The sequence below is a fragment of the Aeromonas schubertii genome, from assembly GCF_000820105.1.
Taxonomy (GTDB): domain Bacteria; phylum Pseudomonadota; class Gammaproteobacteria; order Enterobacterales; family Aeromonadaceae; genus Aeromonas; species Aeromonas schubertii.
On sequence record NZ_CDDB01000001.1, the window covers coordinates 1 to 57671 of the forward strand.

At 60.9% G+C, this 57671-nt stretch carries 40 protein-coding genes and 1 other RNA gene; 20 read left to right on the plus strand and 21 right to left on the minus strand.

All coding sequences use genetic code 11. From position 1 onward, the window contains the following. The 5 genes from tssI to BN1133_RS00025 all read left to right on the plus strand — a co-directional run. Positions 1-1591 (plus strand): type VI secretion system tip protein TssI/VgrG (gene tssI, locus BN1133_RS00005; protein WP_050664521.1); only part of this gene is annotated, 1591 nt, incomplete at its 5' end. Between the two features lies 1 nt (position 1592). Further along, the gene (locus tag BN1133_RS00010) at positions 1593-2318 is read left to right on the plus strand and encodes a DUF4123 domain-containing protein (protein ID WP_050664522.1); all 726 of its coding nucleotides are present in this window, start codon (positions 1593-1595) and stop codon (positions 2316-2318) included. After that, entirely contained in the window at positions 2315-2830 is a 516-nt protein-coding gene (locus BN1133_RS00015; protein WP_050664523.1) for a DUF3304 domain-containing protein, read from the plus strand. Before BN1133_RS00010 ends, BN1133_RS00015 begins: the two co-directional genes overlap by 4 nt. A gap of 115 nt (positions 2831-2945) precedes the next feature. Then, entirely contained in the window at positions 2946-3464 is a 519-nt protein-coding gene (locus BN1133_RS00020; RefSeq protein WP_050664524.1) for a hypothetical protein, read from the plus strand. 2 nt (positions 3465-3466) lie between these two features. Further along, positions 3467-5167, plus strand: a complete 1701-nt coding sequence (locus BN1133_RS00025; RefSeq protein WP_050664525.1) for a DUF2235 domain-containing protein — start codon at positions 3467-3469, stop codon at positions 5165-5167. Positions 5168-5303: 136 nt separating this feature from the next. On the opposite strand, the gene yqeB is transcribed toward BN1133_RS00025, so the two are convergent. After that, positions 5304-6893 carry a selenium-dependent molybdenum cofactor biosynthesis protein YqeB gene (gene yqeB, locus BN1133_RS00030; protein WP_050664526.1) on the minus strand — a complete coding sequence of 530 codons (1590 nt, stop codon included), beginning with the start codon at positions 6891-6893 and terminating at the stop codon, positions 5304-5306. Positions 6894-6895: 2 nt separating this feature from the next. After that, positions 6896-7777: a selenium cofactor biosynthesis protein YqeC gene (yqeC, locus tag BN1133_RS00035; protein WP_050664527.1), complete on the minus strand. Its 882-nt coding sequence runs from the start codon at positions 7775-7777 to the stop codon at positions 6896-6898. A 28-nt stretch (positions 7778-7805) separates the two neighbouring features. Here yqeC and mocA point away from each other — a divergent pair, with 28 nt between their 5' ends. The 12 genes from mocA (at position 7806) to BN1133_RS00095 (ending at position 27158) form a co-directional block, all read left to right on the plus strand. Continuing rightward, positions 7806-8441, plus strand: coding sequence for a molybdenum cofactor cytidylyltransferase (mocA, locus tag BN1133_RS00040; RefSeq protein ID WP_082177846.1), 636 nt, complete (start codon positions 7806-7808; stop codon positions 8439-8441). 276 nt (positions 8442-8717) lie between these two features. Continuing rightward, on the plus strand, positions 8718-11825 hold the full coding sequence (ygfK, locus tag BN1133_RS00045; RefSeq protein WP_050664528.1) for a putative selenate reductase subunit YgfK: 3108 nt from the start codon (positions 8718-8720) through the stop codon (positions 11823-11825). Between the two features lie 2 nt (positions 11826-11827). Beyond that, positions 11828-13150 (plus strand): putative aminohydrolase SsnA, encoded by a 1323-nt coding sequence (gene ssnA / locus BN1133_RS00050; protein WP_050664529.1) that lies wholly within the window; start codon positions 11828-11830, stop codon positions 13148-13150. A gap of 55 nt (positions 13151-13205) precedes the next feature. Further along, on the plus strand, positions 13206-13985 hold the full coding sequence (ygfM, locus tag BN1133_RS00055; RefSeq protein ID WP_050664530.1) for a molybdopterin-dependent oxidoreductase FAD-binding subunit: 780 nt from the start codon (positions 13206-13208) through the stop codon (positions 13983-13985). Beyond that, positions 13982-16861 (plus strand): molybdopterin-dependent oxidoreductase Mo/Fe-S-binding subunit, encoded by a 2880-nt coding sequence (locus tag BN1133_RS00060; protein ID WP_201785109.1) that lies wholly within the window; start codon positions 13982-13984, stop codon positions 16859-16861. Before ygfM ends, BN1133_RS00060 begins: the two co-directional genes overlap by 4 nt. 144 nt (positions 16862-17005) lie before the next feature. Continuing rightward, positions 17006-18448, plus strand: coding sequence for a nucleobase:cation symporter-2 family protein (locus BN1133_RS00065; RefSeq protein ID WP_050664531.1), 1443 nt, complete (start codon positions 17006-17008; stop codon positions 18446-18448). Next, positions 18445-19761: a guanine deaminase gene (gene guaD, locus BN1133_RS00070; RefSeq protein WP_050664532.1), complete on the plus strand. Its 1317-nt coding sequence runs from the start codon at positions 18445-18447 to the stop codon at positions 19759-19761. The genes BN1133_RS00065 and guaD overlap by 4 nt, the downstream gene beginning before the upstream one ends. Before the next feature lie 161 nt (positions 19762-19922). Further along, positions 19923-21284, plus strand: a complete 1362-nt coding sequence (locus tag BN1133_RS00075) for an NCS2 family permease (protein ID WP_136614664.1) — start codon at positions 19923-19925, stop codon at positions 21282-21284. A 245-nt stretch (positions 21285-21529) separates the two neighbouring features. Continuing rightward, on the plus strand, positions 21530-23827 hold the full coding sequence (gene xdhA, locus BN1133_RS00080; protein ID WP_050664534.1) for a xanthine dehydrogenase molybdenum-binding subunit XdhA: 2298 nt from the start codon (positions 21530-21532) through the stop codon (positions 23825-23827). Further along, complete coding sequence (gene xdhB, locus BN1133_RS00085) at positions 23820-24698, plus strand: xanthine dehydrogenase FAD-binding subunit XdhB (RefSeq protein ID WP_050664535.1); 879 nt, start codon at positions 23820-23822, stop codon at positions 24696-24698. The genes xdhA and xdhB overlap by 8 nt, the downstream gene beginning before the upstream one ends. Further along, complete coding sequence (gene xdhC, locus BN1133_RS00090; RefSeq protein WP_231686211.1) at positions 24698-25183, plus strand: xanthine dehydrogenase iron sulfur-binding subunit XdhC; 486 nt, start codon at positions 24698-24700, stop codon at positions 25181-25183. The genes xdhB and xdhC overlap by 1 nt, the downstream gene beginning before the upstream one ends. A gap of 127 nt (positions 25184-25310) precedes the next feature. Then, entirely contained in the window at positions 25311-27158 is a 1848-nt protein-coding gene (locus BN1133_RS00095) for a sigma 54-interacting transcriptional regulator (protein WP_050664536.1), read from the plus strand. 65 nt (positions 27159-27223) lie between these two features. Here BN1133_RS00095 and BN1133_RS00100 read toward each other — a convergent pair whose 3' ends face one another. The 4 genes from BN1133_RS00100 to fdhF form a co-directional block, all read right to left on the minus strand. Continuing rightward, positions 27224-29656 carry a DUF2357 domain-containing protein gene (locus tag BN1133_RS00100; protein ID WP_050664537.1) on the minus strand — a complete coding sequence of 811 codons (2433 nt, stop codon included), beginning with the start codon at positions 29654-29656 and terminating at the stop codon, positions 27224-27226. A 10-nt stretch (positions 29657-29666) separates the two neighbouring features. Further along, the gene (locus tag BN1133_RS00105) at positions 29667-31538 is read right to left on the minus strand and encodes an McrB family protein (protein ID WP_050664538.1); all 1872 of its coding nucleotides are present in this window, start codon (positions 31536-31538) and stop codon (positions 29667-29669) included. A gap of 9 nt (positions 31539-31547) precedes the next feature. Beyond that, positions 31548-32846 (minus strand): DNA (cytosine-5-)-methyltransferase, encoded by a 1299-nt coding sequence (gene dcm, locus BN1133_RS19395; RefSeq protein WP_169793520.1) that lies wholly within the window; start codon positions 32844-32846, stop codon positions 31548-31550. A gap of 269 nt (positions 32847-33115) precedes the next feature. Beyond that, entirely contained in the window at positions 33116-37276 is a 4161-nt protein-coding gene (fdhF, locus tag BN1133_RS00110) for a formate dehydrogenase subunit alpha (protein ID WP_050664539.1), read from the minus strand. A 385-nt stretch (positions 37277-37661) separates the two neighbouring features. Between fdhF and BN1133_RS00115 the strand changes: the two genes are divergently transcribed. Then, the gene (locus BN1133_RS00115; protein WP_231686212.1) at positions 37662-38102 is read left to right on the plus strand and encodes a DUF6979 family protein; all 441 of its coding nucleotides are present in this window, start codon (positions 37662-37664) and stop codon (positions 38100-38102) included. A gap of 30 nt (positions 38103-38132) precedes the next feature. On the opposite strand, the gene BN1133_RS00120 is transcribed toward BN1133_RS00115, so the two are convergent. From BN1133_RS00120 to smpB, 12 genes are all read right to left on the minus strand, one after another. Further along, on the minus strand, positions 38133-38759 hold the full coding sequence (locus BN1133_RS00120) for a heme-binding beta-barrel domain-containing protein (RefSeq protein ID WP_050664540.1): 627 nt from the start codon (positions 38757-38759) through the stop codon (positions 38133-38135). 268 nt (positions 38760-39027) lie between these two features. Then, positions 39028-40761 carry an SWIM zinc finger family protein gene (locus tag BN1133_RS00125; protein WP_050664541.1) on the minus strand — a complete coding sequence of 578 codons (1734 nt, stop codon included), beginning with the start codon at positions 40759-40761 and terminating at the stop codon, positions 39028-39030. A 57-nt stretch (positions 40762-40818) separates the two neighbouring features. Beyond that, complete coding sequence (locus BN1133_RS00130) at positions 40819-42009, minus strand: J domain-containing protein (RefSeq protein WP_050664542.1); 1191 nt, start codon at positions 42007-42009, stop codon at positions 40819-40821. Positions 42010-42163: 154 nt separating this feature from the next. Further along, entirely contained in the window at positions 42164-42613 is a 450-nt protein-coding gene (locus BN1133_RS00135; RefSeq protein ID WP_197273636.1) for an HNH endonuclease family protein, read from the minus strand. Between the two features lie 187 nt (positions 42614-42800). Further along, positions 42801-44129 carry an AAA family ATPase gene (locus BN1133_RS00140; RefSeq protein ID WP_050664544.1) on the minus strand — a complete coding sequence of 443 codons (1329 nt, stop codon included), beginning with the start codon at positions 44127-44129 and terminating at the stop codon, positions 42801-42803. A gap of 298 nt (positions 44130-44427) precedes the next feature. After that, positions 44428-45810 (minus strand): restriction endonuclease subunit S, encoded by a 1383-nt coding sequence (locus BN1133_RS19400; protein ID WP_082177830.1) that lies wholly within the window; start codon positions 45808-45810, stop codon positions 44428-44430. After that, entirely contained in the window at positions 45810-47330 is a 1521-nt protein-coding gene (locus BN1133_RS00150; RefSeq protein ID WP_050664546.1) for a class I SAM-dependent DNA methyltransferase, read from the minus strand. The genes BN1133_RS19400 and BN1133_RS00150 overlap by 1 nt, the downstream gene beginning before the upstream one ends. A gap of 14 nt (positions 47331-47344) precedes the next feature. Further along, complete coding sequence (locus BN1133_RS00155; protein ID WP_050664547.1) at positions 47345-48415, minus strand: Fic family protein; 1071 nt, start codon at positions 48413-48415, stop codon at positions 47345-47347. 125 nt (positions 48416-48540) lie between these two features. Further along, positions 48541-52056 (minus strand): type I restriction-modification system endonuclease, encoded by a 3516-nt coding sequence (gene hsdR / locus BN1133_RS00160; RefSeq protein WP_050664548.1) that lies wholly within the window; start codon positions 52054-52056, stop codon positions 48541-48543. A gap of 2 nt (positions 52057-52058) precedes the next feature. Then, complete coding sequence (locus tag BN1133_RS00165; protein ID WP_050664549.1) at positions 52059-52997, minus strand: restriction endonuclease; 939 nt, start codon at positions 52995-52997, stop codon at positions 52059-52061. Positions 52998-53189: 192 nt separating this feature from the next. Next, positions 53190-53549: a transfer-messenger RNA gene (gene ssrA / locus BN1133_RS19405) on the minus strand. A 104-nt stretch (positions 53550-53653) separates the two neighbouring features. Then, complete coding sequence (gene smpB / locus BN1133_RS00170; RefSeq protein ID WP_050664550.1) at positions 53654-54142, minus strand: SsrA-binding protein SmpB; 489 nt, start codon at positions 54140-54142, stop codon at positions 53654-53656. A gap of 156 nt (positions 54143-54298) precedes the next feature. On the opposite strand from smpB, the gene BN1133_RS00175 reads away from it, so the two are divergent. Continuing rightward, entirely contained in the window at positions 54299-54733 is a 435-nt protein-coding gene (locus tag BN1133_RS00175) for an SRPBCC family protein (protein WP_050664551.1), read from the plus strand. Continuing rightward, positions 54726-55058 carry an RnfH family protein gene (locus BN1133_RS00180; RefSeq protein ID WP_050664552.1) on the plus strand — a complete coding sequence of 111 codons (333 nt, stop codon included), beginning with the start codon at positions 54726-54728 and terminating at the stop codon, positions 55056-55058. The genes BN1133_RS00175 and BN1133_RS00180 overlap by 8 nt, the downstream gene beginning before the upstream one ends. A gap of 42 nt (positions 55059-55100) precedes the next feature. Here BN1133_RS00180 and BN1133_RS00185 read toward each other — a convergent pair whose 3' ends face one another. The 3 genes from BN1133_RS00185 to yiaY all read right to left on the minus strand — a co-directional run bounded on the left by BN1133_RS00185 (position 55101) and on the right by yiaY (position 57388). Next, positions 55101-55733 carry an NAD-dependent epimerase/dehydratase family protein gene (locus BN1133_RS00185; RefSeq protein ID WP_050664553.1) on the minus strand — a complete coding sequence of 211 codons (633 nt, stop codon included), beginning with the start codon at positions 55731-55733 and terminating at the stop codon, positions 55101-55103. Positions 55734-55779: 46 nt separating this feature from the next. After that, on the minus strand, positions 55780-56118 hold the full coding sequence (locus BN1133_RS00190; protein WP_050664554.1) for an outer membrane protein assembly factor BamE: 339 nt from the start codon (positions 56116-56118) through the stop codon (positions 55780-55782). Between the two features lie 118 nt (positions 56119-56236). Then, entirely contained in the window at positions 56237-57388 is a 1152-nt protein-coding gene (gene yiaY, locus BN1133_RS00195; protein ID WP_050664555.1) for an L-threonine dehydrogenase, read from the minus strand. Positions 57389-57671: the final 283 nt, after the last annotated feature.

Here is a 57671-nt window from a genome sequence, read left to right on the forward strand (position 1 = left end):
CGAAGAGGGGCTCTTCTACTTCCACGAGTTTGAAGCCGGCAAGCACCGCATCATCTTTGCCGACGATGCCGCAGCGGTGACCCAAGGCCCCGAGCTCTTCTTTAACCTCGGCAACCGCTCGCTGGAGCAGGGCCCTTACGTGCGCCAGTTCCACTATAGGGAGGCGGTGCGTCCAAGCGATGTGGAGCTCAAAGACTACAGCTTCAAGACCCCGGCCTATGCCCTTAGCCACAAGAAGGCGGGCAGCGAGCTCGACCATCAACGGGATACCTATCAGCACTTCGACTATCCGGGGCGCTTCAAAGAGGACCCGAGCGGCAAGGCCTTCGTCCAGCACCGGCTCGATGCCCTGCGCAATGATGCAGTCAGCGGTAGTGGCAAGTCCAACAGTGCCGCGCTGCTGCCAGGGCAGCGCTTCTCGCTCACCGAACACCCGAACGCCAGCCTCAACTGCGACTGGCAGATAGTGCACATCAGCCACACCGGCGAGCAGCCCCAGGCCCTGGAAGAGGAGGGGGGCAGCGGCCCGACCGTCTATCACAACGAGTTTGCGGTGGTTAAAGGGAGCACCACCTGGCGCCCGCAGATCCCCCACAAGCCCATGGTGGACGGGCCGCACATCGCCACCGTGGTGGGCCCCGAGGGGGAAGAGATCTACTGCGACGAGCACGGCCGGGTCAAACTGCAATTCCCGTGGGACCGCTATGGCGAGAGCAACGATCAGAGCTCCTGCTGGGTGCGGGTGAGCCAGGGCTGGGCCGGCGGCCAGTACGGCATGATGGCCATTCCGCGTATCGGCCACGAGGTGATCGTGAGTTTTCTGGAAGGGGATCCGGACCAGCCGATTGTCACCGGGCGCACCTATCACGCCACCAACCGGCCGCCGTACCCTCTTCCGGCCAACAAGACCCGCACCGTGCTGCGCACCGAGACCCACCAGGGTGAGGGCTTTAACGAACTGCGTTTTGAAGACCAGGCGGGGCAGGAAGAGATCTATATCCACGGTCAGAAGGATCTCAACGCACTCATTGAAAACGACGTGGCCTGGCACATCAAACACGACGAGCATCGGGATATCGACAATGAGCGGGTGACCCGCATCAAGGCCAACGACCACCTGACGGTGGAGGGGGAGAAGCGCGACCAGATCAAGGCCGACTACTCGCTGACCGTTGATAGCTCGATGCACCAGAAGCTGGGGCAGTCGCTGCTGGTGGAGGCGGGCGCCGAGGTACACCACAAGTCGGGCATGAAGATAGTGATGGAGGCAGGGGCCGAGCTGACCCTCAAGGTCGGGGGCAGCTTTGTGAAGATCGATGCCGGCGGCGTGACCGTCAGCGGCGGCTCCATCAAGATGAACTCTGGCGGCAGCCCCGGCTCTGGCTCGGGCTGGGGGGGGCAGGCACCCTCATTGCCGAAAGCTGTCGCGACTGAGCCGTCTCCCGAGCATGTTACTGTCACTCCGGTAGCACCAACACAGACGAGTGCAAAAGCCTTGTTGAAGCAGCTTCCACCTATGGAGAAACCCGTCTGCATCCCTTGCATGCTCAGAGCCATGGCTCAGGGCGATGCGGTAGTGAAGGGAGAGTAAGATGCTACCTGAATCCATCTGGCGTGAAGGAAAGGCAGTTGCGCTTATTGAAGCGGCCCATCTTAGTGCCGAGCAGCGAGAGAAGATGAGTGAGGGGCTGTTTTTGCCGCTCTATCTGCATGACGACCTGTTTGAGCTGGTCAATCTTGGCCCCTGGCTCTGGCAGAGCTCACAACAGGATGAAGGCTTGCTTGCCGAACTCACCGAGCAAGGACATGTTGTTGGGCTGATCGACAGCGAGCGACCTGTAGAAGCCCTGCAAGAGCAGTTGGCTCTGGGAGCAAGAGTGATAGAACCAAACGGCAAGTTCAGTATGCTGCTGCGGTTCTATACCCCTGATGCCTTGCCCTTGTTGCTTGACCAGCAGAATGCCCCCTGGCTTGGCGGTCTTTTTGGTGGCATCAGTCGTTGGTGGCTACGGGAGTGCAATGGCAACTGGCGTGAGCTGGACTTGTCTGTCCCCCAGGCAGATCCAGTTCTGGTACAACTGACCCCGGCACTCTATCAAGCATTGGAAGGATCACCGCAAGCCCATCGACTGCTGGCGCTCTGGCAATCAGGGGATAATATTGCTCAGTTTCCGCCTTGTGAGCGGATGGCCATGGTTCGCAAGGCACTCGACAAGGCCAAACAGGCAGGGGCAAGCGACGCTCAGTTAATGCTCTGGGGATTGGCCTATCTGGAAGGTGGGCGCTCAGCCTTGGATCAACTCAAGCAATCAGCATGAGAGTAGAAAGAAGCCTGACACGCTTTATCTCCACGATGGCCACGGCTGCGTGGGACTTGATGCCCCGCTGGGGACGCTGGCTGAGTGCCATTGTGTTGGTGCTCTGGCTGGGATGGACGTTTCTGCTGCAGGAGCGACATGGCGGGGCCTCTATCGTGGTCCATTCTGTGATCGACCGCCCCATCAGTTACGTCTACGTCAATGGCAAGATGGGGAGCAACACGTTTGCATTTGACGGGTTCAGTGCTGGTGGGGGCGGTAGTGCGGGCCCCTATCGGATCGATGGCTATACGGTGAAGATCGATTGGGAACTCGATATGACCGAGGAGCAAGAAAAAGCAGGCTACCGATTTGAAAAACACTCGCTCACCCTGCCCATGCCCCAGCGGGAAAAGGGGCAGAATAACTTTCATGTCCTCTTTTTGCCCGACAACAAAGTGATGGTGCGATGGGGAGGTTGGGCTGAGCCTGTGATGAATGACGTGATTAATAACTATCGGACGAGGAAATAGTGATGGTGGATAGGGATGACCTGAAGTGCCGGATAGATCGAGAAGAGAGTCTTCATCAAGCGGGGACCTGCTCGCTGGTTGAGCGTTCGGCCCAGGAATAACAAAAGAGGCAAGCATGAGCGTAGAAAGAAGCCTGACCCAATTTATCTCCACGATGGCCACGGCTGCGTGGGACTTGATGCCCCGCTGGGGGCGCTGGCTGAGTGCCATTGTGCTGGTGCTCTGGCTGGGATGGACGTTTCTGTTGCAGGAGCGACATGGCGGGGCTTCAGTTGTGCTCATGTCGGTGATTGATCGGCCCATCACCTACGTCTATGTCAATGGCAAGATGGGCAGCAACACAGATGCGTTTGATGGATTCGGTGCGGGCGGGGGCGGCAGTGCGGGCCCCTATAAGATCGACGGCGATACGGTCGAGATCAAATGGGAGTTGGCGATGACCCGCAAGCAGTATGACGAGCTTGGTTACAGGCCAGAAGTGCATAAAGTGGTTTTGCCCATGCCCAAGCGGGAGAAGGGGCAGGATGATTTTTGTGTACTGATACTGCCCGATAATACCCCGATGATTCGTTGGGCCCACAGCTGCCCGGTTGAGCTGGATAGCATTGTTGATACCTATCGGACGAGGAGATAGTGATGGTGGATAGGGATGATCTGAAGTGCCGTATTGATCGAGAAGAGAGCCTCCATCAGGCGGGGATCGGCACCTGCTCGCTGGCGTTGCAAATAGGTTTCTTCTTCGATGGCACCAAGCGGAATATCTACACAGATGAAGAGATCCGGCGGCTGACCAATGTGGGACGTCTGTTTCGAGCCCATCCGGAGGAAATCAAGGCTGCACTCACCTCGTCCTATTCATACGCCAAGGTTTACATTCCAGGCTTGGGCACAGAGCTCAACGATACGACCTCCGAGCAACTGGACAGCATTCTGGATGCAAGGCAGAAGGCGTTGGCTGGTGATTACCTTGACGATTTGAAAGGTCAGGCCAAAGAAACGGTGGTTAACGCAGTCAAGGACGATTGGAGCAAGGTTCTGACCAATAAGCTCGGCGATATGCTGACCCTGAAGAGTAGTTTCGAGGCATCCGTCTCGGCGGCCAAAAATGCGGCCAAACGAGCACTGGTCGAAGCGGTAGCGCCCATCCGGGATAACCCGTTGGTCGCTGACCTGCTGATGACCGGGGTGGACGCCAGAGTCGACTTTGCCAAGAACCGCTTCAAAAAGAACGTGTCTGCTTCCAAAGAACTGAACAAGCTTCCCATCAAGTTGATCCAGGTGTCGGTCTTCGGGGCCGATCTGGGGGCAGCTCTGGCCCGCCGCTTTATCGAGGAGCTGCTGGAGTCGGTCTGTACCAAGGTGGGCAACGAGTACCGTTTTGAAGAGAGCAAGGTCGAGGTGATCTTCGCTGGCCTCTTCGACAGTTCACGGCGTAGCCTGCTCGATATGGGGGATACCGTCGCCGAGGTGTCTGACTGGGCCAGTTTGCTCACCAAGAGCCCGGCTGCTATGCCGTTGGGCGTGGTGGCTGGGGCCAAGGTGATCGACTACAACAAGCCCCTTCACTCAGCCGTCAAGCGAGCCCTGCATCTGGTGGCTGCCCATGAACGCCGTGACTATCGCCCACTGCTACCCCTTGGGCCGCTCAAACAAGGTTGGCGGGAGGAGCTCTGCCCTGGCATCAGCGAAGATGTTACCGGGGGCTTGCTGCCCAACGAACAGCGACCCAGTGCCGAGCTTTGCCGGGTGCCGCTTAGAAAGATGTTTGATACCGCTCGTCGGGCTCAGGTGCCGTTCCCCAACTTCCGAACTCTTGATGAAAAGAACCCCCGTGTAGCTCAATACTTCGTCATGCTGGACAACTTGGCTGGGCGCTCCGTGCAGGATTTCAGCGACTATTACCAGCAGTGGGCCGGTCGAGTCGACCCGACACCCGATGGGTTCGAGCGGCATATGAACTGTTACTGCATCTGGCTCGGGGAAAAACTCTATGACTATCGGGCACGCCTCAAGGTTGCCAGTGACAGCGAGCGGGCCCTGCTCAAAGAGCGTTGGGGCTGGTTGGAGCAAGTCGGGCGGGATGCCGAGGCCATCGCCAATGGTAGGGGGATTCGTCGCAGAACCATGCAGGCAGCCAAACTGGTGCTGTTTTTCAATGAGTCAAAACGCGTACCACGTAACGTGGACGCCTTCTTCAACTACTTCATGCATGACTTCAGCTCGAAGGAGCTCAAGCACGCCACGCTCCACGCTCAGGCCAACACCATGCTCCGCAGCAACAACTTCTTTGTCCCCCGTGGCATTGAGACGGTGGAGGTCGATAAAGAGGCGGCGTGAGGTAGTAAATTCTGTGACACCCACCATTTTGACAGGGGCATCGCGCTATGGTGGCCAAGCCCACTTGGCCACCGCCCCATAAACAGTCAGGCCCGCCTTTTGGCGGGCCTGACTGTTTATGGGGATTGCCGAACGATTATCGTTGGGAGAGGTGGAGCATAGCCTCGAGCACGGCGCCGGCGATGGCGCGGGCCTTGTCCGAGACGGTGGTGAAATCGGCGCGCTCGCCGCGCGGGTCTATGTCGCCAATCTTGAAGCCGGGGGTGACGCTTATGCCGTCAGAGAGCAGCCCGCGCACCATGCCGGAGAGCGGCGCGATGACGGGGGTGTCGCCTACCCGGGCGACCGGGTCTCCCTCCTTGACCAGATCCCCGAGCCGGCAGAGCCCCTCCATCACCCCCTCGACCGGGGCCCGGAGCACCCGACGTTCCGAGTGACCGTCGATGACGCCGGGAATGCCGGTGTTGGGTTGGGCATAGCCCTGGTAGATGACCCGTCCCAGATGATGGCCCCGGTTGGTCTCGATCACCGCATCGCAATCGCGGCCCGCCTCGAAGCCCGGGCCGAGAGCCACCGTGATGGGGGCCATCTCCCTGTGGGTGCCGAGGTTTTGCTTGGCGAGGATGGCATCGATGACAAAGCGTGGCTTGAGCTCGGTCAAGGCCTGGCACTCGGGGTCGGCCAGCACGGGGATGATGCCGCGCGCCAGGGTCTCCAGCGCCTGCTCCGGGTTGTCGACCCGCTCGGCGCGCACCCCTTCCACCTCGGCGTGGCCATCGAACATGGCCTGGGCGAAGGCGACGCTGCGGCGGATCACGGTCGGGCAGGGCAGATCCAGCATGGCCACCTTAAAGCCTGCGTGGTGCAGACGCAGGGCCACCCCGGTCGCCATGTCCCCCGAGCCGCGGATCACCACCAGTTTCTCCCGGGTCAGGCGCACATCTTCTTGCAGCAGGCCACCGGGCTTGCGGTTTTTCACCTGCAGCAACTCGGCCAGGATGCTGATGGCAATCTCCTCCGGGGTCTCGGCCCCTATGTTGTAGCCGATGGGGGAGTGCAGACGCTGCAGCTGTTCCTGGCTCACCCCTTGCTGGCGCAGGGCCTGGGTGAAGGTCTGTACCTTGCGCTTGCTGGCGAGCAGCCCCAGATAGGCGAGGGGACGAGTGATGAGTCGCTCGAGGGCCTCCTTGTCCTGATGGTTGGTGGCGATGATGACAAAGTCGGTTGGCTCGATGGCGAGGGCCTCGATGGCGGCGCTCATGGTCTCGCCGTGGTGCAGATGGGTGCCGGCGGGGAAGATGTCGGGATTCAGGCTGCCCTCAAAGCAGTCGCCCACATGAATGTCAAAGCCCAAAGGGGCCGCCGCATGGGCCAGGGCCCGGTTGACATGGCCGGCACCGATCAGCACCAGGCGCGGGCGCAGGCCGTAGACGTCGATATAGACCGACATGGCGCCGCCACAGTCCGAGCCCACCGCATGCTCCCCGTTGCGGGCCATGCGGCCGTGATAGATGCGGGACTTGCGCTCGGCAATGGCCTCGATGGCCTCCTCGATCACCTTGCGCTCCACCATGCCGCCCCCTATGGTGCCGAGGATCTTGCCATCGGCCTGGATCAGCATCTGGGCCCGGTGACGGGGGGTCGAGCCGCGGCTCTCGATGATCTGGGCCAGGGCGAAGGGGACGTTCTCCTGCTCCAGGCGGGCGGCGTGTGCAAACAGATTCATAGTTACCTCTCTGACGGCGGCCACCCCTCGCCAAGCGAGTCGGCCACATGGGAGGCCGAGTAGCGGATGGCGACAGGCTCGCGCACCGCTCCCAGCCAGATGGCGTGGAGTTCGGGATGACGCTCCAGCAGGTGCGTCAGCTCGCTCTCCCACCCCCTCTCATTTTGATAATATCCATTGATAAACCAGATTCGTCCGGCATCGGGCTGGGCTCCCTTGAAGATCCCCTCCGGATGGTCGAGCAGGCCATCGAGCAGGGAGAGAGTGAGCGGTTGCCCCTCTGCCAGGCCACACAGGGCCTGCACTCTCTCCCAGCGGTGGATGTGTCCTGGCCCCGCCGGGGCGTCGATACAGGCCGCGCCCGTGAGGGCGATGACCCAGTCGCTGGCAAGGGGAATGCAAGGTTCGTGCAACGCTGGCAGCTTGAAGAGGCGACCTCGCGCCCCGTCGGCCTCGACCAGGATGAGATCGAAGCGCCCCAGCCCCTTGAGCCGGTCGAGGGCGGCGGGGGCGGGGCCGCACACCTTCTCTCCCTCGCGGGCGGTGAAATAGGCGGTGATGCCGGGGCGGGCGGCCGGTGTGTTATCAGCCAGCTCCCCGGTGGTCTCGCCCTGGTGACCTGCGTGCACATCACCAAGGTGATGGCCGATCACCAGGGTGTCGTATTGATCCCGGCTGGGCAGGTACATGCGGGTGGTGGTGGTGACAAGCACCCGCATGCCCAATCTTGCAAAGTGGCGGGCCAGCCAATAAAGGGTGCTGGTCTTGCCACCGGCACCGCACAGGGCAATAAGGGTGGATGAGCCCGATTTTTTATTTACCAATTGGCCGAGCAGGCGTTCAATATCGGGAAAATAGCTGACCGATAAACAGGGATTTCCCATTATGCTCACCCCAAAAGAGAGTCACGAGATGGATAAACCACTCCCGCTACCCTGCGACTGTGTCATGACGGCGGCGGGATTATCCTCCCGCATGGGGGAGTGGAAAATGATGCTACCGTATCGCGGGGGAACCTTGCTTGATGCGAGTCTCAAAAATGCCCTCTCTGCCTGCCAGCGGGTGATATTGGTGGTGGGCCATCGGGGTGACGAGCTGATGAGCCGTTATGCGTATCATCCGAATATCGAGGTGATCGAAAACCCCGACTACCGGGCCGGGTTGGCCGGCTCGGTGCAACTGGGGGTGGCCGCCTGCCAAAGCGAGCATCTCTTTATCACCCACGGGGATCTCCCCTGCCTCTCCCGCCCCGTGTTCGAGGCCCTGTGGCACCAGAGAGGTGAGCAAACACTTCTCCCCTGTCACAATGAAAAGGCGGGTCACCCCGTGTTGATGCCGCGCTCCCTGGCGCGCGCGCTGGCCCGCGCCGAGCTCACCGGCCCGGTGCGCCGATGGCTGCTCTCTCATCCCCATCGCCATGTGGCGCTGGAGTGGCAAGCCATCCTGCTGGACGTGGACACCCCGCAAGCCTACCGGGAGCTGCTGGCCCGCGCGCCCGACGAGGAGGAGGGGAGGGAAGGTGTAACTTGCATGGATATGCATTGTTGAGCGGGGTGTAAAACGTATCAAAGTGATAGAAAAAGCCCCGCTTTTGATATTCGGCACCCTCTGATAAATAAGTTGAGTGGTAATTGATATTTGCTCTCATTTTCATTGGCTGGCGGGGCTTGACGTTGACGGTCATTAATCTGATTTGGCTCACGAAATTGCCACCGTCTCTATTTGATGGCAGGCCGCTGGCCTGAATGTTGCTCTCCTGCTGCTAATAGACCTCCAGTGAGGGGGGTCTCTCTTAATTACGATGTCTGCAGCAAGGAGATCACCATGGGCGATATTATGCGACCCGTTCCCTTCAAGAGCCTGCTTACCCGGATCTTCGAGGAGTATAAAAAGAGCCAGTCCATTTTCGGCATTCCCGCCAGCGAGTTCTATCGCAAGCAGGATGAGCGCAAGATCCAGGTCTTCGGGGAGAGTTGCGAGACGCCCATCGGCCCGGCGGCCGGCCCCCACACCCAGCTGGCCCAGAACATAGTGACCGCCTGGCTCACCGGTGGTCGCTTTATGGAGCTCAAGACGGTGCAGATCCTCGATCGCCTCGAGCTGGACAAGCCCTGCATCGACGCCGAGGACGAGTGCTTCAACACCGAGTGGTCCACCGAGTTCACCCTGCAAAAGGCCTTCGACGAGTACCTCAAGGCCTGGTTTGCCCTCCACCTGATGGAGGCCATCTTCGATCCCCGCCTCGGGGGTGAGGCCAAGTCCTTCATCTTCAACATGAGCGTCGGCTACAACCTCGATGGCATCAAACAGCCCCCCATGCAGCAGTTCATCCACAACCTGATGGAGGCGGGCCAGCATCCCAAGTTTGCCGAGTACCGTCAGGCGCTTCATGAGCTGCTCGCCGATCAGGCCTTCCTCGACAGCATGGGGCTCGGGGTGCGCCGCGCCTCCCTCGAGCAGATGGTCGATGCCATCCCCTCGCGCCTGGTGCACGGGGTGACCCTCTCCACCATGCACGGCTGCCCGCCCAACGAGATAGAGGCCATCTGTCGTTACATGCTGGAAGAGAAGGGGCTCAACACCTTCGTCAAACTCAACCCCACCCTGCTGGGCTTCGAGCGGGTGCGCGCCATCCTCGATGGCTGTGGCTTTTCATATGTAGGGCTCAGTGAAGAGTCCTTCGATCACGATCTCAAGCTGGATCAGGCCAAGGCCATGCTTGCCCGGCTGATGGCGCTGGGCGAAGAGAAGGGGCTCACCTTTGGGGTCAAGCTCACCAACACGCTCGGGACTATCAACGGCAAGGGGCGTCTGCCCGGCAACGAGATGTACATGTCGGGGCGCGCCCTGTTCCCTCTCTCCATCAACGTGGCCGCCGTGCTGTCGCGTGCCTTCGACGGTCGCCTGCCCATCTCCTACTCGGGCGGAGCCAGCAAGTTCAACATCCGCGACATCTTCGAGACCGGCATCCGTCCCATCACCATGGCGACCGATCTGCTCAAACCCGGTGGCTACCTGCGCCAGCGCGAGTGCCTGGCCGAGCTCGACGCCTCCGACTGCTGGGGCATGACCCGGGTGGACGTGGAGAAACTCGAGGCCCTGGCGGCGCGCGCCCTCACCATGGAGTACACCCAGAAGGGGTGGAAGTCCGAGGATCGCATCGAGGTGGGCGCCAGCCTGCCCATGACCGACTGCTATGTGGCCCCCTGCGTCAGCGCCTGCGCCATCCATCAGGACATCCCCGAGTACATCCGCCTGATGGGAGAGGGGCGCCATGTGGAGGCACTCGAGCTCATCTACGAGCGCAACGCCCTGCCCGCCATCACCGGTCATATCTGCGATCACCAGTGCCAGTACAACTGCACCCGTCTCGACTACGACAGCGCCCTCAACATCCGCGAGCTGAAAAAAGTGGCTCTGGAGCTCGGTTGGGAGGGGTACAAGGCGCGCTGGCACAAGCCGGCCGGCAGCGGTGACAAGCACCCGGTCGCCGTGATTGGCGCCGGCCCCGCCGGCCTCTCCGCCGGCTACTTCCTGGCCCGCGCCGGCCACCCGGTCACCCTGTTCGAGCGCGAGGCCGACGCCGGCGGCGTGGTCAAGCACATCATCCCCGAGTTCCGTATCCCGGCCGAACTTATCGAACACGACATCGCATTCGTCGCCGCCCACGGGGTCAAGTTCGAGTTTGGCTGTGACCCCGAGCTCACCGCCGACAAGCTGCACCAGATGGGTTTTAGCTACGTCTTCGTCGGCATCGGTGCCGACAAGAACGGTGGCCTGCGCCTGGAGGGCGACGGGGATCGCATCCACAAGTCGTTCAACTTCCTGCGCAGCTTCAACCAGGGCAAGCCCCTGCCGCTCGGTCGTCACGTCGGGGTGATCGGTGCCGGCAACACCGCCATGGATTGTGCCCGCGCCGCCCTCAAGGTACCCGGGGTGAGCCAGGTGACCGTCATCTATCGCCGCAGCGAGAAGGAGATGCCCGCCTATCGCGAGGAGTTCCTCGAGGCGCTGGAGGAGGGGGTCGCGTTTCGCTTCCTCACCAACCCGGAGCGTTTCGACAAGGATGGCAGCCTGACCGTGCGCACCATGGCCCTCGGCGAGCCCGATGCCAAGGGGCGCCGTCGCCCGGTGCCGACCGAGCAGACCGAGGTGCTGCACATCGATGCTCTGATCACCGCCATCGGCGAGCAGCCTGACCATGAGGTGCTGCGCCGCATCGGGGTGCCCCTTGGGGAAGATGGCTGGCCCGAGGTGGATGGGCGCACCGGCGAGACCCGTCGCCGCAACCTCTTCCTTATCGGTGACGTGCAGCAGGGTCCCTCCTCCATCGTCGCCGCCATCGGCACCGCCCGCCGCGCCACCGATCTGGTGCTGGAGCGCGAGCACCTGGCCCGTCAGGCCCATACCCCGGATCTGGCCGTGGCCGATACCGGTGATATCTACCGCCGCAAGGGGAGTATCGCCGTCACCCTGGTGGACAAGGATGAGCGCAGCGCCTTCGTGGCCCAAGAGGCCCACCGCTGCCTCGAGTGCAACACCCTGTGCAGCAAGTGTGTGGACGTCTGCCCCAACCGCGCCAACGTGGCCATTCCGGTGCCGGGCTTCAAGGACAAGTTCCAGACCCTGCACCTGGACGCCTACTGCAACGAGTGCGGCAACTGCGCCCAGTTCTGCCCCTGGCAGGGTAAGCCCTATCAGGACAAGGTCACCATTTTCAGCCTGCCCCAGGACTTCGAGCAGAGCCATAACCCCGGTTTCTACATCGACGGGGCGGCCCTCTCGGTGCGCCAGCAGGGCGAGACCTATCGCCTCGCCATCGACGAGGCGGGGGCCATCGACCGCATCCCCGCAGGCCTTGAGGAGATGTGCCGCATCATCACCCAGGTGCACCAGCATCATTCCTATCTGCTGGGCAAGGTGGAGGAGTAATCATGCTGATCCTAAAGAACGTCACCGCCGCCGAGTTGCACCCCTCCCGCATCCGGGAGGGGGTCGATATCGCCATCGAGGGGGATCTCATCAAGGAGGTGGGCAATAACCTCTGCGCCCGCTACCCCGACGCCCCCTACCGTGAGATGGGCGGCAAGCTGGTGATGCCGGGCATCGTCTGCGCCCACAACCACTTCTACTCGGGGCTGGCGCGGGGGATCATGGCCTCTATCCCCCCCTGCCCGGACTTTATCTCCACCCTGAAGAACCTCTGGTGGCGCCTCGACCGGGCGCTCGATGAGGAGTCCCTCTACTACAGCGGCCTCATCTGTTCGCTCGAGGCGATCAAGAGCGGCTGTAGCTCGGTGATCGACCACCACGCCTCGCCCGCCTTTATCGGTGGCTCCCTGAACGTGCTGCGCCGTGGCTTTATGGAGGCGGGGCTGCGCGGCATGACCTGCTACGAGACCACGGATCGCAACGGGGGGCTGGCCGAGCTGCGCGCCGGGGTGGAGGAGAACATCGCCTTCGCCCGCCAGCTCGATGCGGACCGCCAGAAGGGTGAGCCCCATCTGATGGAGGCCCACATCGGTGCCCACGCCCCCTTCACCGTACCCGACGAAGGGCTCGCCATGCTGCGTGAGGCCAAACAGGCCACCGGGCGCGGCCTGCATATCCATGTGGCCGAAGACAGCTATGACCTCTCCCACGGCCACCACCACTATGGCAAGGAGCTGATCGCCCGCCTCGACGGCTTCTCTCTCATCGACAGCAAGACGCTGGTGGCCCACGGTATTTACCTCTCGTCCGAGGATATCGCCCTGCTCAACGAGCGCGACGCCTTCCTGGTGCACAACCCCCGCTCCAACATGAACAACCATGTGGGTTACAACCAGCGTCTGGCCGACTACCGCAACCTGGCGCTGGGGACCGACGGCATCGGCGCCGACATGTTCGAGGAGCTCAAGTTCGCCTTCTTCAAACACAGGGATGCCGGCGGCGCCCTGTGGCCCGACAGCTTCGCCCGCTTCCTCGCCAACGGCAACACCTTGCTCGAGCGTAACTTCGGGGCTCGCTTCGGTCGTCTCGAGGCCGGCTACAAGGCCGATCTCACCGTCTGTGACTATGGAGCGCCGACCCCGCTCGAGGGGGCCAACCTGCCCGGCCATCTGGCCTTTGGCCTGGGCGCGGGCAGTGTCACCGACGTCATGGTGGAGGGGCGCATGGTCTATCAGGACCGGGCCTTCCCCTTCGACACGGCACCGATTTACGAGCAGGCGCGCAAGGCCGCCCGCCGTCTCTGGGCCCGGATGGACCAATTGTGACCGTCGGGCCCCGGCGCGGGGCCCACGCCAACAGGACTCACGAAAAGGACAGACCATGATCGAACAACTCTTTCGGCCCGAGCAGATCGGGCAGGCCATCGAGCTCAAGGCCCGTTTCGGCAGCGAGGCGGTCTATATGGGGGGCGGCAGCAAGCTCAACGCCACCCCAACCCACACCCGTCGCACCATCGCCATCCTGCTCGACAGGCTGGGGCTCGATGGTATCGAGTGGCAGCAGGGGGCCCTGCGTCTGGGCGCCACCTGCACCTTGCAGGCTCTCCAGGATCACCCGGATACCCCGCCTGCACTGACCGAGGCGCTGGGCTTTGTCTACTCCCGCCACCTGCGAAACCAGTCCACTCTGGGTGGGGAGCTTGCCAGCCTCACCCACGACTCTGTGCTCTATCCGGTGCTGCTGGTGCTCGAGGCGCGCCTGCTGCTGGAGGGGGGCGACACCCTGGGGATTGAGGCCTATCTGGCCGGCCGGCGCGATCAGTTGGTGCTGGCGGTGCTCTTGCCCGAGCCGACCCTCACCTGTGCCACCCGCCGCATCCGCCGTAACGCCGATGGCCTCGGGGTGGTGACCGCCGCCGTGGCCCTGGACCAGGAGGGCAGGGCACGCATCGCCCTGGCCGAGGTGGAGCGCGCGCCGCGCCGCCTGCACGACGCCGAGCGTGGGACCCTGGCGCCCGAGGTGCTCGAGAAGATAGTGGCCGAGCTTATCCAGCCCGAGTGCGATCTGGCCGGCAGCCGCGATTACAAGCGATACATCACAGGGGTGGTGGTGGCCGATCTGCTGATCGACTGCCAGCAGAGCATGGGAGGTCAGGCATGATGGAACTTAACTTCACCCTCAACGGCGCCCTGCGCACCGTGATGGCACCGGTGGGCAAGAATGCCCAGCAGATCCTCTTCGAGCAGTGCCGCATGCACTCGGTGCGCAACAGTGACGACGGCTTCGGCTTCGCCGGCTCCGACGCCATCCTCTTTAACGGCCGCATCGTCAACGCCTCCCTGCTCATCGGCGGCCAGCTCGACGGCGCCGAGATCCGCACCGCCGAGTCCCTTGGCAGCTGGAACCAGCTCAGTCTGGTGCAGCAGGCCATGGTGGATGTGGGCGTGGTGCAGTCGGGCTATAACGACCCGGCCGCGGCCCTGATCCTGACCGATCTGCTGGCACGCCACCCCAAGCCCTGCCGCGAGCAAGTCGACGACGCCCTCTCCGGCCTGTTCCACCGCGACAGCGGTTACCAGCAGTTCTATCAGGCGGTGGAGCTCGCCGCCGCCCGTATGGACGATCCGGACTACTTCAGCCCCATCGCCCCCGAGTTTCGCGATGATCTGCGCCACATCGGCAAGCAGTGTCCCAAGCTAGACTCGGCCAAGATGGTGCAGGCCAAGCCCTGCTACGTGGAGGACAGGGTCACCGAGGATGCCCTGGTCATCAAGATGCTGCGCAGCCCCCATCCCCACGCCCTCATCACCCGGCTCGATGTAAGCCGCGCCGAAGCCCTGCCCGGGGTGGTGCACGTCATCACCCACCTGAACTGCCCCGAGGTCTACTACACCCCGGGTGGCCAGACCGCCCCCGAGCCCTCGCCGCTGGATCGCCGCATGTTCAGCCGCAAGGTGCGTCACGTGGGGGACAGGGTCGCCGCCGTGGTGGCCGAGAGTGAGGCTATCGCCCTGGCCGCCCTGGCCCTTATCGAGGTGGAGTATCAGCAGCTCCCCGCGGTGATGAACATCGATGAGGCGATGGCCCCCGGCGCCCCCGTGGTACACGACGAGCCCATCGTCTACATGGCCGGTGCCCCGGCGGATCTGGAGACGCAAAATGCCAACGCCGTGCGTCGCGGCGACGAGCATATGATCATCAACTTCCCCATTGGCGCCCGTCCCCACGAGAACCTGGCCGCCAGCGTGCACGGGGAGCTGGGGGATGTGGACCGCGCCTTTGCCGAGGCGGACCTGGTGCTCGAGCGTACCTATGAGTCGACCCAGGCCCAGCAGTGCCCGACCGAGCCCCATATCTGCTTTACCTACATGGACGGGGATCGCCTGGTGATCCACGCCTCCACCCAGGTGCCCTGGCACGTGCGTCGCCAGGTGGCGCGTATTGTCGGCATGAAGCAGCACCAGGTGCACGTCATCAAGGAGCGGGTCGGCGGCGGCTTTGGCTCCAAGCAGGACATTTTGCTGGAAGAGGTGTGCGCCTGGGCCACCCGGGTCACCGGTCGTCCCGTCACCTTCCGCTACACCCGTGAAGAGGAGTTCATCAGCAACACCTCGCGCCACGTGGCCAAGGTGACCGTCAAGCTGGGGGCCAAAAAAGATGGCACCCTGACCGCGGTCGAGATGGATTTTCGTGCCAACACAGGCCCCTATGGCAACCACTGCCTGACGGTGCCAAGCAATGGCCCGGCCCTGTCGCTGCCCCTCTATCCGTGCGATAACGTGCGCTTCAAGGTGCACACCTACTACAGCAACATCTGCCCGACTGGCGCCTATCAGGGCTACGGTGCGCCCAAGGGGAACTTCGCCCTCACCATGGCCCTGGCCGAACTGGCGGACGAGCTCGGCATCGATCAGCTCGACATGATCGAGCACAACCGGGTCCACGAAGGGGATACCCTCAAGGTGCTCGGCGCCATCGGTGAGGGCAAGGCCCCCACCTCGGTGCCCACCGCTGCCAGCTGCGCCCTCGAGCCCATCCTGAAGCAGGGGCGCGAGCTCATTGGCTGGGACAGTCCCAAGGTCGCCGAGGGTGACTGGCGCATCGGCCGCGGGGTCGCCATCATCATGCAAAAATCGGGGATCCCCGATATCGATCAGGCCAACTGCATGGTGAAACTGGAATCGGACGGCACCTTTATCGTCCACTCCGGCGGCGCTGACATCGGCACCGGCCTCGATACTGTGGTGGCCAAGCTCACCGCCGAGGTACTGAGCTGCCCGGTGAGCGACGTGCACGTCATCTCGGGTGACACCGACCACGCCCTGTTCGACAAGGGGGCCTATGCCTCCTCGGGCACCTGCTTCTCGGGCAACGCCGCCAAGATGGCCGCCGAGAACCTCAAGGATAAGATCCTCACCCACGGGGCCGCCATGCTGGGCGAGCCGCTGGATCAGGTGGAGCTGGTCTATCCGGGGTTGGTGCGCGGCCAGAGCGGGGAGGTGACCCTGGGGGATCTCGCCCACAAGGGGGAGAGCGGCACCGGCTTTGGCATTCTGGTGGGCACCGCCAGCTATATCACCAGCCAGCTCGCCTTCCCCTACGGGGCCAACTTCGCCGAGGTGGCGGTCAACGTGCGCACCGGCGAGATCCGCGTCGACAAGTTCTATGCCCTGCTCGACTGCGGCACGCCCATCAACCCGGAGCTGGCCCTCGGCCAGATCTACGGGGCAACCTTGCGCGCCATCGGCCACACCCTGACCGAAGAGCTCTGTTACGATCGCCACGGCATCCCGTTGACCCGGGATCTCAAGCGCTACGGGGCGCCCAAGATAGGGGACATACCGCGCGATTTTCGCGCCTTCCTGGTGCCGAGCGATGACAAGGTCGGCCCCTATGGCGCCAAGTCTATCTCCGAGATCGGGGTCAACGGCGCCGCCCCCGCCATCGCCACCGCCATCCACGACGCCTGCGGGGTCTGGCTGCGCAAGTGGCACTTTACGCCGGAGCAGATCCTGCGTGAGCTGGGCCGGCTCTAGCCGGTAGCGGGTGCACGGGGGGCATTCGCTCCCCGTCCCTGACCACGGCGGGCACCCGCCCGCCGTACCTGACAACGGGGCCAAGGCCCCCAAGATCGAATCCGGGGCCGGACGGACGGGCCCCGGCGGGAGAGGACAGATATCATGTCTGCATCGACACCCAGGCATTCGGATCTTATCTACGAGCTGGAGGAGAAGCCCCCCTTCTCGCAGACCCTGATGGGGGCCGTGACCCATCTGCTCGCTATCTTCGTTCCCATGGTGACCCCGGCGCTCATCGTCGGCGGCGCCCTGGGTCTTGCCGCCGAGACCACCGCCTATCTGGTCTCCATGGCCATGATCGCCTCGGGCGTGGGCACCTGGTTGCAGGTGCACCGCTATGGCCCCATCGGCTCGGGGCTGCTCTCCATCCAGTCGGTGAACTTCTCCTTTGTCACCGTCATGATTGCGCTGGGCAGTGCCATGGGCAAAGAGGGACTGAGGGAGGATCAGATCCTCTCCACCCTGCTCGGGGTCTCCTTCGTCGGCGGCTTTCTGGTGATGGGCTCGTCGTTTGTGCTGCCCTATCTGCGGCGGGTCATCACCCCGACCGTGAGCGGCGTGGTGGTGCTGATGATAGGCCTTAGCCTTATCAAGGTGGGGATCGTCGATTTTGGCGGCGGCTTTGCTGCCATCGAGAGCGGCACCTTCGGCCACTACGAGAACCTCGGGCTTGGGCTTTTGGTGCTGTGCGTCATCATCGCCTTCAACTGCAGCCGCAACCCCTTGCTGCGCATGAGCGGCATCGCCATCGGCCTGCTGGTGGGTTATGCGGTGGCCCTGATGCTGGGCAAGGTGGACTTCAGCCCGCTGCAAAACCTGCCCCTGGTCACAGTCCCGGTGCCGTTCAAGTACGGCTTTACCTTCGATCTCTACGCCTTCCTGCTGGCCGGTACCATCTATCTGCTGAGCGTGCTCGAGGCGGTGGGGGACATCACGGCCACCGCCATGGTCTCGCACCAGCCCATCCAGGGGCCCGACTACCAGAAGCGCCTGTGCGGCGGTGTGCTGGCCGACGGCCTGGTCTCGGTCATCGCCTCGGCGCTGGGATCTCTGCCGCTCACCACCTTCGCCCAGAACAACGGGGTGATCCAGATGACCGGGGTGGCGTCGCGCCACGTGGGCAAGGTGATCGCCCTCATCCTGGTGCTGCTCGGCCTCTTCCCGGTGGTGGGGCGCTTCTTCACCACCATACCGGCGCCCGTCATGGGGGGGGCCATGACCATCATGTTCTCCATGATTGCCATCGCCGGCGGGCGCATCATCATCAGCCACGGATTCAGCCGGCGCGAGAGCCTGATCGTCGCCACCTCCCTCGGCCTCGGGCTCGGGGTCTCCTACGATCCCAACCTGTTTCGGGTGCTGCCGGACGGCATCTATATGCTGGTGGAGAACCCCATCTGCGTCGGCGGCATCACCGCCATCATCATGAACCTGGTGCTGCCCGCCAGCCGACGGGCCAGGGCGCGCCAGCAGCAGGGCGAGGCTCCCCTGGATGACGCCGACTCACTCCTCTCTTCAGTCTCAAACGACAGGACGACCCCATGAGATACGACAATTCGGTCAAAGCGGTACGTGGCAGCTTCTTTCACATCACCCGGGTGGTGACGGATCCGGCCGAGATAGAGTCCTGCACCCAGTTTGTCGAAGATGGCCTGCTCATCATCCGCAACGGCTGCATCGACTGGTTTGGTGAGTGGCGGGACGGGCGCGAGCTGGTGCCCTCCACGGTGCGGGTGCGCGACTATCGGGGCAAGCTTATCGTCCCCGGCTTCGTGGACACCCACCTGCACTACCCCCAGAGCGAGATGGTGGGTGCCTATGGGGAGCAGCTGCTGGAGTGGCTCAATCACCACACCTTCCCGACCGAGCGGCGCTACAACGATCTCGAGTATGCCCGCGAGATGTCCACCTTCTTTATCAAGCAGTTGCTGCGTAACGGCACCACCACGGCCCTGGTGTTTGGCAGCGTCCATCCCCAGTCGGTGGATGCCCTGTTCGAGGCGGCCAGCCGCATCAACATGCGCCTCATCGCCGGCAAGGTGATGATGGATCGCAACGCCCCGGACTACCTGCTCGACACCGCCGAGAGCAGTTACCGTCACAGCAAGGCGCTGATCGACCGCTGGCACGGCAACGGGCGCCTGCTCTATGCGGTGACCCCGCGCTTCGCCCCCACCTCGACCCCGGCGCAGCTGGAGGTGGCCTGCGCCCTGCGAAAGGAGTACCCCACCACCTATCTGCAGACCCATCTCTCCGAGAACAAGGACGAGATCGCCTGGGTCAAGTCCCTCTATCCCGCCCACAAGGGCTATCTCGATGTCTATGACCGCTTTGGCCTGACCGGCCCCAACTGCGTGTTTGCCCACTGCATCCACCTGGAAGAGCCAGAGTGGGCCTGCCTGCAGGAGACCGGCTCGACCATCGCCTTCTGTCCCACCTCCAACCTCTATCTGGGCAGCGGCCTGTTCCAGATGGACAAGGCGTGGAATCGCCAGATCCAGGTCGGCATGGGCACCGACATCGGGGCCGGCACCACCTTCAACATGCTGCAGACCCTTAACGAGGCCTACAAGGTGGCCCAGTTGCAGGGGCTTTGCCTCTCGGCGTTCCACTCCTTCTACCTCGCCACCCTGGGCGGGGCACGCTCCCTCGGGCTTGACGATCGCATCGGCAGCTTCGCAGTGGGCAAGGAGGCCGACTTCGTGGTGCTCGACCCGGTCGCCACCCCGATGCAGCAGCTGCGCTACGACAACTCGACCACCCTGCGTGACAAGCTCTTCGTGCTGCTCACCCTGGGGGACGATCGCACCATCTACCGCACCTATGTGGATGGTCAGTTGGTGCACGAGCGCGGCTAGACCCGTTTCGGGCAGGGGAGACCCTGCCCTTTTTCCATGGCCAGGTATCCGTCAGGCGAGTGATGGCGGTGGCGCCCTGCGCGCAAAAAACCGGCCGTCCCATTGAGGAACCAACCCACACAGGGTGAAGGAGTACCGTTATGTCAAACGCAAGTAGCAGGATGAAGGAGGCGCTGCCGGCCCAGGTGCCGGTCGCCGACTCGGGGCTCGATCGTTTCTTCAAGATCAGCGAGCGCGGGAGCAGTGTACGCCAGGAGGTGCTGGCGGGGATCACCACCTTCCTCGCCATGGTCTACTCGGTCATCGTGGTGCCGGGGCTGCTCGGCAAGGCGGGCTTTCCCCCCGGCGCCGTGTTCGTGGCCACCTGCCTGGTGGCCGGGGCGGGGTCGCTCTTGATGGGGCTGTGGGCCAACCTGCCCATGGCCATCGGCTGCGCCATCTCGCTCACCGCCTTTACCGCCTTCAGCCTGGTGCTGGGGCAGCAGATCCCCATTCCGGTGGCGCTTGGCGCCGTCTTCCTGATGGGGGTCATCTTCACCGCCATCTCGGTGACCGGGGTGCGCAGCTGGATCCTCAATAACCTTCCCATGGGGATAGCCCACGGCACCGGTATCGGCATCGGCCTGTTCCTGCTGCTGATTGCCGCCAACGGGGTCGGGCTGGTCATCAAGAACCCCCTCGAGGGGCTGCCGGTGGCCCTCGGCGGCTTTACCACCATGCCGGTCATGATGACCCTGCTGGGACTGGCCATGATCTTCGGCCTGGAGCGGCTGCGGGTGCCGGGCGGGATCTTGCTGGTGATCATCGGCATCTCGGTGATCGGCCTTCTCTTCGATCCGTCGGTCAAATACCAGGGGCTGTTTGCCATGCCGACCCTGGCCGACGAGCAGGGGCACTCCCTCATCTTCAGCCTCGACATCATGGGGGCCCTCTCGCCTTTGGTGCTGCCGAGCGTGCTGGCCCTGGTGATGACCGCCGTGTTTGACGCCACCGGCACCATACGCGCCGTGGCCGGGCAGGCCAACCTGCTCGACCAGGATGGCCACATCATCAACAACGACAAGGCGCTCACCTCCGACTCGGTGAGCAGCATCTTCTCGGGTCTGGTGGGGGCCGCCCCGGCTGCCGTCTATATCGAATCGGCCGCCGGCACCGCCGCCGGGGGCAAGACCGGGCTTACCGCCACCGTGGTGGGTGCCCTGTTTCTGATGATGCTGTTCCTCGCGCCGCTCTCCTATCTGGTGCCGGCCTATGCCACGGCGCCGGCCCTCATGTATGTGGGGCTCCTGATGCTGAGCAACGTCACCAAGCTCGATTTTAGCGATCTGGTGGGGGCCATGTCGGGGCTGCTGTGCGCCGTCTTTATCGTGCTCACCTGCAACATAGTGACCGGCATCATGCTCGGCTTCAGCGCCCTGGTGATAGGCCGTATCTGCGCCCGGGAGTGGCGTCTGCTCAACCCGGGCACCGTCATCATCGCCATCGTGCTGGTGGCCTTCTACGCCGGCGGCTGGGCCATCTAGCCCCGGTCACCGAGACGAGCCCGGCACCCGCCGGGCTCTCATTTTGATAGTTCCGGTTACCAGTTTGATAGCCAGCGAGGGGCCGCCGCCCCCGGCAGGCGAGGGGCGCATCCCTTGCCTGCGGGCCAGATGGGATCCCCTTCACATTTGCGATGCCGGATCGGCCAACCCCGAGAGATGGGCGCACATCTTGCTGTTTTCACTCTTGGTTCTGGATTTTTCCCCCGGGAATAGAGGATGTAACCATGTCCATAGGATTACCCTTTCGGCGCGTCGACGCCCAGGCCAAGGTGACGGGGAGGGCGCGCTATACCGACGACTTCACCATGCTTGGCATGCGCCACGCCAAGTATGTGCGAAGCACCCTGGCCCACGGCCGGGTGACCGCCATCGACTGCAGCGAGGCCCTGGCCCTGCAGGGGGTGGAGGCGGTCTTCACCTGGCAGGATGTGCCCGACATCTGTTATCGCACCGCCGGCCACGCCTGGAATCTCGACGAGAGCAAGCGCGACGTGAAAGACCGCCGCCTGCTCACCGACCATGTGCGCCACTACGGGGACGGGATCGCCATCGTGGTGGCCCGCGATCCCCTCACCGCCGAGAAGGGGGCTTCCCTGGTCAGGGTGACCTATGAGCCGCTGCCGGTGATGACCGATGCCCACAGCACCCTGGCCGAGGGGGCCGAGCCCATCCATCCGGGGGGCAACCTGCTGCGCCAGAGTCAGATCCGCGGCGGCGAGCCTGAGCAGGCCATCGAGGGGGCCCCGTTTCGCTGCCAGGGCCACTACGAGACCCCGGTGGTGCAGCACTGCCACCTGGAGTCGGTCACCTGTTATGCCTACATGGAGCAGCCGGGCCACCTGGTGGTGGTCTCGAGCACCCAGATCCCCCAGATAGTGCGCAGTCGGGTCGCCAAGTCCCTGGGCCTGCCCTGGGCCAACGTGCGGGTGGTCAAACCCTATGTGGGAGGCGGCTTTGGCAACAAGCAGGACGTGCTGGAAGAGCCGATGGCGGCGTTTTTGAGCTACAAGCTCGGGGGCGTGCCGGTCAAGGTCACCCTGAGCCGTGAGGAGTGCTTCCTCGCCTCGCGCACCCGCCACGGCTTTCATATTGACGGCGAGCTCGGCATGGACCAGGACGGCCGCCTGCTTGGCTACCGGCTGGATGTGCTCTCCAACACCGGGGCCTATGCCTCCCACGGCCACTCCATCGCCTGCGCCGGGGCCAACAAGATAAGTTACCTCTATCCGCGCAGCGCCTTCGGCTATGACGCCCGCACCTTCTACAGCAACCTGCCCACCGCCGGGGCCATGCGTGGCTATGGAGCGCCCCAGGTGGTGTTCGCCCTCGAGTGCATGATGGACGACGCCTGCACCGCCCTCGGGCTCGATCCCCTGGCGGTGCGCCTGGCCAACGTGGCGCGCGAGGGGGACGTCAACCCGGTCAACCGGAAGACCATCTACAGCGCCGGGCTGCCCGAGTGTCTGCGCCGGGGGCGCGAGCTCTTCGAGTGGGACAGGCGCCGCGCCGAGTGCCAGAGCCAGACCGGGCGGGTGCGCCGCGGGGTGGGGGTCGCCTGCTTTAGCTATGGCTCCAACACCTATCCGGTGGGGGTGGAGATAGCGGGCGCGCGCATGCTGCTCAACCAGGATGGCTCGGTCAACCTGCAGATCGGCGCCACCGAGATAGGGCAGGGCTCGGATACCGTCTTCGCCCAGATGGCGGCGCAGACCTTAGGGGTCTCCTTCGAGCAGATCCGGGTCATCTCGACCCAGGACACCGACATCACCGCCTATGACCCCGGCTCGTTCGCCTCGCGCCAGAGCTATGTGGCCGCCCCCGCCATCCACGAGGCGGCGCTTCAGCTCAAGGCGCGCATCCTGGCGCTCGCTTCCCAGCTTTGCCATCAGGAGGTGGGGTCGCTGACCCTCATCGACGGCTATGTGGTGCTGGCCGGGGCGCCGGACAAGGTGCTGATGAGCGTGGCCGAGGTGTCGCAAAACGCCTATTACCACCTCTCCATCGGTGGCCAGATCACCTCGGAAGTCTCCCACAAGACCACCACCAACCCGCCGAGCTTTGGCTGCACCTTCGTCGATCTCAGCGTCGATCTGGACCTTTGCAAGGTCACCATTAACCGCATCATGAACCTGCATGACGCCGGTCAAATCCTGAATCCTGTGCTGGCCGAGGGGCAGGTGCACGGGGGCATGGGGATGGGCATAGGCTGGGCCCTGTTTGAGGAGATGATCATCGACCCCAAGAGCGGCGTGGTGCGAAATCCCAACCTGCTCGACTACAAGTTCCCCACCATCACGGACTTGCCGCCGCTCGAGTGCGACTTCGTGCAGACCTATGAGCCCCAGTCCGTCTATGGCCACAAGTCCCTCGGCGAGCCCCCCATCATCTCGCCGGCCCCGGCCATTCGTAACGCCATCCTGATGGCGACCGGGGTGGCCATCAACACCTTGCCCATTACCCCCAAGAGCCTTTATCGGGAGTTTGTCCGCGCCGCTCTGATTGAGGAGGCACCCCATGTTTGATATTCGCGCCTATCACAGGGCGACCAGCGTGGCCGAGGCGGTTGCGCTGCTCGGCGCTCACCCGGGCACCCGGCTGGTGGCCGGGGGCACCGACGTGATGATCCGCCTGCACCACCTGAGCGCCGACTATGGCGCCCTGGTGGACATTCACGAACTGCCCGAGCTGCGCGGCATCCGCGAGCTGAGCGATGGCACAGTGCGCATCGGCTCGGGCACCACCTTCACCGAGATCATCGAAAGCGAGTTGGTGCGCCGGCGCATTCCCATGCTGGCCGAGGCGGCCGCCACCATCGCCGGCCCCCAGATCCGCAACGTCGCCACCTACGGGGGCAACCTCTGTAACGGTGCCACCAGCGCCGACTCGGCCGCCCCCTCTCTGGCACTGGAGGCGCGCCTCGAGATAGCCGGCCCCGAGGGGACCCGCCTCATTCCCCTGGCGGGTTTTCACACCGGCCCTGGCCGGGTGGTCCTGGCCCCGGACGAGGTGCTGGTGGCCATTCATATCGACCCCGATCCCGGTGCCGGGGTGGGCAGTCACTACTTCAAGTACGCCATGCGCGATGCCATGGATATCGCCACCATCGGCTGCGCCGCCTGGTGCCGTATCGGCGAGGGGCGCATCCTGCAGCTGCGTCTGGCCTATGGGGTGGCGGCGCCGACCCCCATTCGCACCCCCCACGCCGAGGCACTGGCCGAAGGGGCCCCGCTGACCGACGCCACCCTGGCCGCCATCGCCCGCGCGGTGGAGGCCGACGTGGCCCCGCGCTCCTCCTGGCGGGCGGAGAAAGATTTTCGCCTTCACCTTATCAAGACCCTGGCCGAGCGGGTGGTGCGCTGCGCCATCACCCGGGCCGGGGGGGAGATCCTCTGATGCATCCACAAACCTGTGCCCAGCTCGATATCGAGTGCGAGATCAACGGCAAACCCTACCGCTACTCGGTGCCCCCCAGCCTCTCCTTGCTCCACCTGCTGCGCTCCCAGGGGCTTATCAGCGTCAAGGAGGGGTGCAGCGTCGGCGAGTGCGGCGCCTGCACGGTGCGGGTCGACGGGGTCGCCATCGACAGCTGCATCTACCTGGCGGTGTGGGCCAACGGCAAGTCCATTCGCACCGTGGAGGGGGAGGAGAAGGACGGGGAGCTCTCGCCCCTGCAACAGGCCCTCATTGACGAGGGGGCCGTGCAGTGCGGCTTCTGCACCCCGGGCCTGGTGATGGCCGGGGCCGCCCTGCTCGACAAGAGCGCCCGTCGCCCCCTGACCGAGGAGGAGATCCGCCGAGGTCTCGCCGGTAACCTCTGCCGCTGCACCGGCTACCAGAATGTGGTGCGTGCGGTGCAGCGCTGCTGTCACAAAAAATGAGCACTCGGGTCGGCCGGGCACCCCCGGCCGACGCTTTCGTGATCCCGACCGAAGTCATCCTTGCCCGGTTGGCATAGGATAGGGCCGCGATGACACCCACCAGCGACGACAGAGTAAGGATGTTCGAATGACCTCGTGTGGCCCCCGTTTTCCCCTGATGCAGATCCAGCCCACCATACTGCGCTTTGCCAAGATGCTCGGCAGCGTGTTGCAGCTGGAGGTGGAGATAGTGGACGCCAGCCTGGTGCGGGTGGCCGGCACCGGCCCCTATGGCTGCGGCTTCGGCCGCGAGCTGGCGGGGGATTCGCGGCTGCTGCGCTACGTCATCGACAACCAGTGCGAGAAGGTGGTGATCCAGACCAGCGACGATCCGGTGTGCCGTGGTTGCAGCCACAAGGAGGAGTGCCGTGAGCGCGCCTTTTTGGGGGTGCCCATCATGGTGGACGAGGCGTGCGTCGGGGTGATAAGCCTGGTGGCCTTCAACGGCGAGCAGCAGGCGCGCCTTAGGGACAACCTGCAGGAGGTGAGCGACTATGTGCGCCACATCTCCACCATGCTGGTCTCCAATCTGGTGCGCGGGCGCGGCTATGGGGACGGGGTGGACAAGCTGCTGCTCTCGCTCACCGGCAGCATGGATCAGGGCTGTTTGCTCCTAAACGATCGCAACCAGGTGATCCACGCCAACCCGCCGGCCCTCAAGCAGCTCAATGTGGCCAAGGAGCAGCTGCTCGGCCGCACCCTGACGGTGCGCCCCTTGACCTTCGCCCAGAGCGGCCTCACCGGTCATCTGCAACACATCCTGAGCTGGGGCGATCGCCAGGAGCTCATCATAGGGCAGTTGCATCCGGTGCAGGATCAGCAGATCTTCCTGATGGCCTTTCACCAGTCCCACGCCGCCCTCACCGCCCCCCCCGAGCAAGACGCCCGGCTCGAGCCCCTCATCGGCGAGAGCAAGTCCATGCGCCATCTCAAGCACCTGCTCCAGCGCATTGCACTCAGCCCCTCGAGCGTGCTGATCACCGGGGAGAGCGGCACCGGCAAGGAGGTGGTGGCCCGCGCCGTGCACCGCCTGAGCCCGCGCCACGACAAACCCTTTATCGCCATCAACTGCGCCGCCATTCCCGAGCAACTGCTCGAAAGCGAGCTGTTTGGTTATGTCAAAGGCTCCTTCACCGGCGCCTCGAGCGGCGGCAAGCAGGGGCTGATTCAGGCCGCCCACCAGGGCACCCTGTTTCTCGACGAGATTGGGGACATGCCGCTTACCATGCAGGCCAAGCTGTTGCGGGTGCTGGAGCTGCGCGAGGTGACCCCCATCGGCGCCAGCCGCCCGGTGCCGGTGGACATTCGGGTCATCGCCGCCACCCATCAGCAGCTCGAGACCTTTATCGACGAGGGGAAGTTTCGCGAAGATCTCTTCTATCGCATCAACGTGGTGCCCCTGCACCTGCCCCCATTGCGCGATCGCCACGGGGATGTGGAGCTGCTCACCCACCATTTCCTCAACCTGCACACCAATCGCATCGGCATCGTCTACCCCGGCCTCACCGAGGAGGTGATGGACCTGCTCAAGGGGTATCGCTGGCCCGGCAACGTGCGTGAGCTTAGCAACCTCATCGAGTACCTGGTCAACGTCATCCAGTCCGGCGAGGTGATTGAGAGCTCCCTGCTCCCCCCCAACATCATTCGCAACCAGCAGGGCCAGGAGCGCCCCGGCGCTGCCCCGTCCCTGGCGCCGAGTTCCCCATATCAAGGCGCCCCGCATCCGGGCAGTGCACCTGCCGCCGGCGATCCCCCCCAGTGGCCCGCACCGGCCGAGACCGATGCCCCCCAAGCCGAGAGTGGCCTCGAGAGCATGGAGCGGCAGATGATAGAGGAGACCCTCTCGCGCCTTGGCAACAAGAAGCTGGCCGCCCAGGCCCTCGGCATCGGCATCGCCACCCTCTATCGCAAGATAAAGAAGTATGAGATTGCGTGATGGCCAGCTTGTGACTGTGCCGAGACAACGACAGCGCCCCCTGATGGGGCGCTTTGCATCGTATCTTAACGCTCTGTCTGCAAAATGAGTTCGCGATAGCTGTCGGGGATATTGGCGATGTCGCCGCCCGATGCGCACACCTGCTCCAGATTGGTCAACCTGGTCAGGCGGATGGTTGAGCCAAATCCCTGCGCCGTAAACCCGCGTAACACAGTGGGCAGGTTAATTGCAGGCCCCAGCTCGAGCAGCCAATAGAGACGGTTATCACCTGGGCTTGCCACCACGCCGGTCTGATCGTCGCTTAGGCTCGAGCGAGGGCGCTTTTGGCAGGAGAGAATGGGCCAGACTCGGCTTACCTCCCGGGTTTTGCCATCGGCGGCGAACGTGGCAACCGCCAGATAGCGGATCTCCTCCATCAACTGGTCATCGTAGCGGGTCGCTATGGTGGTGACCGGGGTGTGATACCAGCGAGCCGAGCCTGTGAGGAAACCATCGAAATAGGTGGTCGCACGCGAGCCACCCAGATCGGCGGTGGGAATAATCAAGGTGAGATCCGTATGGCGTAACTGCTGCATCCCCAGCATGGCGATCCGGCTTGGCTCTTCCAGGTAGAAATGACCGGTGTGAATGGCGGGAGGGTAGTGGGTTGTGCCATCGCCGAGCTTGGCTTCGAGAAACGAGTGAAGCCAGCGGGAGCCGCTCTCGTCAGAGGAGGGCAGCAGGGCAAAAGCGCCGATCCCGATCTTCTCGATTTCGTTCTGATAAGGGTTGCGCTGCCCACTTGCCTGACTCATAAACCCCGGGTAGAGGGCGAAGGCTCCGAAGGTGGGTCGGCTCGGTATGCTGATCCCTTCTTGCCGATAGAGCAGGGCATCGCGATAGCGGTGCATCTGGTTAATTGCATCATCGGGGACTCGGTCCCTCGGGTCAGCGTCTGGTCCGCTTTGCACCCGGTATTTGGCATCGAACAGCCAGATAAAGGTTTCACCACGACCCGTGCTGGCTTCGATCAAAATATCCGGTTTCTGGGGGACCAGCAGGGCGTGCACCGGCTGGTTTTCTTTGTAGAACTTGGGCTCGTGGGCCAGCTTGACCCGAATATCATCCTCTTTGCGCCAGAACTCCCAGCAATACTTCATCCCCTCGGCGAGTCGGGTATCCCACCCGTCGCGAGTGAAGTTGAAGGTGGGCGTCTTCACCTCGATAAAACCCAGCGCCTGAATGATTCGGCGTACTTCGAGCACGCACCAGAGCTCGTAGAGTTGATCCATGCTGCGAATGCCGGCCACCGCATCGTTCCCCATGGCTTCGAGATAGAGGCGCAGTTGCTGCCAGATCCGGTACACGGTGCTATAGCCACTCTTTTGTTGCAGCACCAGCGACTCGCGGTGCAAGACACTGGCCGGGCCTATGTCTCGCATCAAAGGGTGCGCCAGTGCCTGCTCGAGCGGTTTGCCCCATGTCTTGAGTCGAGCGAAGAAGGCCTCGGAGAGCAGCGAGTGATCCCCCTGCCGGTTCAAGTGCTGCAACATGCGCAGGGTTCGCTCCAGCACAAACTTGATAAAGCGGTTTTCTGGTGTGTCGGTGGTGAGCTGTTTGCGCTCGATGCGGTATCTGCGCTCTATGCCGGCATCGAGATCCTGGCGGATCTGCTCGGCCAGCCTGGGCTTGGGTGGCCGCTTCATCCGGGTGGCAAGCAGATGCTCGGTTTTGCTCTGTAACCGGCTGTGTGGTGAGTTGATGATGTGGCGAACACCCCGCTCCAGCTCTTGATGCAACGCCTCGAAATGGGCCAGCCATAGCAGCGGGAAAGGCTCGGCCATGCGCTGGCTGCGCCCACCCTGCTGGCTGGTGGCGCTGTTGATCGTAAAGCGCCAGTAGGGGTAGTGCTTGTCCAGCGCCTGGTGGATCAGGGGCAGATCCCGCTGGATATCCAGTTTGACCGGGTAGACGTCAAACCAGAGGGTCAAATGAACTCGCTCCGCATTACCCGAAGCCGATGCCGGCTGATAAGAGAAGGGGAGGGCAAGCGATCCCACCTCGTTACCGGTATTGAATCCACCGAGGAGCTCTTGCACCCCCCGCCGGCTTTTAAAGCGAAACGACTCACAGATCCGTTGCAGATGGTGTTCGAGCCGAGGGGCATCTTCTTCCTCGGCAACCTTGTTGTGAAACTCCCACTCGAAGTCGTAAAAGCAGTTTTCAAAGAGCAGGGGCGCCGGCAGCGCCAGTGAACAGAGCGGCTGGCCTTCGGATTGCGCGGGTAGTGCCAGCGTCTTCCCCCGGATGTCGACCCGAGCGAGCGTCAGGGGGGACGAGAAGCGCACGGTGGACGGCGCATCGACCTGCTGGTCGACGGTCAGGCCAAATTCGTCCCCCTTTTGCTGGTGGTTCTCCAACGTGGTTTGTAACTGCGCAGCGCGAGTCTCATCCGTCTTGGGGTTGGCGTAGACTCGCAAGGTCCAGTCATGGCTTGTCAGGGTAAACAGACACTCCATCTGTGCCTCCTTACGGCCAGTAGCTGGTAAAGCACTGCTTCTCGAGCCGCTCTTTCATCCATGCCAGCTTCTTCTTGCTGCGGCAGGGGACAAGGTGGGGCGCCGGGGCCGGTGTCGCTTCGGTCACGCTATCGCCAAGCCGGCTGTTAAAGAGATCGGGGCGTAGCCCGTCCCAACTGGCGCCAAAGTGTTTCTGTAGCACCTCTTCGAGTTCGCAGAGGAGGTTATCCGGCGCATTGGCGCCGAGATCGGCCCGGTGGCTGCGCAGCTTGTCGCTATCCCCTTCAATCCGGGGCAACACCTTGCACATCATAAAGTCATCCCAGATGGCGATGAGGTGGGCTTTATCGGTCGGACGGTGGGCCAGCAGGGCCAGCATCAGCTCGTTTAGGGCACGATAGGCCAGCTCGAACGGACTCTTTTCCAGCACGGTATTGACCGCCTTGAGAAAGTCGACGCTGCTTTGCTTGTCCTCATTGAGGGCCGGATCGTCGACAATGGCTCGCCCGTCAGACCAGAGGGGATAGCCCAGTATGTTGGGTTGCAGTTGGGGGGCGAAGTAGTGATCGAAGTTGTTGGGAAAGAACTCGTTAAAATCGAAAGTGAGGGCCCGGTCAATGACCTTGCGGGAAAAACCGTGGGTGGTCTCGTCCATATTGACGGTGCCGGCCACCATCAGGTTAAAGGGCAGCGCAATGCCGTATCGACAAAAATGCTCCCATATCTTGGCGTGCAGAGAATTATTCAGGTCCAGCTGCCACTGTGTTGCCAGTAACTGACGGGCTGCATCATCTAATTGCTGGTTAAGGACATTGGCCTTAAGCAAGGGGGCGCACTCGTAGATATGGTCGTATTCTGAATCCGTGACCTCGTTATATGCGGCCACATCGGTAGCGGTCAGCCAGTGGCGGGTCTCGATAATCGAGAGATAGTCGGCGAAATATTGTTCAACCGGTGCCAGGTTCATCTCGTCGAGGCAGAGCCAGAAGGGGGGGATTTGCTCGAGATGTGCCTGAGTCAGACCGATTTTTCCATCAACCCTGACCTCGCCGGTTTGTTCGAATATATGGATCCAGGATTTGACAATGAAATCGATAACAGGCGTGGTAACATACTCTTTTTTGCCGCTTAGCCTGGAGACATAACCCAGCAGATCGGAAGGCTCGTGCCAATCGGGTCGAACGGGGACCAGACAATAGGTGTCCTGGCCTTTCTGATTCGCCGCTTGCTCACGAATAAAGCGGGTTTTTCCTGTGCCGGAAATACCGGCTAGTAATATCATTCCCTTATTTATTATTGTGGTTTTTGCTACATGTTTATTTTTTGAAGGTTTTTTAATCTTTTTTATATATAATTTTATTGATACTGGTGCTTCGTTAGGCTTCACTATAAAAGAATGAATGCCATAGGAATTTAAAATTGATTTTATGTTTTCAATTTCATTCTTTTCTTTTTCTACTCCACCACATGTCAAAAATGCAAATACAGAATCTCCTTTAGGTATTTTACCGAAACGTTTAAAGACAGTATTCCACTCATTTATACTGGAGCTGGTGGATAGAAAGGTATGCTCTCCATATTTTACGGTAAAAACACCATTCTCCAGCTCTCTTTGTGAGCCACTAATATCAATTTCTTCTTTCTCAATGAAAGCTAGCTTTACATCGTCTTCCTTTATATATCTTTGTTTCTTACTATATTGGTTTAGGACTGTATCCTTTATATATTTCCTAGTTAATTCTTTACCCGCAATATTAATTAGCTCCTTGTCGCTTTCCAATTGACTTTGAAATAGACTGGACTCTGCGGAGTCCATTCTCATGTATTCTGATTCATCTGCCTTTTTAAAAATATATGCAAAAATCGCATCTCTATTTTCCATAGGAAACCTTTATTTTTGAGATTCCAGAAATTCTCTGATGGAAGATGCCACAGCATAAGAGAGTACTGGGGGCACTGCATTTCCAATTTGCATTACATTGGATGTTGCAGAGTGAGGGAAAACAAATGAGTCAGGGAATGTTTGTAGGCGAGCGCATTCTCTAATGGTTAATCTTCGATCTAGGCTGTAGTGAAACTGAACACGAGATTTTGCATTAGCTCTGATTGTATAAGACGGCTCATCTGCTTTACAGTGCTCATCCCCCTGACCATTCCCTTTCTTAGCCTTTGATGCTTTGAAGTACTGGCTTTGGTTGGGAATTGATTCATCTAGCACCAATTCAAGGTCACCTATAGCCCACTTAGTGCCTCGATGATTACCAATGAATCGTGGAATGGGCATGATCGGCTCGCCAACTAGATCATTTCTAGTGCAAATAAAAAATAAACGTCTTCTGCTTTGTGGAACGCCATAGTCAGGAGCAAACAAATCCCAGACTTGAACCTTGTAGCCTTGTTTTTCAAAGTCATGGATGATTGTTTTCAATACCTCACCGTTATGCATTCTCGCTAGGTTGGGCACATTTTCGGCACACACTATTTTTGGTTTGTGAATGCTCATATATCTTGCTAATACTTTGTAGAGCTGACCCCGGTCCGAGCTCAATCCCTTTTTGGGTCCGCAGGAGCTAAAGTCCTGACAAGGAAAACCACCAATTAAAACTTCTGCCGCAGGAAATTTGTCAACCAAATCCTCACTAAGTTCTATATGTTGAATGGGTATGTCAAGATTCATCTGAATTGTCTGCACACATTTTTCATCTTTTTCATATGCAGCAAGGGTTTTGAAAGGCTGATGTATAAATTGCCTTCCCATATATTCAAATCCACCTTCAAAGCCCATGTCAAGCCCACCGACACCAGTGAACATAGAAACTAAACTATAAGTATGAGTTGTAAGCAAGGTGGTATCTCTTTTCTTATCTGTAAGATTGCAAATAATGTTGAATTTTCTGTACTTTACTTTTGGAGTTATTTTTTTTCCAAAGTTTTTCAAACTTATAAATCCATATTTCTCTAATGTCTTAATTGTGCGAGAAAGATTGCTAACTGCTCGCCCTGTTAATTTGGCGATTTCAGTTATAGTCTGCGGTTTGCTTTCGTCAATTAAAGACAAAAGATTTATATTATCTTCAGAAAGTACAGATGCAACAGACCTTATGGAGTCAAACCATATATCAACATTCGGTGTTGAGGTCTTAGACTGGCCTTTAATGCCGATCGTGCAACTGTATTTATCTTCTTTCAAGTCAATAAAGTCCAAGTTCTAGGGTGACTGTATAAAAAAACAGGTCTTATGTTATCACCAAATGATAAGACGTCAATAGGGTCACTGAGAACGTAATAGCTAACCTCTATGGGATTGGTGTACTGGTTTCGCAACTTCCGGTTTGTCGATGCATCCAGTGCGCCGGGCACCCTCTTGCAGCGTTCCACTTAAGCTCGCTCTATCCGCTTGTCGCAGCGCTCGTGCCACCAAGCAAAGAGCCACCTTCCGGTGGCTCTTGTGGTGATGGCTTAGCAGGCGCTCTGTGGCTCTGCACGCCTCTCCTGCCGGGGTTGATGATCACTCATCCTGTCGATGCGCACCGCCGCGACCTTGAACTCGGGGATCTTGGCGTGGGGGTCGGTGGCATTGATGGTGAGCCGGTTGGCCGGCGCCTCGGCGAAGTGGAACGGGATAAAGACCACCCCCGGCTGCATCCGCTTGGTGACGAAGGCGGGCAGCTCGATATGGCCGCGCCGGCTGGTGACCCTCACCCGCTCGCTGTTGCCAATGCCCAGACGCTGTGCATCCACCACGCTCATCATCACCCGCGGGCCGGCGAGCTTGTCGAGCCCTTTGGTCTTGCGGGTCATGGTGCCGGTGTGGAACTGCTCGAGCAGGCGCCCGGTGGTGAGCACCATGGGATAGGTCTCGTCGGGCAGCTCGGCGGCGTAGCGAAACGGCGTTGCGACCATCTGCCCCTTGCCACGGGTGAACTGCCGGGTGTGCAGCAGCCGGGTGCCCTCGGGGGCGGCGTCGTTGCAGGGCCACTGCAAGCCGGCCGGGCCCACCTTGTCCCAGTGAATGCCGGCATACTGCGGGGTGACCCGGCAGATCTCGGCGGTGATCTCGGCCACGCTCTGGTAGTGCCAGTCGCCCCCCATGGCGTTGGCGATCTGCTGGATGATCCACCCGTCTTCGCGCGCCTGCCCCGGCCCCTTGATGGCGGGGGAGAGGCGCTGCACCCGTCGCTCCGTGTTGGTGAAGTGGCCGCTCTTCTCGGCAAAGGAGCAGGAGGGGAGCACCACATCGGCGAGCTGGGCGGTTTCCGAGAGGAAGATATCCTGCACCACCAGGAAGTCGAGGCGCTTTAGCCCCTCGATGACGTGATGCTGATCCGGATCGCTCAGCACCGGGTTCTCGCCCATCACATAGAGTCCCTTGATGGTGCCGGCGCAGGCCGCATCGATGGTCTCGGTAAGGGTGAGGCCGGGCCTGGTGGATAGCCAGGGGGCCTGCCAGGCGGCCACGAAGCGGGCGTGCGCCTGTGGGTCATCCACCTTCTGATAGCCGGGGAAGTTGTTGGGCAGGGCCCCCATGTCGCAGGCCCCCTGCACGTTGGACTGACCGCGCAGGGGATTGATACCGCCCCCCTCGATGCCGATGTTGCCGCACAGCAGTTGCAAGTTGGCGATGGCCCGCACGTTGTCGTGGCCCGTGGTGTGCTGGGTGATCCCCATGGAGTAGTAGACGGCGGTGCGCTTGGCGGTGCCGATAAGCCGCGCCAGCTCCATCACCTGCCCGGCGGGCACGCCGGTGATAAGGGCCACCTTGTCCGGGGCATAGTCGGGGGAGAGCACCTCGGCCTTGAGCGCCTCAAACCCCTCCACCCGCTCGGCGATATAGCCCTTGTCGTGCCAGTCGTGCCGGATGATCTGCTGCATGATGCCGTTGAGCAGCATCACGTCGGTGCCGGGGCGCTGGGCCACATAGAGGCTGGCGTGATCGGCCATCCCGATCCGCTTGGGGTCGGCCACCACCAGGCGCGCCTTGCCAGAGCGCACCACCTGCTTGATGCGCGAGCCGATGACGGGGTGGGCCGCCGAGGTGTCGGATCCGATGATAAAGATGAGATCCGAGTGATCGATGCTGGGGATGTCGTTGGTCATGGCGCCGCTGCCAAGGGATGCCTCCAGCCCGGTGACGGTAGAGGCGTGGCACAGGCGGGCGCAGTGATCCACGTTGTTGGTGCCGAGCTCCCGACGCATCAATTTCTGGAACAGGTAGTTCTCTTCGTTGGTGGTCTTGGCCGACGAGAACCCCGCCAGGGCGTCGCTGCCGTGCTCGGCCCTGATGGCGCCAAAGCGCTCGGCCACCAGGGCGATGGCCTCTTCCCAGCTGGCGGGCACCAGCTCGCCATGTTTGCGGACAAGCGGCGTGGTGAGGCGCTCCTCGCTCTGGATAAAGTCAAAGCCAAAGCGCCCTTTCACGCACAGCAGCCCCCGGTTGACCGGGGAGTGGCGGTTGCCCTCCACATAGCGGATGCGCTGTGTTGCCTCATCCACATAGAGGGTGACGCCGCAGCCCACCCCGCAGTAGGTGCAGATGGTGTTGACCGGGGTGAGTAGCCCGGTGCGCCCCTGGGACTTGTGGCGGGCATCGACCAGGGCGCCGGTGGGGCACACCTGCACGCAGGCGCCGCACTGCACGCAGCGGGAGTCCCCCATCGCCACGCCCGCCTCGCACTGCGGCCGGGTCGAGAGGGTGCCATCGCTGTTGTTGGCAAAGCGCAGCACCCCTTGCACCGCCTGCTCGTTGCACGCCTGCACGCACTGGCCGCAGCCGATGCAGCGGTTGGCATCGAACACGATAAATTCGCTGCTGTTATCCACCGCAAACTTCTGGCACTCACGGGTATCGAGGGCGCTCTGATCGACCTGGTATTCGGTGGCATAGTCGCGCAGGGCGCAGTCGGTGTTGGCCTGGCAGCCGCACTCGAGGCAGCGGCTTGCCTCGGTCCGGGCGGCGGCGTCGTCAAAGCCCTGCTCCACCTCGGCAAAGCTCCCGGTCCGCTCGCCCAGATGGGGCATGATGGCGCGGGCGATCTTTTTCAAGTGGGCGAACTGGGCGGGGTCGACCTGCTTGAGAGAGGGGGCCTTGCTGGCGTTGAAGGGGCGCACCGGGTCGACCATGGTGCCATGCAGGAAGTGGTCGATGGCCAGCGCCGCCTTGCGCCCGTCGGCGACCGCCTCGATGGCGGTGGCCGGGCCCCGGCGCAGATCGCCGATGGCAAACAGGTTGTGGTGGCCGCTGTGCATGGTCTCGGGGTGGGATGCCAGGGTCTGCCAACGGGTGAAGGGGAGCGGCATAAATTCCCGCTCCATAAAGCTCAAGTCCGGCTTTTGCGACACCGCCGCGATGACGGTGTCGAACGCCTCGACCATAAACTCGCCGGTGGGCTCGGGGCGGCGGCGGCCGGAGGCATCGGGCTCGCCGAGGGCCATCTTCTCGAGGCGCACCTGACAGACGCGGCCCGCTTCATCGGCCAGGTTCTCCACCGGATTGGTGAGCATCAAAAAGCGCACCCCTTCGTGCTCCGCCTCGTCGATCTCATAGGCCTCGGCGGGCATCTCGGCGCGGGTGCGGCGATAGATAAGGGTGGTCTCGGCGCCGAGGCGCACCGCAGTGCGGGCGCAGTCGATGGCGGTATTGCCACCGCCTATCACCGCCACCCGTTTGCCGGTGGTGAGGCGCTGCTCCAGCATCCGATCCTTGAGGTAGTCGACCCCCAGATAACAGCCTTCGAGAGTGCTGCCCGGGTACTCCATGGGCACCGCCTTGGAGGCGCCGACCGCCAGACAGACGGCATCGTACTCCTGGCACAGGGCCGAGAGGCCGAGATCGTGCCCCAGCCGCACCCCGGTGTGGATTCGCATGCCACTTTGGCACATCAAGGCGATCTCCTGATCGAGGATCCCCTTGGGCAGGCGGTACTCGGGGATGCCGTAGCGCAGCCAGCCGCCGGCTTCGGGCATCGCCTCGAAGAGATCGACCTCAAACCCCTCATAGCCCAGGTAGTAACCGCAGGTGAGCCCCCCCGGGCCGCTGCCGATGATGGCGACCCGCTTGCCCTTGGCGGGCTTTTTCTCGGGCTGCCAGGGGTCGGCCAGATCCAGATCGGCGGCGTGGCGCTTGAGCTGGCGGATGGCCAGCGGCTCATCCACCAGGGCGCGACGACACTGCGCCTCACAAAACGCCGGGCAGACCCGGCCGATGGAGAGCGGCATGGGCAGGGTCTGCTTGATGACGGCGGTGGCCGCCCGGTGATCCCCCATGGCGATATGGTGCAGGTAAGACTGGATATCCACCCCGGCCGGGCAGGCCCGCTGGCAGGGGGCCTCGCAGTCGGCGTAGTGATCCGAGAGGATGCGCCCCAGGGCCGATGTGCGGTGGGCGCTGAGCGCCGCCGAGTCGGTGGTGATCACCATCCCCTCGACCGGATGGGTCTGGCAGGCGCGGCGGATGCCGGCGCCGGCTATCTCGACGGCGCAGAGATCGCAGGGGGCCTTGGGGTCGTGCGGGTGGTCACCGCACAGGGAGGGGATGTCGACATGGTGCTGTTTGGCAATCTGGAGCAGGGTGTGGCTCGGATCAACGGCCAGCCGGGCTCCATCGAGAGTGACAGTGAGCATGGCGTGGGGTACTCGGGTTAGGTCGCAGAAAATGCTGCATCTGGCAGGGCCAGCAGGGAAGGCGAAGGAGGATCGCCGAGTGTGGCCCCCACCATAGCAAAGGTGGGCGGTAGCAAGATTTGATTCCGGACAGGTTATGGGCGCAAAAGGAAAACGGTTTCATCGCCCCGGGATCCGGATCGCGCGCTTTTCCCTCGGGGGAAGTCTTTCACGGGAATAGAAGGGCAGGGGTTGTCGCGCGCGTTTAATATTATTGATCCCGGTCAATCTTGAATTATGAAATTAAAAACAGAGAGGTCAGCAATAGGTGAATACGATGGAGGTAATAGAAAATTACCGGGTTATTTAATTTCCCTCATCCCCTATGGTGTGTAAAAAGGGGGTGATGATGATTATTTATGGGAAATATGGCGGCGTGGCGCTGCGGGCCGTTCATCTGATGGTGCAAAACCACTATGGCCATGGGGCTGCCTGGGATATGGCCATCGCCGAGGCCTTCGGCGAGCAGGGGAGTGTCAGGTATAAAAACAACCCCAGGGTGACCTTTCTGACCCTCTGCAGCCTGGGGGTGGTGGGGTGCATACTCCCTTGCGGCTATGACGCCGCCCCCAAGACCCGGGCCCATGTGCTGCGTGCCCTCGAGCTCCTCGCCCGGCGTGAGCCGACCACCCCCATCAACCCCGACCTCCTGTGGCAAGAGGTGATCGCAAAGGATAAGGGAAAGGCCAAGCATAACAATCAGATGGATGTGGTGCTGACGCTCTGGTCGGCCCGCATCATCGAGCTGGGGGGGCACCGCTTTGCGCTCAGTCCCGAGGGGATATAGGAAGCCAGGGCGACCCCTGGCTTTCGGTGATCACTTCACCCGGATCAGGGTATCGCCATCCGTGTGGGCGAAGGGCTTGCCATAGACCTGCAGGCTGGTGGTCTGGCTGTAGGTGATGCGATCCGGGGTGGAGAGATCCAGGGTCATGGCGAAGTCGGTGGTGCTGTCGTTGGCGGTCATATAGCTGCTCTCGGCGATGCCCCGCTTGCCCGCGCCAAACGCTATCTTGCTGCCCACCTTCCCCTCTGTGGTGATGCAGACCGCGCGTGGAATGCAGAAGCTGTTGTAAATCATCTGGTTTTTCTTGTCATAGATCAGGTAGCCGCGCTGGTCATGAAACTTGCCGTTGTCGCGCTTTCGAAAGACCTCCTGCTTGTAGTACATGGCGACCAGGTACTGATCGCTGGCGTTTTTGGCATCGGCCGCCGGCTCGAAGGTGATGGTCTCGTAGTAGGGCTCGACCGCCGGCCCCCCCTTGCCCACCTTGCTGCCCTCCTGGCCCGGGGCCACGTCGACACCCCCCGCATCCACGCTCTTCCAGGTACCGGCCAGGTGGGCCAGGGGGCCGAAGTCGAGGCCATTGATCATCGTCTCTGACTGCGCGTGTGCCAGGGTGGCGCCCGCCAACAAGATGGCCGGGATAATATAGTTGTTCATCATAACTCCGTTGGATTTCATTATTTATAATGGTGCTCTGGTGAGCCGAAGACACCATATCCACCGGAGAAAAACAGCGTCAATCGACAATTTCAGTGCGCGTCGATTTATGTGAAATCGGGTTTGCTTTTACGGGGGGTAAATAAACCAATGATGATGCAGGGCAAATTTGAATTTTTAAATAAAGAATCCACGCTTGCGATGGATCAATATTAACGTTCAGGCCGGGGTGCGCAGCGGTGGGCCGCCGTGACGGCCCCTCGGTGCCTCAGAGACGGGAGGCGAAATGGTGGTTCACCAACGTGATGAAGTTGCGCTTGCGCTTGTGCTCGGCCACCAACGCCTCGAGCTGTTGGTTAAAGTGCTCCTGCTGCGCCTTGTCATCCCCCAGGGATTGCTCGCACTGGCGCAGGGCCGCCACCGCCTGCTCATACCCCTCATTGTGACCGCTCACCACATAGCTGGCGGCCACCCGGAAGCAATAACCGATGGCCAGCAAGGGGTCGGTTGGCGCTATCTTGTCGGCCAGGGTGAGCAGCAGCCGTGGGCTTATCTTGTGCGTGGCCACCCAGTCGCAGGCATCGTGTAGCCGCTCCTGATCCAGATAGAAGTGCACCAATGCATCATGGGGCTGGGGGGAGTCGACGACTTGCTTCACGGAGGCCCTCTCCTTGAGGTGCCGCTCGACCCAGGGCAGCAGGGTCTCATCGTGCCACTCCAGTTGCTGCTGTAGCTGGCGCAGATGCTTGAACCCGTCAAAATGGGGAAGCCGCTCAAACCTGCCCCTGGCCAGCCGCCATGCCCGCGCCTTGTCCCCCAGGGCGATAGAGAGGGTAATGTCCGCCTCGTCACAGGCGTCGGTTTCATAGGGCGGCTTCGCCTGCTTGCGCGCCTTGGCGAGCCAAAACTCCCCCTCCAGCGGCTCGCCATGGTCGCAGCATAAGGTGCACAGTGCGAGCCAATCCCGGGTGGTGCTGGCGATGCTGGCCTGCACGGTCAGTTCGCGGCGCCAGTCGCCCACGGCGTGGGCAGCCTCCAGCAAGGGGTGAGCATAACGCTGCAGCGTCCACTCATACCCATAACCCGGCTCTCGCGCCGCCAGCAAGCTGGCGAGTTTTTCCTCGCAGCGCGCCAGAAAGCGCGCACTGCGCACCAGATCGCCGAAGGCTTTCTCGTCGGGGAAGACATCTTTGGGCTGCTCAAGCAGGTGAGTAAAGAGCCAGTCGACCTTCTCACTTTCTGACCAGGAGAGGCGAGCGAAGAGGGCGGGCAGGCGTTTACACATGGCCCTCTCCAGCTCGAAGCGCTCGCCATTGGAATCATTAATCTGCTGCAGCACCTGATTGAGTCGCTCAAGCGCATACCAGGTCAGTGCCCACTGCTGATCCAGCAGCAGGGTATCGACCCCCTCCCAAATCCCCTCAAACAGTGCTTCGGCCTCACTGAAGTAGTCGCTCACCTCCCGCCACTCCCACACAGCCAGTATGGGCAGCGCCTTGTTGATCAGCGTTTTCAGTTTGGCCGGCGAGAGCGTCTGTTTACTCAGATCCACTTTTCTCAACCAATAGTCCCAACGTTTGGGCTCGCGCTCGAGTTCATCGAGCAGCAGCTCGAGCAGGGCCGGTTTCTCCTGCCGCTCGAAATAGCCGCGCAATCTGGCCCGTTCATCGGGCTCCTGTGCCACTGCCCCCTCCTCACCGTCCAAGCCGCTGAGCTGCAGATTGAAGGCCAGCGCGGTGGCCACCCCGTGTTTGCAGATCGTCTGATAATCGGCGGCGGGGCAGTCGCAGTGGCTGACCAGCTCGGGCCCCATCTCGAGCCTGACCCGATAGAGGTGGCTGCCCTGCACCTGGGCACTGAGGGTATTGCCATCCTGGCCGAGTTGCTGCACCGCCCCCTGGACGGCCAGAGTTAATCCCTTGGCAAAGCTGGCCTCGCCGCTTTGCGCCTTGAGCTCGTCAATATCGATCGGTGCAGGGTCTTGGGGGGAGTGGCTGGCCAAGGGGCGCTCCTTCAACAGCATGAAACGGGTCAGGGGATGCCGCGCATCCCACCGGGGTTAGCGAAAGAAGAACCCGTCAAAGCCAGAGTGTGCATCCCAAATGGCGTGTTGACGCTCGTCCCAGAGCCGGGAGAGATAGGGTTTGAGGGTTGCCAGGGTGGTGATGGTGGCGAGCAGCTCTTGCAACTGCGCGATGTCGCGCTGCAGATACTGCTGGTGATCGTCAAAGGCGAGCTCGGTCTTCTTCTTCGAGCTCTGTTTAAACTTGAGCAAAACGGCCCCCTGCAGCCCTTCGCCCTGGCTGTAGTAACGCACCTCCAGCTCATGGACCTTCTGCTTGAGGGCGGGATTGATGGCCGCCAGGTTCTCATCACTGAGCAGGTTGTCGGCCTCGGGCAGATGGGTGTGTGCCAGGTGCAGCAGGGTGAACATATCCCGCGTCTCCCACGCCTGGCTCAGCACTCCCATGATGCGGGTCTTCTCATCGCGCTTGACCGGGTCTTGCTCCCGATCCGGGTGCAGCGCCATCGTCAGCTTGCGATAGAGCTGTTTGAGGGTCGAGTTATCCAGCAGCTGCTCAACCTTGGCCCTGGCCTCGGTGTGGGCCTTGCCATGGCGGTGCTGCCTGCGTGTGAAGGGCTCGTCATCGGCAAACGGCTCCTCGTCAATATCCGGCGCCTCCTCTTCCCACCCCTCTTCATCGGCGGCGGCCTTTTCAAACTGCGCCCGCATATAGTCGCGCAGCTTCTCGGGATCTTTCACCATCTCGCGCAGCAGCTCGATATCATCCGGGCTCTCACCAAACTCCTCTTGCAGCAGCTGGGTGATAAAGTCGCATTGTGCCTCGATCATCTCCTCATCGAACTGGGTCACACTACCCGCCTGCACCGCCATATAGAGGGCGTGCAGGTCCAGCTCGCCCCGAAACGGGTTGGATTCGAGATAGTCCATCATCTCGTTGAGCCAGTGGTGGAGCATCTCCCGCTGCCAGCGGATAAGGCTCTTGCGGGCGGTAAAGCCGGCCAGCCGCTGGCAAAGCCGGAATATCAGCGCGCACTGCTCGCGCTCGAGGGGCTCAATGTCGCTGACAAAGCGCTGATAGATATCCGCCCCCTCTTTCTCCTGCTTGGCCAGCTTGGCCTGCAGCTTCTCGATGGCCTGCCACTGGCGATGAAAATAGGCGAGGGCCGCACTGTCGTGCTGCGGGGTGGCCGCTTTGGCCTTGGTGTTGCGCTTGGTCAGTGACATGGGGGCTCCGGAGTCGAGAATCACAGCGGGCGGTTGCCGCAGCAGCTTACCAGAGCAGGTGGGGTGCGCCTACCCTCCTGGTTTGCTGCCGGAGCAAAGCGCACGAGGTGTACCGAGGTTGTGGTCCCGAGTCACCCAGGCGGGCACGCAATCGCTAGAGCTGACTGCGCAGTATGTTCACCAGTACAGGTGCGAAGGGCTCCAGCTTGCCTTGTTTGGGTTGGCACAGATCTTCGATCAGCATTGCCAGCAGTTGTGCATCATCTTCCAGCGCCAGTGCCTGCTGATCGTCGCCATAGTGGGTCCAAATCAGGCTATCCACCAGCTGTTTGCGCTTGGCAACCAGCACCTTGTTGCTTTGCTCCGTGTCACCCAGATTGAGTACCCGGATCGCCTCTTTGGCTCTTTCAGTCACCCCCTCAACCCGGCCACTCCATTTAAAGCGCAGCTCGGTTTCACACTCAGGCATCAGCGGGGTCAACGGCAGGGGCTGCGAGCCATGGGCGGCATCGCACTGCTTCGGCGTTTTGCAACTGGCTACCAGATTGCTGAAATCCATGGTGCGGTTGGGGGCGAGATCCCGCGCCTCAACATGCTCGTTCATGGTGTCTTCACTGGTGCCGCTGATGGCCTGGCAACAGTAGGCGCAGAGATGGAATTGCTCAGCAGCACAAGCCTCTCGGATATGCTGGCGAATCGCCTGACCCTCTTCATCGTTGGGTAGGTCGTGATATCGAGCATGAGGATGTTGACGTTTGAATGCCGCCAGGCTCGCGGGCTCTTGTCCTTTGTCAATCTTGCGCACGGCGCAGCTCCTCCTTGCGCAGCAGCAGGCTGGCCTTGGTCAGCTCCAGATTGTTGGCAGGTAGCTCGGCCTTCAGCTCGGCCAGCAGGGCATTGGCCTTATCAAAATGCCGATCCTGAATCAGATCGAGCAAGTCGTTGAGTCGGTTTGCCACCCGCTCATTGCGAATAGCGGTATCCATCACCTCCAGCAGCACCGAGTTCGCATCCTGACCGTATTGGGACGGCACTTCAGTGAGTTCACCGTTATCAAGCGAATAGACCAGTACATCTTTGCAATCGCTGATCACCAGGGGGGAGTGGGTGGTCAGCACAAACTGACAGTTGGGGAAGGTATCGGTGAGCCGCTGGATGATGGTGCGTGCCCATTGCGGGTGCAGGTGCATGTCCACCTCGTCGATCAGCACCACCCCATCGCCATGCAGGGGATTTTCCAGCTCCGGATTCATCATGGCGAGGCGGCGGGCGATATCGCCCACCAGCGCCATCAGGGATTTCTCCCCTTGCGACAGTTGCAACACATTGAAGGTCTGACCCTCTTTATCGATGGACATATGCAGGCGCGGCTTGCGGCGCACCTTCAGATTTTCAAAGCCCGGCATAAAGTTGGCTATCGCCACGCGCACGGCGGTCAGCTGCCGATCCCGGGCCGAGGCTTGCTGCTGTTGCAAGGTTTGCCAGATAGAAGGGGCGAGCGTCTTCTCTAGCTGCTTCAATACATCCTCGGGGATCACCGACTCGTTCTCGCTATCTTCCCGTTCGCGAAACCACTCGAAGAAACGGCGAAAATCGACCCCCTGATTCAGGGAGTTGTCGTAGCCATCGAGCTGGAAGAATGAGTGCCGCTCTTTGATCTTGAGGGGGATATCCAGCACCCCCCGCTCGACAGGATAGAAGGCGATCAGGGGCACGCTGACATTTTCCTGCTCTGTCAATCGTGCTCGATACTCATCGGCCAGCTTGCTGGCATCAACCAATATGGATTGCTCGTTGCTCTTGCGGCCTGCACGGGTCCTGGTGAGTGACCAACGGTATTCGCGCTGCTGATCGTGTAGTTGAAGAGAGACCACTGCGGTATTGGCACCATTGAGGATGACCTCTTCCGGGATGGGGCTGCCGTTGCCTTTGTCGCTGCGCAAACGGGCAACAAACCAGCTGAGCGAGGTTGCCAACGATTTGAGTACCGAGGTTTTGCCTGCGCCATTGTTGCCGATCAGCACAGTTACCTTCGAGTTGACCCGCTGCGTGGGGGCAAACTCGATGGCAAGACGCTCAAAACGCCCCAGATTGTCGAGGGTGAGTTGTTTGATTTCCATGCTCTATTCCTGTTTCTGCGGCCAACACGACCTTATCTCGCCAGCACTTGGCTGACAACCCGCCGAATGTTGCCGCTGGCGGTGGGCCGCGCAGCCTGAATGCAGGCCAGCAGGGCGGCGGTTTCTCGTGCGTCCGATTACGCTTCGCTAATCGAACCTACGCCACTGACAAGATCCGGGTTGACGGCACGCCAGCAACGTAGGGTGCAATAAGCGGAGCGCATTGCGTCACTTTTGCACCTTCTGTTCGGCCATACTGTGGTGATATGGCGGTGTCATTCACGATGTTCATCACACCCTACGACGCGGCTTTTTTGGTTGCCCGTTTGCGCGGCTTGGCGGCGGCCCGCTCGGCCTGAATGCGGGCCAGCAGGGCGGCGGCGCTATGGTCACCGCTGATAAGATCCGGGTTGGCGGCGCGCCAGTCGGCGGTCAGCTCGCCACGAAACGCCTTGGCCAGAATGGCCTGGGTCAGCTTATCGACCCGCGCTTTGGCCGCCTTGGCCTGCTGCTCGATGGTATCGGCATAGGCAAAAAGTTGTTCCACCCGACGGACGATTTCGTTTTGCTCTTCCTTGTTTGGCAGTTTGCATTGGAATGTTCGCATTTTTTTTATTCCAAATGCAGCTTGAGAAGTTGAATTAGCCTGCTTAGCTATTTCATTCAAAGTGCTAGGTGATGATAAAAAGAACTGTAAATATTCTGGTGTCGCTACATGTTCAATTGGCTGAATTAAAATAACATTTGCAGACAAGGTGTAATCAATGCCAATAGGTAAGATAGTTGCCTTGCCTAAAGTACCTATCTTTCCAAAGATAAAATCCCCAGCTTTTAATGTATATCTTTCGTTATGCTCTTTTAAAACATCAAAAGACACTTTCCTTGAATTTTCAAAATCTATAGAGCCATCCAGTTTCAAATCACCAATGCCAATGTAAGGTACGCCGCCGTCAACCGCTTTTGGAGTCCTATGGCTTGGGTGAGGATCTATAATTTCAGCAGCTTCTTTAAGCTCTACTAACCTCCACCGTTCAACTCCCTTATTAAGTTCACGCCAATCTTCCGTCAGCTTGCCACTCACCGCAGCGGCCAGCACGGATTGACGGAAACGCTTGATAATATCCGGAATATGGGCCAGACGGACTTGGGTGGCCTCTACCTGAGCCAGCAATGTATCAAGCCGGTCGGCAATTTCTTTTTGTTCTGCAAATGGAGGGATAACAAATGGTAATGTTTTTGCTGTTGCCCCAGAAATCTCTTTGAACGTCGTCCCTGTGCCAAGACTTTCAGCTAGCTCTCTAATGCTTTTTAAATAGAAGTACGCATAAGTCGGTACTATTTCATTTGTGAAAACAAAATTTTTAAAACCTTGATTTGTCGATATTTCATTTGCAGCAATAGCAACATAGCCAATGGGAGCTCTACTACTAAATAGTAAAGTACCCGCTGGCATTAATTTAGCTGAGCTCGTCGCCAGTCCTTTTTCGCTCAGGTCTCGACTACCATGGCTAATATATTTTTCCATGTGTCCGCTTAAATCTGCAGGCGTAAGCCAAGCAAACCCGCTCCCGGGTGCAGAAAAATTACTTTTATCATCAGCTTTTGGGGTACCGCCAGCAACAACATTTGCGATAGCGCCGATATTGCTCATTGCCCAAGTTGAGGGAATGTATGCCTGCATCACGCCATCCCCTCCAGCGCCTTAACCAGATCCTGCAATTCGGCCAGCGCCGCTTCCAGCTCGGCTTTGGCCTCATTGGCCAGCGCCAGCGGCTCCGGCAAGTCGGCCGCATCGACGCTGTTTTGGTCCTTCAGCCAGCTGATATCCAGCGAATCGCCCTTGCTATCGCGGATCCACGCCCGGTCAAAACAGCGCCAGCGCCCCTGCTCTGGTGCGTCACCCTGATCGGCAGCCGATTCTGTCAGCTCGGTAAAGCTGTACTCCCCCTCGCTGCGTGGGCTCTGACCATTGGGATTTGTGCCGTAGACCCGCTCGAAGGGGGCGAGGTGGGCCTCGCTAAAGGGGGTGCGCTTGCCAAAGCTCGGCATATTGGCGCGCAGATCGTAAACCCAGACAGCCTGGGTGCAGCCTTCCTGCTGATGGGGGTCAGCGGCGCTCCCTTTTTGGAAGAAGAGCACATTGGTCTTGACCCCCTGGGCGTAGAAGATGCCGGTGGGCAGGCGCAAGATGGTGTGCAGGTTGCATTTTTCCATCAGATCGCGGCGCACCTCTGTGCCGACCCCGGCTTCAAACAGCACGTTGTCGGGCAGCACCACGGCGGCGCGGCCACCGGGCTTGAGGCCGCGATAGATATGCTGCAAGAAGGCGAGCTGCTTGTTGCTGGTCTTGTAGGTGAGATCGTCGCGGGTATTGCTGGCCTCGCCCCCCTTGCTGGTGCCAAAGGGGGGGTTGGCGAGGATGACATCGACCTTGGGCAAGGCGGCGCCTGCTTGCCCCAGGGCATTGCCAAGGTGCACCACCCCCTCTTCATCCCCTTCCATGCCGTGCAGCAGGCAGTTCATCAGGGCGAGGCGACGGGTATTGGGCACCAGCTCGACCCCGATAAAGGCGCGGTTCTTCTGGAATGCCTGCTCGGCCTTGCCAAGGTCGTAGAGATCGTCGGTCTGGCTCTTGATGTACTGGTCGGCGGCGATAAGAAAACCGGCGGTGCCGGCGGCCGGGTCTTGAATCACCTCCCCCGCCTTGGGCTGGAGGCAGCGCACCATGCTGTTGATTAAGCTCCGCGGGGTGAAGTATTGGCCGGCGCCGGATTTGGTTTCGCCGGCGTTTTTCTCCAGCAGCCCTTCATACAGATCCCCCAGACCATCTTGTTTGGCGTTGAACCAGTCAATCTGATCGAGGGTCTTGATCATCTGCTCCAGATGGCGCGGCTCGCGCAGCCGGGTCTGGGCATCGGCATAGATGGCGGCGATCAGGGGATCATGGTCTTTGGCGAGATCCACCAGCATCTGGCGATAGTGGTTGAGCAGGTTGATGCCGGAGCGGTTGGCCAGCTCAGGCCAGCGGCAATGTTCGGGTAGGGTGTGGGCGGCCAGAAGGCCCGCCTCTTCGTTTTCGTGCACCATCTTGATAAACAGCAGCAACACCAGCTCGGTGACATAGTCGGAGTAGTTGATGCCGTCGTCACGCAGGACGTCACAGAGGTTCCACAGTTTTTGAACAATATCGTTGTTGCGCATGGGAGTTCCGATTCTTAACTGTGCGCCGCCAGAAGGGCACACAGAGGCTGGTTGATGTAGTAGTTGCCGCGACCAATCTTTTGTTTTTGCAAGAATCCATGCTCGACCAGCAGATCCAGATAGCGGGTGGCGGTGATGCGGGTCACATCAAGATCGCTCATGACAAAGTCGATCTTGGTGTAGGGGTGGTTGAAAAGGTTGTTAAGCAGATCCTGGCTGTAGATCTTGGGTAATCGCTCGCGAATGCCCTGCTTATAGCTGGCCATCAGCTCCTTGATGCCGGTGATAAGGGCGATGGTGCTCTGGGCCGTGTCGATCACCGCATCGAGCATGTAGAGCAGCCAGGGCTCCCAGTCTCCGCTGTCGCGCACCGCTTGCAGCTCTCGGTAATAGCGCCCCTTGTCGTGGATAAAGTAGCGGCTTAAATAGAGCACCGGCAGGTTGAGCAGCCCTTGAGCCACCAGATAGAGCAGATTGAGGATACGGCCGGTGCGGCCATTACCGTCATAGAAGGGGTGAATGCTCTCGAACTGGTGGTGGATGATGGCCATCTTGACCAGCGGATCGGCATCGCAGAGCTCATCGTCATTGATATAGCGCACCAGGTTATCCATCAGGGCGGCTATCTCGTCACCGTGTTGTGGCGGGGTGTAGATCACCTCGCCGGTGCGGGCGTTCTTGAGATCGGTGCCGGGCAGGCGGCGCAGACCTGCGCGGTTTTTCTCCAGACACTGCTGCACGGCCAGAATGTCGGCCAGCCGGATCAGCTGCTGGCGGCGCACAGTAGCAAAGCCCTGTTTGAGGGCGGCGGCATAGTCTTGCACCTCTTTGGTGGCCGGATTGACCGCCTCTTCAAACAGGTTGGCGCGATAGAGATCATCGTGAGTGGTGATGATGTTCTCGATCTCCGAGCTGTTTTTTGCCTCTTGCAGCGACAGGGTATTGATGAGGATCCCTTCGTTGGGGATGCTGGCGGCCACTCCTTTGAGTTCGGCCAGGTAGCGGTGGGCCTCGGCGCTCTTTTTGAGCACGGCGCGGCTCTCGAGCTCGGCGATATTGGCCAGCGGCAGCGGGGTGATAGGCATAGAAAAGTCCCCTGTTTTCTACATGTCGGCGATTGTATGTATAGAAATCTTAATTTTCTATACATATGGCGACCCGCCTGAATAAAAAGGGCCTGTTTCTGTACCGGTTTGGCCGGTGCCGCGTGTCAGGCGACTTGCCAGAGCGCATCGCCCAGCTGATCCAGCAGTTTATCCAGCTGCCTGCCGAGCAGGCCATCGAGCCGCTTGGCACCGCCATCATCGGCGAAGCGCTCGTTGATAAAGTCGCGATCGACGATCACCTCGTGGACCAGCTGCTTGGCCAGACGATCCAGCCATTTGCGCTGGACGGGCGTCCAGCTCTGGCTGCGGTAGATCTGCTCCATCGCCAGCCGTACCCGCTCGCTATAGGGGACAAGCGGCTTGCCAAGGGCGGCGCGGCGAATATGACCTATGATGCTGGCGGCGATATCCTGATTGGTCTGGCTGCGCCAGGCACTCTGCAAGTTGGCCTCTTTGAAGCCGGCGCCATCGAGCAGCAGCTTGATCTCTTTGAGCTGGGCCCGGGTGAGATCGCGCGGGGCGTTGACGACCGCCATCAGCGCCGCATTGCTGTTGACCTGCTGACGGATAAAGTCGGCGAAGCCATCGAGATAATCCTCTGGCCTGCCATAGGTGCCGTAGCTCTGTTCGCGCTGGGTGAGCGTGTCTTGATGATCTGAAATCACCGGGCGATATTCGCTGCCCACCAGCGCTTCAACCGCAGCCAGTTCACTGAGCAGGGTGATGTGTTGACGCAAGAAGTCACTGGCCTGCTTGGGCCCAAGCTGGTGGAGATGCTGATGGAGCTTGTCAGGTGGTACTCCCCACTCTTGCCCCAATTCAGCCAGCTTCTGCTTTAAGGGCGGATAACGATCGGCCTTGCCGTCTGCCTTGCGCAGTACCCGCATCAGCTTCTGGCTGAGCTGGCTCAAAATGGTATCGGCCTGGCTTTGGCCCGGTTCGTCCCCTGCGACGGCAAGAGCTTGCTCCAGAGATTGTGGGTCGCTCAGCTCACCGACCAACTGCGCCAGGGTGATATCGGGGTTTTTGACCAGCGGCTGCATGGTGTTGACCTCGGCCAGTGCGGCATAGATATCCACCGGGTCATAGATGCGAAACACCGTCTTGCCTATCTCATCGCAACGACGGGTCGCCCGTCCCATCATCTGCTCATAGAGGATCCGTGACTTGACCCGACGCATAAAGACCAGATTGCAGATCTTGGGCACATCGATGCCGGTGGTGAGCAGGTCAACCGTGATGGCGATATTGGGGTAGCGTTCGTTCTTGTAGCGGCTGATGAGGGTACTCACCTTGTCGCTCTTGCCGGTGATTTTGGCGACCGCCTCCTGGTTATAGTTATCCCCATAAAGGGTGTTGAACTCGACATCCAATAGCCGTTTGACCATGTCGGCATGGTTATCGGTGGCACAGAAGATCATGGTCTTTTCATCCCCAAAGGGATCGAGCTCTTGTGCCAGCGCCTCACAGATGACCTGATTGAAGGATTCGTTGATCACCCGTTTGTTGAAGGCGTCCACCTCGAAGTTGAGATCGTCTTCCAACTCGGTCGTTTCAATCGCGCCGGTGCGGGTATCGATCGCCGTTACCTTCTCACCCTTGCTAAACGCGATCCCGTTTTTGCTCAGCTCGGTCTGGAAACGGATCGGTGATTCATGGTCGATCAGCCAGTCATCGGCCACCGCCTCGCGGTAGGAGTAGAGGTAGACCGGCTTGCCGAAAATCTCGCTGGTGTGTTTTGCCGGGGTGGCGGTGAGGCCAATTTTGACCGCATCGAAGTAGTCGAGCACCCGGCGATAGCTTGAGAGATATTGCGCGGCATCTCGGGTCGAGAGTTCCCCTTCGGTCATCTCCTGATCGAGGGCGTAACCCCGGTGGGCTTCGTCCACTATGATGCAGTCGAATTCGTCGATCGGTGGGGGATTATCGCTGGCAAAGGTGCGCTTCACCATGGCCTGCACCGTGGCCACCTGAACGCGCGTTTCGGCTTGCGCCGCCATATCCCCGAGCTCTGCAATGTTGTAAGCCGACCAGAGGGTCTGGTTTTGCTCAAGGGGCGCCTCTTTGAAATCTTTCAAGGCCTGCTCGCCCAGGGCGGTTCTGTCGACCAGAAAGAGGATGCGGCGAAACCGCTCGGCCTTGAGAAAGCGATAGAGCAGACCAATGATGGTGCGGGTCTTGCCCGTCCCCGTTGCCATGGCCAGCAAACAGTTGCGCTGATCGTGTGCCAGCGCCGTCTCTACCGCTTCGATGGCTTTTTGCTGGTAGGGTCTGAGCTTGAGGTAGGCAAATCCCTCCTCTTTGAGGGTGTGCTCGGCCTGCTCGCGGCTGCGCTTGAGCAGATCCAGCAATCCCTCCGGCGAGTGGAACTGCTGCAAGGGGCGAGCGAGATTGCTCGGGTGACGGGCATCACGAAACCAGATGCCGGACTGTTCGGCCAGCTGCTTGACGTAGGGGCGCCCATTGCAGGAGTAGAGATAGGGGAGCTGATAGTGATCTCCCTGGCCATCAGACCAAGGGGATGAACGCCCCTCTTGCGTCCAGGGGCCAACCATCGATCCCGCGAGGGCAAACCCTTTGCTGTAGCGGCCCGCCTGGGGGATCTTGCCGGCCACATTGGTATTCATCTTTTTCGCTTCGACGGCAGCAACCGGCATCAGGCCGATAAAAAGCACATAGTCAGCCCGGCCCTTCTCACCGTTATGCAGGGTAGGCCACTCGGCAATGGCCATATTGCGCCCTTTTTGCGGACGAGCCCCCTTGCGGTAATCGAGCTGTTCGGAGTCAGCTTCCCAGCCCGCCTCTTGCAACTGCTGGTCGATGAGAATGCGGGTGCTGCTTTCGTCGAGAGAGAGGGTATCGGTGATCCGTCTGGCTTTGCTGGCAAGTGTTTGCAATGCCAGGGTCGCCTGCTGCTTGGCCTCGTCACTTTGTTGCTCTAGTTGCTGTTGCAATTCGGCCAGGCGACGTTCGAACTCCTGCTGCTGGGCCGCCAATGCGGCTTGGTGAGCCTTGGCCTGGGAGGCAAGCTCTCTGGCCTCCTGATCCATCAGCTCGGCGAGCTCTTGGTACTCCCTTTTCTCCCGCGCCAGTAACTCAGCCAACTCCTGATTCTGATCAAGCTGGCTGCTGGCACTGGTGAGCTCGTCTTTGAGCTTGGCTATCTGCTCCTGCAATTGACTCAGCTCGGCACTGGGATCGTCGGGAACGATAAAGGGCTCGGGCTTGAACTGTTCGCTGCCTTGGCCAAAGAAGCGGTGATACCAAACGGCCAGGTCTCGAGCGACTTTCAGACCGGCCAGCGCCTCTTTGTGGCGGGTTCTGAACTGATGTACCGCATGGTTGCCTGCTTTGCGCAGCCCATGGAAGAGGTTCATCACGATAGGCTCCAGCGACAACTCGCGACCTATCAAATAGAGCAGCTCGGCTTGCGTCGTCTGAGGCTGTGCGGCGATGCTGCAGCGCATGGCAATGTCCTGGGCCAAGGCCTCGCTCAGTTGACGCAGTTTGACCAGGGTCGTGTTGGGATCGCTGGCGAATGCTCGTTCTGCCCCTTGCGCCAGTTCGAGCAAAATGGGTTCATGGGCCTTCAGGAAATAGAAATTGCTGCGCTCGCTCATGGTCACTCTTCCAGAAAGTAATCCGAATCCAGGGTCTTGATGGTGAGGGTCTGGCGAACAGTGACGCCGACCCCGTATTCGATCATCAATGCGGCCAGATGGGCGCCGTCGATCAGCACGATGCGCTTCTCTATCAGCCCCACATACTCTTGCGCCTCACGGCTAAAGCTGGAGGTGGTGATAAAGACCCCCTTGCGGGCGCGGTGTAGATCGAGCGCCCCGGCAAAGGCCTGGATCTCGGGTCGGCCCACTGTCTTGTCGGTGTAACGCTTGGCCTGCAGGTAGATAGAGTCGAGACCCAGCCTGTCTTCCTTGATGATGCCGTCAATCCCGCCATCGCTTTGGTAGCGGGTGGTGCGGGCCGCATCCTGCTGGCTGCCGCCATAGCCCATGGCCACCATCAGATCGACCACCAGTTGTTCGAAGAAGCGAGGGGAAAGGCCCAGGATCTCGGCCAGCAGGTCATCGGCAAGGGAGCGGTTGATGGCGGCCAGCGCCTGCTCAATTTGCTCTTGCGGCGTGCTGGCCTGCTCGGGTTCTTGCGCCTCTGCGCCATTGGGTAGCGCCGCTGGCAAGCTGCCGGTGCTTTCACCAGAGGCCAGGGTAAAGGCCACAAACTCGCCGAATTGGGCCAGATAGTGGTTGTCGATGGTCTGACCCGACGCCAGAGCCGCCTTGCCCCGTTCGGTAATAAGACAGAGGCCCCGCTTGGGCTGCTCGATAAGGCCCGCCTTCACCAGATAGGTCTTGGCCCAGCTAACTCGGATATAGGCAACCCCATGGCGACCGCTTGGTGATTTTTCTGCCAGCTGTTCGGGTGTAAAGGCGTAGTGATCGCAGACGGCCTGATAGACCTGGTGCAGGGGGAGGGGGTCGCCACTTTGCAGTACTGAAAGTACCACGGGCATCATGCGCTCATAGCTTGGGATGGCATCACTCATAAGGGCGTCACTGGGCTCGACACAACATGGGGCGCTATCATCGCATAAAACCCTGGCGCTGGGTTTGATCCCGGACTCAAAAGGTCTCTAAACACTGGCCATATCAAGGCAATGGAGTGGTGAGTGAGCCGCAGGGAACGCCGGGGAAAACAAAAAGGGCCACCTCTTGCGAAGTGGCCCTTTCCAAACGTTTGGTGGAGCTGGCGGGAGTTGAACCCGCGTCCAAAATTCCTACATCCTCGGTACTACATGCTTAGTCACTCTTTACATTCGCCAACCCGCTGCGGAGGGACACGCCACGAATTGACTAGCTCGATTGGTTTTAATGCTTCCGCCCCGAGCAGGACTTCCACACGATCCTGTGAAGGATGACCTTCCGATTCCCTAGGACACAGGCAAGCTAGGGTAGAAGGGCTCTGAGCAGGTTATTAAGCTGCCAGTGCGTAGGTTTCGTCGTTTGCGACTATTTTTTTGCGGCTTTTTAGCGAGGCCAACCGCACCTCGGCATGCACCTTGGGTTTCGAGAATCCTGTCGAATCCAAAATCAGCCCCAAGTTGCGGCGATTGTAAGCCCATCGGGGCGGCCGTGGCAAGGCGCACAGACGAATTGACCGGCAAACGCCGGTCAATCGCAGAAAGTTTGTGCAGACAAGGGGTTAGCCCAGGCGCTTGTTCTTCATGATGCGCGCTTTTTCGCGGTCCCACTCGCGGGCCTTGGTGGCTTCGCGCTTGTCGTGGTCCTTCTTGCCCTTCACCAGGCCGATCTCCACCTTGACCCAGGGACCCTTCCAGTAGAGGGAGAGGGGCACTATGGTGTAACCCTGACGCTCGATAAGGCCGGTAAGGCGATCGAGCTCGCGACGGCTCAGCAGCAGCTTGCGCAGACGGGTCGGGTCACAGATGACGTGGGTCGAGGCCATCTGCAGCGGCAGGAAGGTGGAGCCAAACAGATAGGCTTCGCCGCGCAGGAAGGTGATATAGGCCTCGCCGATGTTGGCCTTGCCCGCCCGCAGGGATTTGACTTCCCACCCCAGCAGGGAGAGACCGGCCTCGATCTTCTCCTCGATGAAGTATTCGTGGCGAGCCGTCCGGTTCAGGGCAATCGTGCTGGAGCCGGCTTTGTTTTTACTGTTCTTTTTCGACATGACGGGCGATTCCGGCAGGTAATGAGGGGGCCATTATACGTGGCCGCCGACGGCTGTAAAACGCGCAGGGGTGCGAGTGGCCATTTGTTAGGCAGTGTTGACGGTGATTTTGTGCGGCGCGGTGATAAAATCACGGCGAAAGGATGAGGAAAAGCCATGCCCCGTATCAATCGAAGTGCGCTGGTGATGTTCAGCGCCGAGCAGATGTTCTCTCTGGTCAATGATGTTCATGCCTATCCCCAGTTTCTGCCGGGTTGTGTCGGTAGTCGGGTTCATGAGCACGGTGACGACTATATGACCGCCTCGGTCGAGGTGGCCAAGGGGGGCATTGCCAAGACCTTCACCACCCGCAATGCTCTGGAGCACAATCGTCGCATCAGCATGCAACTGGTGGATGGCCCCTTCAGCAAGCTGGTGGGGTGGTGGACCTTTACCCCCCTCGATGTGGATGCCTGCAAGGTGGAGTTCGAGCTTGAGTTCGAGTTTTCCAATCGGCTGGTGGAGATGGCCTTTGGCAAGGTGTTCCGGGATCTGGTGAGTGCCATGGTCAGTGCCTTCACCACCCGCGCCAAGGAGGTGTACGGTGTCTGAGCAGATCCTGGTTGAAGTCGCCTATGCCCTGCCCGAGCGCCAGACCGTCATCCCACTGCGTCTGGGGGCCGGCACCACGGCCCGACAGGCTATCGAGGCGTCGGGGATTCTCGATAAACACCCGGAGATCGATCTCTCGGTCAACAAGATCGGCATCTACAGCCGGCCGGTCAAGGAGTCCGAACCCCTGCAGGATGGGGACAGGGTCGAGATCTATCGCCCCCTCATCGCCGACCCGCGCGAGATGCGCAAGAAGCGGGCCGACAAGGCGAAAGAAGAGGGACGGGCCAACCCGGTGACCGGCGCCAGGCAGCCGCAGGAATAGGGTGAGCATGAAACGGGAGGGGCGCCATGGCGCCCCTCTCTGTTACCAGAGCTGTAGCCGTTCGTTCTCGACCGTCTCGGCTCCCGCGCCTTCGGCCAGGGCCACCATGGCACGGGCTACCCGATGTGCCTCGATGGCACGAAAACGGGCGAGAGGGCCGCGCAGCAAGGGGGCGATGAAGGGGTAGATGCGCTGGCTTATCTGCTCGCTGCGGCGGGGTCGCGGGCGATCCCCGAGCAGCATGCCCGGGCGCACCACCACCAGACGCTCCCACTCCATGGCGTGCAGGGCCTGCTCCATCTCTCCCTTGGTGCGCGGATAGAGAAACGGCGAGCCGGGGTTGGCGCCCAGGCTCGAGACCACCACCAGACGGCGGCAGCCGTGGCGCCGGGCCAGCCTGGCAAAGGCCAGCACATAGTCGAGATCGACCCGGCGAAAGGCCGCTGCCGAGCCGGCATCACGGCGCGTGGTGCCGAGGGCGCAGAAGGCGGTGTCGATGGTGACGGGCAGGGGGAGTTCCTCGAGGCGCTCGAAGTCGGTCTCACACCAGTGCAGGTGAGACTCGCCGGCAAGGGGGCGGCGGCAGGGCAGCCAGAGTTCGGCCCGGGGGGCCAGGCAGGCGACCAGCTCGCGGCCGATCAGTCCGCTGGCGCCCCCGATCAGGATCTGCTTCATGGGGTCCTCCCCTTATAAAAAAACCGGCCAGTGGCCGGTTTTCTCATCAGAGCGGGGTATTGAAGGTGGCCGGGACGGTAAAGTCGCCCGTGATGGTGGCCAGGCGATCGCCGACAAACTTCAGGGTCATCTCCTTGCGCTCGAGATCCCCACGGCCCGGCTGGAACTCATAGAGGTAGTGCCAGGTGTCGTGGTCGAAGGCATCTTTGAGCATGGGGGAGCCCAGTACATAGACCACCTGCTCGCGGGTCATGCCCTGGCGCAGCTTGTCTACCTGTTTTTGCTCCACATAGTTGCCCTGGGGAATATCGATGCGATAGACCAGGCTGCAACCGGAAAGGGTTAGGGCGGCCAGAGCGGCGGCCATCAAGAGTTTCATCCGCATAGCGAGTTCAGATCATCCATACCGTCTTATGAGCTCGGCACATCATACCGGCACCCATGCCGGAAGTAAAAAGGAGGGCTCCGGGCCCTCCTGACTTTTCAATATGTTGGCACCCGATTTACATGGCGGCGCGGAAGATGGCCTTGATCTCGTCGTGGCTTGCCTGTTTCGGGTTGGTCAGGCCGCAGGCATCTTTCAGGGCGTTGGTGGCCAGCACGTCGAAGTCGTCGGCCTTGACGCCGAGCTGCTCGAGGCCAGCCGGGATCTGGACGTCACGGGCCAGGGACTTGATGGCGTCGATGGCGGCGGCGGCACCCTGCTCGTCGCTCATGGCGCTCACGTCCACCCCCATGAAGCGGGCCACATCCTTGAGGCGGCCGGCACACACCTGGGCGTTGTAGGCCTGAACGTGGGGCAGCAGCACGGCGTTGCACACCCCGTGCGGCAGGTCGTAGAAGCCGCCGAGCTGGTGAGCCATGGCGTGTACATAGCCGAGGCTGGCGTTGTTGAAGGCCATGCCGGCCAGGAACTGGGCATAGGCCATCTGCTCGCGAGCGTGCAGATCGTCACCGTGGCTCACGGCGCGGCGCAGGTGCTTGGCGATGAGTTCGATGGCCATGATGGCGCTGGCATCGGTGACCGGGGTGGCGATGGTAGAGACATAGGCCTCGACCGCGTGGGTCAGGGCATCCATCCCGGTGGCGGCAGTCAGACCGGCCGGCTTGGCCAGCATCAGCTCGGGGTCGTTGACCGACATCAGGGGGGTGACGTGCTTGTCGACGATGGCCATCTTCACGTGACGGGCTTCGTCGGTGATGATGCAGAACCGGGTCATCTCGGAGGCGGTGCCGGCGGTGGTGTTGATGGCAATCAGCGGCAGCTGCGGCTTGGCGGAGCGATCCACCCCTTCGTAATCCTTGATGTTGCCGCCGTTGGTGGCGACCAGGGCGATCCCCTTGGCGCAGTCGTGGGGGGAGCCGCCACCGAGGGAGATGACGAAGTCGCACTGCTGCGCCTTGAGCAGGGCCAGGCCGGCGTCGACGTTGCTGACGGTCGGGTTGGGCTTGGTCTCATCGAAGATGACACTCTCAACCCCGCGCTCGGCCAGCAGGGCGCTCACCTTGGCGACAACCCCGATCTGGCTCAGGACCTTGTCGGTGACGATCAGTGCCTTCTTGTAGCCATAGCCCTGGATGTCGGCGGCGGCGCTGGTGAGGCTGCCGGCGCCCATCAGGTTGATGGCGGGGATGTAGAACTTGAATGCGGCCATGTTTCATTACTCCGTTTTTTTAATACTAAAGAGGTATGTCCTGTGACCACTCTAGCCAAGGATCCGCGCTCTTGAGAAGTCATATGAGTATTCATTTTGCTACTTTATGGTGTCGATCACGGCCCTGAAAACCTCAGCCTTTGCAGGGTTGACAGCCAGGGGGAAATAGCGTGGGAGCGTCGAAACGTTTTTCAATAAATTCATCACGTTAGCAAACGTTTTGCGCGAAATTTGACAAGGGTTAAGCGCAGAAGTGTGAGGCCCTTCAAGGAAATGGGCGTTG

What these genes read in the sequence shown, in the direction of transcription:
- BN1133_RS00065 (WP_050664531.1), top strand. Translation starts at nt 17,006, where the DNA reads ATGTCTGCATCGACACCCAGGCATTCGGATCTTATCTACGAGCTGGAG.
- ygfM (WP_050664530.1), top strand. Translation starts at nt 13,206, where the DNA reads ATGATCGAACAACTCTTTCGGCCCGAGCAGATCGGGCAGGCCATCGAG.
- BN1133_RS00010 (WP_050664522.1), top strand. Translation starts at nt 1,593, where the DNA reads ATGCTACCTGAATCCATCTGGCGTGAAGGAAAGGCAGTTGCGCTTATT.
- BN1133_RS00060 (WP_201785109.1), top strand. Translation starts at nt 13,982, where the DNA reads ATGATGGAACTTAACTTCACCCTCAACGGCGCCCTGCGCACCGTGATG.
- BN1133_RS00190 (WP_050664554.1), bottom strand. Translation starts at nt 56,118, where the DNA reads ATGCGGATGAAACTCTTGATGGCCGCCGCTCTGGCCGCCCTAACCCTT.
- BN1133_RS00095 (WP_050664536.1), top strand. Translation starts at nt 25,311, where the DNA reads ATGACCTCGTGTGGCCCCCGTTTTCCCCTGATGCAGATCCAGCCCACC.
- ssnA (WP_050664529.1), top strand. Translation starts at nt 11,828, where the DNA reads ATGCTGATCCTAAAGAACGTCACCGCCGCCGAGTTGCACCCCTCCCGC.
- yqeB (WP_050664526.1), bottom strand. Translation starts at nt 6,893, where the DNA reads ATGAATCTGTTTGCACACGCCGCCCGCCTGGAGCAGGAGAACGTCCCC.
- BN1133_RS00020 (WP_050664524.1), top strand. Translation starts at nt 2,946, where the DNA reads ATGAGCGTAGAAAGAAGCCTGACCCAATTTATCTCCACGATGGCCACG.
- BN1133_RS00135 (WP_197273636.1), bottom strand. Translation starts at nt 42,613, where the DNA reads ATGAACGAGCATGTTGAGGCGCGGGATCTCGCCCCCAACCGCACCATG.
- BN1133_RS00015 (WP_050664523.1), top strand. Translation starts at nt 2,315, where the DNA reads ATGAGAGTAGAAAGAAGCCTGACACGCTTTATCTCCACGATGGCCACG.
- yqeC (WP_050664527.1), bottom strand. Translation starts at nt 7,777, where the DNA reads ATGGGAAATCCCTGTTTATCGGTCAGCTATTTTCCCGATATTGAACGC.
- hsdR (WP_050664548.1), bottom strand. Translation starts at nt 52,056, where the DNA reads ATGAGCGAGCGCAGCAATTTCTATTTCCTGAAGGCCCATGAACCCATT.
- BN1133_RS00105 (WP_050664538.1), bottom strand. Translation starts at nt 31,538, where the DNA reads ATGGAAAATAGAGATGCGATTTTTGCATATATTTTTAAAAAGGCAGAT.
- fdhF (WP_050664539.1), bottom strand. Translation starts at nt 37,276, where the DNA reads ATGCTCACTGTCACTCTCGATGGAGCCCGGCTGGCCGTTGATCCGAGC.
- BN1133_RS00165 (WP_050664549.1), bottom strand. Translation starts at nt 52,997, where the DNA reads ATGAGTGATGCCATCCCAAGCTATGAGCGCATGATGCCCGTGGTACTT.
- ygfK (WP_050664528.1), top strand. Translation starts at nt 8,718, where the DNA reads ATGGGCGATATTATGCGACCCGTTCCCTTCAAGAGCCTGCTTACCCGG.
- guaD (WP_050664532.1), top strand. Translation starts at nt 18,445, where the DNA reads ATGAGATACGACAATTCGGTCAAAGCGGTACGTGGCAGCTTCTTTCAC.
- BN1133_RS00155 (WP_050664547.1), bottom strand. Translation starts at nt 48,415, where the DNA reads ATGCCTATCACCCCGCTGCCGCTGGCCAATATCGCCGAGCTCGAGAGC.
- BN1133_RS00120 (WP_050664540.1), bottom strand. Translation starts at nt 38,759, where the DNA reads ATGAACAACTATATTATCCCGGCCATCTTGTTGGCGGGCGCCACCCTG.
- BN1133_RS00185 (WP_050664553.1), bottom strand. Translation starts at nt 55,733, where the DNA reads ATGAAGCAGATCCTGATCGGGGGCGCCAGCGGACTGATCGGCCGCGAG.
- BN1133_RS19400 (WP_082177830.1), bottom strand. Translation starts at nt 45,810, where the DNA reads ATGCAGGCATACATTCCCTCAACTTGGGCAATGAGCAATATCGGCGCT.
- BN1133_RS00025 (WP_050664525.1), top strand. Translation starts at nt 3,467, where the DNA reads ATGGTGGATAGGGATGATCTGAAGTGCCGTATTGATCGAGAAGAGAGC.
- yiaY (WP_050664555.1), bottom strand. Translation starts at nt 57,388, where the DNA reads ATGGCCGCATTCAAGTTCTACATCCCCGCCATCAACCTGATGGGCGCC.
- BN1133_RS00175 (WP_050664551.1), top strand. Translation starts at nt 54,299, where the DNA reads ATGCCCCGTATCAATCGAAGTGCGCTGGTGATGTTCAGCGCCGAGCAG.
- BN1133_RS00150 (WP_050664546.1), bottom strand. Translation starts at nt 47,330, where the DNA reads ATGCGCAACAACGATATTGTTCAAAAACTGTGGAACCTCTGTGACGTC.
- BN1133_RS00075 (WP_136614664.1), top strand. Translation starts at nt 19,923, where the DNA reads ATGAAGGAGGCGCTGCCGGCCCAGGTGCCGGTCGCCGACTCGGGGCTC.
- BN1133_RS00130 (WP_050664542.1), bottom strand. Translation starts at nt 42,009, where the DNA reads ATGTCACTGACCAAGCGCAACACCAAGGCCAAAGCGGCCACCCCGCAG.
- xdhA (WP_050664534.1), top strand. Translation starts at nt 21,530, where the DNA reads ATGTCCATAGGATTACCCTTTCGGCGCGTCGACGCCCAGGCCAAGGTG.
- smpB (WP_050664550.1), bottom strand. Translation starts at nt 54,142, where the DNA reads ATGTCGAAAAAGAACAGTAAAAACAAAGCCGGCTCCAGCACGATTGCC.
- xdhB (WP_050664535.1), top strand. Translation starts at nt 23,820, where the DNA reads ATGTTTGATATTCGCGCCTATCACAGGGCGACCAGCGTGGCCGAGGCG.
- BN1133_RS00100 (WP_050664537.1), bottom strand. Translation starts at nt 29,656, where the DNA reads ATGGAGTGTCTGTTTACCCTGACAAGCCATGACTGGACCTTGCGAGTC.
- BN1133_RS00115 (WP_231686212.1), top strand. Translation starts at nt 37,662, where the DNA reads ATGATGATTATTTATGGGAAATATGGCGGCGTGGCGCTGCGGGCCGTT.
- xdhC (WP_231686211.1), top strand. Translation starts at nt 24,698, where the DNA reads ATGCATCCACAAACCTGTGCCCAGCTCGATATCGAGTGCGAGATCAAC.
- mocA (WP_082177846.1), top strand. Translation starts at nt 7,806, where the DNA reads ATGGATAAACCACTCCCGCTACCCTGCGACTGTGTCATGACGGCGGCG.
- BN1133_RS00140 (WP_050664544.1), bottom strand. Translation starts at nt 44,129, where the DNA reads ATGGAAATCAAACAACTCACCCTCGACAATCTGGGGCGTTTTGAGCGT.